This is a genomic window from Flavisolibacter ginsengisoli DSM 18119 (genome assembly GCF_900129295.1).
Classification (GTDB): Bacteria; Bacteroidota; Bacteroidia; order Chitinophagales; family Chitinophagaceae; genus Flavisolibacter; species Flavisolibacter ginsengisoli.
Genome location: NZ_FQUU01000011.1, coordinates 115,343 through 160,574, shown reverse-complemented (window position 1 = coordinate 160,574; position 45,232 = coordinate 115,343). Strand labels below are relative to the sequence as shown.

Sequence of the window (45,232 nt, the reverse complement as noted above, 5' to 3'; positions counted from 1 at the left end):
TTTGTAGCTCAGTGATGTGATCAGATAATGAAAGATCCACAGCACCAGTTGGGGAGGACTGAGTAACCATGTCGATAGCATTTGAACCTGCAAGTTCCTTACGAAACTGCTTAACCCATTCACCAACAGTTTTTACCCGCTTAATATTGAATAGCTCTGCTGCCTCCAGGTAAGATAAACCCTTATCCAGAACAGTCCTTGCTACATGCATCTTAAAAGTTGGACTCCAAACCCACCGCTTGCCGTGTTTTTTAATGAACCTTTCCATAAAATTGACAGTTTGTCTGTAAACTTTTTCTGGAACGAGACATCCCTTTAGGAAGCTGGAAATATCCTTCCAAAATCGGATGTTTGTTTTATTGTTTTTCCGGGAAAAGTTGTCATAAGAGCTTGTTGTGGCAGTTTTATATCAACTGTTTTTAACTGGCATTATTATACAGGTTTTATACCAATTAACCGGGCAATGAAAAGATGAGGATACTATAGTACCTTTGGCGGCTCAAAATGAACCGCATGGATGTAAAGAATAATATATTGGAAACCATTGGTAATACACCTTTAGTAAAATTAAATAAGATCACAAAGGATCTTCCTTGTGACGTTTACGCGAAGGTGGAATATTTCAACCCCGGGAATTCTATTAAAGACAGGATGGCGGTTAAAATGGTGGAAGTAGCTGAGGCTGAAGGCAAATTAAAGCCCGGAGGCACTATAATAGAATGTACATCAGGAAATACAGGAATGGGGCTGGCAATGGCTGCAGTGGTAAAGGGTTACAAGTGCATTTTCAGCACTACTGATAAACAATCACAATCAAAGGTTGATATATTAAGGGCGTTAGGAGCCGAAGTGATAGTATGCCCTACTAATGTGGAACCCGAGGATCCAAGAAGCTATTATTCTGTAGCGGCAAGATTACAAAGAGAAATACCCAATTCCTTTCTCATGAACCAGTATGACAATCTTGCTAACCGCCAGGCACATTATGAAAGTACCGGACCTGAGATCTGGAAACAAACAGAGGGCAAGATCACGCATTTGGTAGTTACCGCTGGTACCGGTGGAACAGTGACCGGCACTGCGCAGTATCTAAAAGAAATGAATCCGAACATCCAGATCTGGGCGATAGATGTATATGGTTCCCTGCTCACCAAATATTTCAGAACAGGGGAACTGGATATGAATGAAGTTCATCCCTATGTTTCGGAAGGCTTTGGAGAAGATTTTGTGCCGCAGAATTATGACATGAGCGTGATCGATCATTTTGAACAGGTAACAGATAAAGATGGTGCAGTAATGACAAGGCGACTGGCAAAAGAGGAAGCCTTATTCTGTGGCTACAGTGCAGGAAGCTGCATACAAGGTCTTATGCAATTAAAGGATAAGCTGAAAAAAGGTGATGTGGTTGTTGCCATTTTGCATGATCATGGAAGTCGTTATGTAAATAAAGTGTATAATGACCAATGGATGGCAGAGCGTGGATTTTTTGATGTTAAATCTTTTAAAGATGTGGTGAATGCCAGGGGAAAACAAAAACTGATCACCATTGAGCCTACTCAATCCGTAGCAGATGCTGTTGAACTAATGAAGAAATACGATATAGAACATATTCCTGTTATAAACAAAGATGACGAGATCATTGGATCTGTCAGTGAAGGTGGCTTATTTCAAAAAGTTTTCAGCAATCCTGAGATCAGGACGGAGAAGATAGAGCAGGTTATGGAGAAAGCTTTTCCTATGGTGGCATTTGATACACCCATTGAAAAGTTGGGTACATTGATCAATAAGGAAAATGGAGCTGTATTGGCAAAAGATGAAAGTGGAAGTTTGAATATCGTTACCAAATACGATATAATCCAGGCTCTTGCCTGACACCTGATTTGATGATTTTTATTATTAAGTGGAATTACTTAGCGTATTCATAGGTGTTATAAATGGAATATAATTATGACCTGCTTCGTAATTATCCGTGCTGACCAAATAAAATATTTGTACTACTATTCGTCACAAAAGCCTTTTCCAATAAGGCTTTTGTGATTTTTACCTGGCATTATTACTTTGCTCAGTTTTATGTTGTTGAATGCCCTATCGTAAAATCACTCATTGCTGATACGTTATTATCCGCAATGGGTATACGATGCTTTACTATAGCTACAGTATTTACCATAAGATCAAAATAGAGTAATCATGCAATTGTACGGTTTGCTTGTTGCAATTAGCTTTGTGTTCAGAAGTTGATTGGTATAAACAACCAATATCCAGGAAAAGCAAAACCAAAATCCAAGATCCAAGATACCGAAAGGTATACTAAAACCGTCCAGTAAAACATTATCCAGATCCTTCGAAAAACCACGGTTAGAATCCAATATCAATCAACTTCTCCTATTTAGGAAAGATCCTTTGAAAACCAATAATAGCTGTTAGTTGTATCCTTGAAATCCCGTTTTTAAAATCCAATCCTTAGTTAAGCCATCCAGTCCTTTGAAAACCGTTCCGACGAAGAAAAATCTTATCCTATCACCATGTTCCGGCTCACGCTGGTTTATGAATCTATCCTCCTGCGTTATTACAAAATAAAGCAGGAGGACGGTGGTAGTGAAATGGCAGTATTACACAACTGAAATTCCTTAACTACTTCATCCTCCATTATCTTCTGTTCATTTTTTACTGATGTTTTACCAGCAGCAATTTCTCATTGTATAAATTGCATCAATGCCAGTATATACAGATCAGTTGATGCGTAGTGTGCAAATTCCTTCTATTCCAAAAAAGATCATTTCTTTGGTTCCATCTCAAACAGAATTGTTATTTGACCTGGGGCTAAATAATGAGGTTATAGGTATTACCAAATTTTGTATACATCCCGCAATATGGTTCAGGACCAAAACAAGAGTTGGTGGCACCAAAAACCTGGACCTGGAAAAGATCAGGAATTTGCAGCCCGACCTTGTTATTGCCAACAGGGAAGAAAATGTTGAAGAACAGATCAATCTATTAGCACGCGATCTTCCTGTTTGGATAAGTGATATAAATGATATGAATGGAGCAATGTCCATGATTAGATCTATAGGCAACATTACAGGTAAAGAAGAAAAAGCTATCGAACTTTGCAACAGCATTGAAAAGGAATTCAACCAATTAAAGGCAGTCATACAAAATAAAAAACAAGCTGTATACTTTATATGGAAAGATCCACTTATGGCAGCAGGTGGCGATACTTTTATCAATGAAATGATGGAATATGCCGGGTTCATCAACCTATTTAAAAACAAAGCTCGTTATCCTGTTATTTCAGCAGACGACATTCTATCACTCAGATCAGCCTCCAATGGAGGCAATGTCCTCATTTTACTTTCATCTGAACCCTACCCTTTCGGGCAAAAGCACATAGAAGAACTAAAAGAACAATTGCCGGGTTTTCAATTTTTATTGGTAGACGGAGAAATGTTTAGCTGGTACGGCAGCAGGTTGGAAAAAGCACCTGCTTACTTTTTGAATCTTCATAATCAAATAACGGCATAATACTTATTTTAGATGATGCAGGAGCCAGATAAACCCTCAAAGAAGAAGTTTTTTTACCCGGTTAATAAATCCTTGCGCAATTATTTAAAGCTGAATGGTCGTGAAGTCAACCTTCCCCTTTCTTATAACGACCTGCTTAATATTACCTATTCAATACCGTTAAAAGATAAGAATGGACAGGATACGCTGTGGGAAAAAGCGCTTTATGATATGCGAGACTGGGAGTATATCAAACAGGGACTGATCAATTTATATGCGTTATTAAAAACTGAAGGAGACTATACATTTACCAAGCACCTGGATGTAGCCCGGATAGACTATTGCACTTTTGGAAACTCCAATCCTTTTCGCATCCGCATAGTAAATCGTTTTAATGATAACTATGATCATTATTATATAAAAAAGGAAGATGCTTCAAGGGTTTATGGCCTGGAACTGGAGCACTTGCTTTCGCCTAATGCGCTCACTTTTTTTACCGGGAAAAATACACTGGTGGAAGAACACATCCCAGGGCTACCCGGAGACATATTTATAAAGGATTACCTGGAAAGACCTGAAACCAACAAGATCCGCCTGGCCAAGGAGTTTGTCAAATTCAATGAGCGATGCTTTGTGAGGTTGCTTGGAGATATGCGTAGTTATAATTTTGTGGTGAACTTTACGCCTGATATTGAAGATTACCAATACCGGATCCGGGCCATTGATTTTGACCAACAATCTTACGAAGGCAGAAAAAACATGTACCTACCCCAATTCTTTAAGGAAAACCTTCCTTATGTAGAGCTTACTTTAAAATATTTAAATAAAGATTCTATCGAACAATACCAGGCCGAGGAAAGAACACTTATTGCCTATCGCATGGCTTCATCAAGGTACAGGATCAAAGACCTGCTGGATATTATGGCCCTGGATGTGATTTCAACAGATGAAAAAGTAGATCAATTAAGGAAAGAGCTTTATGAGCATTTCGATGCTAAAATATTCCTGCGCTGCAGGACAATGGGAGACCTGGTGAAACAGACAATGCGGTATAGTTTAAAACCTCACCTGTCACGTATTCAGCGAAATTTGGGAAAGCTCACGGACAAGACAATATGACAATAATTATCTTTTTTTATCTCCTTACTGCCTTATCTTAGCGCCGCTTAAGAACGATTGCCTGCTTTTGGGAACCACATTAAACAATTAAACCCGAAAGAGTTAAGAATGAAAAAATATCAACCAGGTGTGCTTTTTGGCGAAGAACTTGAAGCACTTTTAAAAGATGCCAAAGACAATGGATTCGCCTTGCCAGCTGTTAACACTATTGGCACTAACAGCATTAATGCCACATTAGAAACAGCAGCAAAGGTTAACTCTCCCGTGATCATACAGTTCTCAAATGGCGGTGCACAGTTCATAGCAGGTAAAGGAATGCCAAATGATAAATTGCAGGGCAATATTTCAGGAGGAATTTCAGGGGCATTACATATTCATAACGTAGCGAAATATTATGGAGTACCTGTTGTTTTGCACACCGACCATGCTGCCAAAAAATGGTTGCCATGGATTAGTGGTTTAATAGATGCAGGAGAAAAATATTTTAAGGAGAAAGGACAACCTCTTTTCAGTTCTCATATGCTGGATCTTTCTGAAGAGCCTATTGAAGAAAATATTGAGACCTCGGTTCAATTTTTCAAGCGCATGGCCCCTCTGGGAATGGCAATTGAGATAGAATTAGGCGTTACAGGTGGCGAGGAAGATGGAGTTGATAACAGCGGTGTAGAAAATGATAAATTGTATACCCAGCCTAAAGAAGTAGCCTATGCCTACGAAGAACTGAAAAAAGTAAGTAACCTATTTACAATTGCTGCTGCTTTTGGCAATGTACACGGTGTATACAAACCTGGTAATGTGGAATTGAGACCAGATATTCTTCGGAATAGCCAGGAATATATTCAACAACATTATGGCACAGCCGAGAAGCCTGTCTATTTTGTATTTCATGGAGGAAGTGGTTCTCCGCAAAACCAGATACGTGAGGCAATCAGTTACGGTGCCATTAAAATGAATATTGACACTGACCTTCAGTGGGCATTCTGGGATGGTATCCTTGAGTTTTATAAAAAGAATGAAGGGTATTTGCAAGGACAGTTAGGTAACCCTGAAGGAGAAGATAAGCCAAATAAGAAATTTTACGATCCAAGGGTTTGGTTACGCAAAGCTGAAGAAAGCTTTTCAAAAAGGCTCGAGATCGCCTTTGAAGATCTGAACTGCATCAACCGCAACGCCTGAGCATAATATTTTTTGTAATAACCTGTTACTGGAAAGTTTAATTAAGTACTGTAGAAATGCATGCTAACTTCCTGGTAACAGGTTTTTTTAATTGTCCTGCACTCGGGCAAGATTATTCTATTTTTTGGCTCTCTCTTATCTTTGCCTGCATATTGTTTTATTAAACGCTAACGATTATGCCCGCAACTACCAGGGAACTTTTAGGTGATAAAGCCGAGTACCTTTTAACTCATTCCTGTACTACCATTGATAAATCAGTGCTGCATTTACCCTCGCCGCATCACATAGATGAAATATGGGTAAACAGCAATAGGAACAACCAGGTATTGCGCAGCCTTCAAAACCTGATGAATCACGGCAGGTTATCCGGAACGGGATATTGCAGCATATTTCCTGTTGACCAGGGAATAGAACATAGTGCCGGCGCTTCGTTTGCTCCCAACCCAATTTATTTCGATCCTGACAATATAATCCGGCTGGCTATTGAAGGAGGATGTAATGCAGTGGCTTCAACATTTGGAGTACTTGGCATTATGAGCAGGAAGTATGCACATAAAATACCATTTATTGTAAAGCTCAATCACAATGAACTCCTCAGTTATCCCAATAAATATGACCAAACTCTTTTTGGCACAGTTAGGTCTGCCTGGAACATGGGCGCAGTAGCCGTTGGAGCAACTATTTACTGGGGAAGCGCCGAAAGTACCAGGCAATTGAAGGAAATATCAGAGGCTTTTGAACAGGCACATGAATTGGGTATGGCAACCATTCTATGGTGCTACCTGCGAAATAATGCATTCAAGGTAGATGGTATAGATTATTCCACCGCGGCTGATCTCACGGGCCAGGCCAATCATTTAGGAGTAACCATACAGGCAGATATTATAAAACAGAAATTGCCCACTAATAATGGAGGATATAATGCTGTTCAATTTGGAAAGACCAGTCATCTTGTTTATGACAAATTAACAACTGACCATCCCATAGACCTTACCCGCTACCAGGTGCTAAACTGTTATAACGGTCGTGTGGGTCTGATTAACAGCGGCGGTGAAAGCAAGGGGGAAAGTGATTTAAAAGATGCAGTAATCACTGCTGTGATAAATAAAAGAGCTGGAGGAACGGGGTTGATCCTGGGTCGCAAAGCTTTTCAAAGACCATTTGGTGAAGGAGTGCATTTATTGAACGCTATACAGGATGTTTACCTTGATGAGTCAATAACTATTGCATAAATGCAAGTGATTTTCATTAGGACAATTTCCAGGGCATTCTTATTTTTAAAGCATTCTATTTTATTTTAAGTGCAATTGATAACTGGTTGGAATTCAGACCATTACTCCTATTATAATGACCATATCTTAATTCCAGGCTGTTTAATTTTTGGATTCCAAAAACTCCTTTAGGAGGTGAAAGTCTTATACCTGCACCCAGATAATTGCTTGTAAATTTTGAAAGGTCATAATCACTTGAAAAGAATGCCTCTCCTGGTTTGTGGGCGCCGTAAGGAGCAAAATAGTCAATTCCATTTTGAGTATAGTACCTGTAAAAAGGACTCAGGGAAAAGAAAGGCGTGATCTTTATTGGAGCCTCAAGATCTATGGTGTGGGCAATCAGTCCCCAATCATCCTGGTAATACCTGTAAAATGATCGCAATATAACCTTATCCCCAAAAAAGTAATTAGCTCTTAATCCTACCGGTATTTTAAAGCGATGATCAGGCAATGTTTCAGATTGAAGAGATCCGTCTGTGAAATAAACCCGCTGGTATTTGGTAGCCAATAAGCCATTCTGGTATGTGGGTTCAGCTACCAGCAATACCTGGAAGTTTCTATTGACAACTTGCGAAAGGGATAAAGAGGCATTATAAGAATTCCTCGGTTCAGAGGGGTAGTCGTCATGCTCCCTATTATTTCCTGTATTCTGCCTTAATTCAATAGGAAGAATTACCGACCATTGGTCCAGGTATGCTTGCAGTTTGCCGGTAAATTCCCTGTTGTTATCTTTTGAAGCCTTTGTAAAGCTGGTACCAATTCCGAAAGACCTGTAGTCAAATTCATTGGAGAAAGAAGCATTCAAGCCAAACGTTGTTCTTTTTTCTTCATTTTGCACACTCCAGGCAACAGAGGGATATATTCTTGTATCTGCTGATGATGCAGAAGAAATAGTATAAGGATCTATTTTATCTGAAGAGGCAGAAGAGTAATGATCAACTCCCAGTTCAAAAGACAGGTTATTCTTATGCAATTTCTTGTCGTATTTAGAGAACTTCAATTCTATAGTATTGGCAAAATCAGTAAGGCTCTCTGTTCCAATACCACCTGTTACTGCCGAATTATTGCCATTTTGTTTATAGTAGCCCGAAACAAAATCAATTTCGTCAAGCTGCAGTTTCCTGCTTTTATAGGCTGAAGTATCAGTATTTTGAGAAAATGCACTTAGTATACCAATGTACATTCCTATGGCCGTTAGCGTAAGCTTTCTCATTTCCTTTATTATATATTAATTACATCCACACCCACCACCTGTTTTGCCACCATTGGCGCCTGAAGCTCCTTCCCGGTATACCTGGAAATTCATTTCAAACTTTTGAACTTTGCGGGCTGCCAGTTCCATTTCTGTATCATTAATCTTATTCTTCTGGTATTCTTTAACAGACTGGCACGAAGTGAATACAGCTGACCCAATCAAAAGACATATGCCTATCGCTTGCCATTTCATATCTCGCTTATTTTTACATTGTTTGAAGTATACAATTTATTATCATCATCAATAATAATGCAAGCCAGTTCTTTTAACTGGTTGATCATATTTAATCCCGCTTTTACACCCATTACCATAACGGGGGTAGTCATTGCATCGGCCAATTCAGCACTGGGACTAATTATCGTTACACTTTTAATGCCAGACACTGGAAAACCAGTCTTAGGGTCAATGGTATGAGAATATTTCTTGCCATCAATAATTACAAACTTTTCATAATTGCCTGAAGTGGCAACAGCTTTATTACTGATAGCTAATTGAGAAAAAGGATAATACTTTGTTGCAGGGTCAGCAATGCCAACGGTCCAGGGCTGGCCATCGGGCTGAGTGCCCAGGGTTATAAGATCTCCTGCAGCATTAACAACGGCCTTGGATATGCCTTTTTCAATAAGTACCTGCCTGGCACGGTCTGCTGCATACCCCTTTCCTATACCTCCAAACCCAATACGCATGCCTTTCTCCTTCAGGTAAATGGTGCTTTCCTTTTCGTCAAGTATTATATTATTGTAATTGATCAGCCGTATGGAGCATTTGGCATTTTCAGCATCAGGCAAGGACTTCATATTGGTATCGAAATTCCAAAAGGCCTTATCAATTGAACCATAACTAATATCAAATGCACCCTGGGTAATGTGGGAGATCTTTTTGGAGCGGAAAACCAGATCGAAGACTTCCTTATCTACCTGCACAGGCTTTATGCCAGCCATGGCATTTACCTGATTAGTCTGACTGGATTCTTTGAAAGTAGTAAGTAATTGTTCTATCCGGCTTATTTCTGCTATAGCAGCGTCAATGCAGGTTTCAGCCGTGTAAGTGTCCGTATGGGCAACCGTTATTTCAAAACGGTTGCCCATTAGCTTTATGATCTTTTTGTGTAGATTAGTTTCTTTTATATTAGCGGGCTCCATGAGCAGCGCTGTTTACATCCTCGATGAATTTATCAGGACTCATAGGAGCATATCCCTCCCATGATTTTAAAACTTTACCATTTGCATCTAACAATACAGTATAGGGGAATTTTCCACCAGGATTGTATTTGTCGGCTAATGATTCATTCAATTTTGTTTGCTCTTTAGACAGCTGGTTCTTTTTAAGGCGGGGGAAGTCAGCATTCACTAAAACAAGATTATCAGGTGCATATTTGGTAAAGGCTTCAGATTCAAATATTTCCTTGTGCATTCTAATGCAAGGTCCACACCAGTCAGAGCCGGAGAAATTAACTAATATATTTTTATGAGATTCTGTTGCTTCTTTTTTAGCCTGGTCGATATTAGAAAGCCATAAGGACGAGCTTGTTAAAAAAGAACTTAATAGAAATGTCAGTAGAATTTTCATGGTTAATCAATTAAGGATGAGGAATATGATTAATTAGATCTTTTTTGAGGGATCTTATTATTAGGCTTGGGAACAAATGCATAGGCTGGTTTAGGTTTCGGATGACCCAATAAAAGCGATAATAATTTTCTTAGCATTAAAATATTTTTGCGATTGGTGATAAAATGTTTTGAGAATATACAGAAATCGCTGTGTTTATAACAGTAACGTAATATTACGCCAGAAAAGTGTAGTAATTAGTTATAAAAAGACTAAGCCCTGTTATTTAACAAGGCTTAGTCTAATACAGGTATTTAATTTAGAAATTATTAAGAATTTAAAGCGGTACGCAGGTCAATAACATCCACGGGCGAAAGTGATGGGTTGCTATAGCTTTCCATGTTACCAGCAAATTCTGGATGAATAAAATCCATTTCTGAGGATGCTTTTCCTCTTAGGGAAGAATGAAATTCTATAGCCCCGGTTTTCCCTGCCAATTCTTTTATGTTTTCCTTACGTACACCACTTCCAGGCATAATAATGATCCTGCCATTTGCGGCCGCAATTAATTGCGTAACAAGTTCGATCCCGTCCATTACATTGGGTTTTTGCCCGGAGGTCAATATCCTTTCACAACCCAGTTTTATTAATTGTTCCAAAGCTAAAAAGGGATCATTACACCTGTCAAAAGCCCTGTGAAAAGTTATCCTAAGTGGATATGCTTCATCAATCAACCTTGCCGTTCTTTCAGTATCAATATTTCCCTGCTTGTCCAGTAAACCAATTACCACTCCATCGCAACCCAATTCTTTGCATTTCTTTACATCATCCAACATCACCATAAATTCCTGCTCGGTATATAAAAAATCACCACCCCTTGGCCTGATGATAGGAAACAACTGAGTAGTGAATGCCTCCCTGCAATTTTTAATTATACCATAAGATGGGGTAATACCTCCTTCGGACAAGGCACCACATAATTCAATACGGTCAGCGCCCCCGTCTACCGCAGCTTTTGTAGTTACAAAGTCATTAGTAGCTATTTCAATTATAAAATGCACTTCTTAGTTTTTTAATGATATAGGAAAAGATATGGAAAGTGTTACTGTTAATAAAAGCTTTTAGAATGGAAGACCTTGCTACCAGCTTTTGTTTGCACGGCATAGGTAAACCCTTTTTGGAGAGCATATCCCCCAAATTCTCCTCTTGTATTCATTGCAATAAACCCAACCTGCAAATCCCTGGCACTCTTTCCCCGTTTTTTAATGATGCGTTCCACTGTCTTTTTACAAGCCAGTTCCGGACTGAATCCCTGGCGCAGGTATTCTACCACGGTGTGAGATCCACAAATACGCACCACTTCCTCGCCTACACCTGTAGATGTGGCAGCACCAGCATCGCTATCAACAAAAAGACCTGCTCCTATAATAGGTGAATCGCCCACCCTTCCCCGCATTTTATAAGCCATTCCGCTGGTGGTGCAGGCTCCGCTTAGACCTCCGTTTGCATCCATGGCTAACATTCCTATGGTATCATGATTATTAATTTGTCCCGGCTCATTTTTTTGTTCCAGTAATTTGGGAATTGTCATGGGGTCGTACTTTGAATTTTTAAGCCATTCCTTATATGCTTTTTCGCTTTCAGGGGTTAACAGGTTTTCCATTTTGTACCCGTTAGCCAAAGCAAACTGCAAAGCCCCCTCTCCTGCCAGTTGCACATGTGGTGTTTTTTCCATTACCAACCTGGCAATTTTAATTGGATGCATGATACTTTCTAAAAACATTACTGCACCACAATCGCCATTTCCATTCATGATGCAGGCATCTAGTGTTACCTTCCCATCCCTGTCTGGCAAACCCCCATAACCCACACTTTGGTCGGAAGGATCACTTTCAGGTATTTGTACTCCTGCTTCTACTGCATCCAATGCTTTTCCGCCCATTCCCAGTATCTTCCATGCTTCTGCATTGGCTTTGACATTAGGGGCCCATGTAGAAATAACAATAGGACTATTTTTTACATTAGTTGCATCAATTTCTCTTATAAGAGGATTTTTTAAAACAAATCCCAGGGAGCTCAACGCGGATGCGTGCAGGAATCTTCTACGTGTGAACATATTTTTATTATCGATGTTTGTAATGAAATGAAATGAGAACTGTGAAACTATTGAATTTTAAGAATAACCAAATAAACAGATATGATTCTTCTTTTTGACCTGCCAAACTTTTCTGACCCTGGTGTGCTGACAGCTCTATTAACTTTAACTGCCCTGGAAATTATTTTAGGGGTTGATAATATTATTTTTATTTCCATAGTATCGAATAAATTACCAGAGCAACAACAAGGTAAGGCAAGAACTTTAGGACTACTGTTAGCTATGGTGTTCAGGATAATCCTGTTGCTTACCATCACCTGGATCATAAAGTTGACCACTCCATTATTTACCATCCCGTTTATTAAGGATGATGGCCAGGCAATTGGTATCAGTTGGAAAGATATAATACTGATAGCAGGAGGTATTTTTCTTATTTTTAAGAGTACACTGGAAATACACCAGAAACTAAATATTGCCAGCAAGCCACATAGTACAATAGCTCCATCTGCCTTCAGATCAGTTATTATTCAAATAGTACTTGTAGATGCAGTATTTTCTTTTGATTCTATTTTAACAGCCATAGGATTGGTGGATAATGTACTGATTATGATCCTGGCGGTTGTTGTTTCCATGCTTATCATGATCTTTTTCTCCGGAGCCATCAGTAGATTTATCAATAAGCACCCCACCCTACAAATCCTGGCACTTGCTTTTCTTATAATGATTGGAATGATGTTAGTAGCAGAAGGTTTCCATCAGCATATCAATAAAAGCTATATATATTCTGCTATTGCTTTTAGCCTTGTGGTAGAGCTTATAAATATGCGTTTACGCAAAAACCGGCAACAAATTAACTTGAATAATGATGAATTGTAGTGCCATTTAGTCAGCAAACAGAAAAGGGCATCAGGTTTGATGTTTAAACACTGTTATTAAAAGAAATGTATGAAAATTGAAATAATATCAGGCAGTCCTCGTCACAATAGTACCACTAACAGGTTAGCCTTATTCCTGGAAAAAGAATTAAAGGAAAACACAGAGCATGAGGTTGGTTTAATTGATGTCAGGCAATATGCTATGCCCGGGGTTCAAAAAGTTTTTACTTCAGTTGAAGATACACCCGATAAGTATAAAGAATTGGCAACAAGGATGTTCAATGCTGATGCTTACATTATTGTAACTCCTGAATATAATGGAAGCTATTCTCCAGCTATGCAAAATATGTTTGATCATTTCCCAAAGCAGCACCGTAAGGTTTTTGGAATTGCTACAGCTTCACCAGGTGCTTTAGGCGGAGTGCGCGCTGCCATGCAATTGCAGCAATTTATAATGGCATTGTTTGGAATAGCTTCTCCTTATATGTTATTAACCCCTCATATTGACAAGAAGTTTGATGTAGATGGAAACCTTGTAGATGGGACATTTCAAAAATCTATTGACGTCTTTCTTTCTGAATTTCTATGGCTGGGTGAAAGATTGACAATGGAAAAAGTTACTGCCTAAATCATTTCATTCCTATAGAAAACACTTAGAATAAATGGGTAGTTGGTTATAACCTGTAGATATTCAATAAAGAAGAATTTAATGGTAACAGAATTACATAAAGCCAATACAAGAGGACATGCTGATCATGGATGGCTTGATTCCTGGCATACCTTTTCTTTTGCCGGGTATCATAATCCTGAAAGGATGCAATTTGGTGCTTTGCGTGTATTGAATGATGATACTGTAGCCCCCGGAATGGGCTTTGGAAAGCATCCTCATAATAACATGGAAATTGTTTCTATTCCTCTTGAGGGGGACCTTGAACATGGAGACAGTATGGGCACAATAGCAGTGATCAATCAAGGGGATGTGCAGGTAATGAGTGCGGGAACGGGCATCATTCATTCAGAGAAAAATAAGAATGCAGACAGGCAGGTTAAGTTTTTACAGATATGGGTATTGCCAAATAAGAAAAATGTACAACCGCGTTATGATCAAAAAAGCATTTCCCCAGATGAAAAGCATAATAAATTAGCTACAGTAGTATCACCTTTAGGAACGAATGATGGAGGAGTGCAGTTGCACCAGGATGCCTGGTTTTACCTATCAAAGCTTGATGCTGGCAAAGAAATGAATTATGAAATCAAAAAGAATGGGAATGGTGTCTATGCTTTCGTTTTGGAAGGGGATCTCATGATAGGAGAAAATGAACTGCATCGACGTGATGGCCTTGGAATTCGTGATTCTGAAACATTTACCATGCAAGCTTTAACTCCTTGTGAAATCTTATTAATGGAAGTTCCTATGAACTAAGGGAAACTTTTTTGCCTGATATTAAGACCCGTATTACTTAATTGTTCTTTTTTGTGATAACTATATCTCAATGGCAGTAATCTAAGGCATATATAGAAGGTTATTTACTGTTTATTTTATATTTCTATATTACTAAACTAGGAGAAAGTAAATGTTATCACCATAACAGTTCCTAAAAAAGAATGCAACTTTGACATCTAAAGACTCTTTTATGGAACAGAATAATTCATTTACACAAGCTCACCTCGACAACCAACTCTGGCTAAATGAACTCAGGTTTTATAGTGATGAAACAGCTATCTTTCAAAAACACCTTGAAGAATTGATATCACGCAACACGAGTTTGCAAGAATCAGACGAGGCTGGTTATTTTCAAAACCAGTTTGCACGAATGAGTGACCAGGTAACCAATATGCTAAATGAATTACAAAGTGCCGAAGCTAAAATGGCCATGTATGCTAAGTCTGATCGTACTGCTGATCTTGAGAATATTATTGTAGCAGATCATTACCAGTTCAGGGATTCTATAAATAATTTTAAGAAGGAATATGAAACATTTAAGGAAAAGTTCAAAAAGTTTGAATCTGACCTTTATTGAAAGCTGTAAAAGCAATTGACAACAATCATAAAAATGACAAACAATGGTCAGTTTACAGGGGTGGAGTAAATAGTTGCTTTACATAATTAAAATAGGGCATTATGTACCAGACTGTTTCTATCCGTAGCCTTCACCTGGAATACCAGTTATGGGTTCGTGAATTGATCTTTTACAAGGAAGAAATTAAAATTTTCGAAAGTCACCTGGAGGATCTGGTATCAAGGAATACGAGGCAGGGTGTCCAGGTGCAAATAGAACATTTTCAGAACCAGTTTATTTGTCAGAAAGAAGTAATTGATATTTTAAAGCATAAACTTAATATCAGTGAAAGACAATTGGCTGCTTTTGTTTATGATCTTTCGGGCGGCGTTATAGATAGCATACGCATGGATAATCATTCAGAACTAAGGGAAGAGATACAAACCTTCCGCAGGCTATATAAAAAACTTAAAACATATTTCAGGCATTTCGAAACTGAATGGATGTAAAAAGTTTAATAGTTATCCATTCATATAAACCTATAATTATAACAGATTCCTTGCTGCAGATATTTTATAGCAAATAGCACGGAATGTTATTAGGTAATTAAAATTTACCGCTATTCGTTTACAATAAATCTCCCCGGCTAAAGACTAATAACTATTGTTGAAAACAAATAGAATACTTACGTCTCTTCTAAATTGATAAATATATAACTTAGGTGCTTTTAATACTAAATATGAAAGCATTCTTCACAGTATTCTTCTTCTTAACTATAACTGTTTTTTGCTCTGCTCAAACCAATACCCTTGATAGCGCCTGGATAAAAGATAACTATTACAAAATTGAAAAGATGATCCCTATGCGGGATGGTAATAAGCTTTTCACCGCTGTATACCTACCAAAAGATAGTTCTGAAAAACATCCCATCTTAATGAAACGTACCCCCTATTCTGCAGGGCCATACGGAGAAACTAATTTCCCAGAAAGCTTTTGGAATAGCTATTACCGGTTGTACATGCGTGAGAACTATATTATGGTGGTACAGGATGTAAGGGGCAAATATATGAGCGAGGGTGATTATATGGATGTGAGGCCATATAATGTTAATAAAACCGGAAGCCAGGTTGATGAAGCCAGTGATACTTATGATGCCGTTGACTGGTTGGTAAAAAATGTACCAGGGAATAATGGCCGTGTAGGCGTATTTGGAATTTCTTACCCTGGATTCTATTCTACCATGGCTGCGCTTAGCGGCCATCCGGCTATTAAGGCTGTAAGTCCCCAGGCACCGGTAACCGATTGGTTTATGGGCGATGATTTCCATCACAACGGAGTATTCATGCCAATGGATGCCTTTTCATTCTATTCAAGCTTTGGCAGGCCGCGATTGAAACCATCTATGTCCGGATTGCCTGGATATTCCATACCAGGAGCAGACAATTATGACTTTTTCCTGCGCACAGGTGCTTTACAAAACCTTACGAAGCTTATGCCAGAAACCATTCCTTTCTGGAATGATTTAATGTCACATCCAAATCTGGATGAATGGTGGAAAGCACGGAACACAAGAAATTTTGTCCAGGCTATTCCATCATCAACTAACACCCTGGTGGTTGGGGGTCTATTTGATGCGGAAGATTGCTTTGGGGCGTGGAATCTTTATAAGGCTATAGAATCTAAAGCAAAGAATAACAACAGGCTGGTTATGGGCCCATGGTTTCACGGCCAATGGGGAGGCAGAGGAGATGGCAGTAATCTTGGAAATGTCAGATGGGGTTCTAAAACTTCAGAGTGGTACCAGGACAATATTGAAGTACCATTTTTCAATTACTATTTAAAAGACAAAGGTTCTTTAAAAGATCTTGCTGAGGCAACTGTTTTTTTTAGTGGAGAGAATGCCTGGCACAAATTGCAGCAATGGCCTCCAGTTAATTCAGCTACACAGGAACTTTTTCTTCAATCCAATGGCAAACTTGACTGGAAAAAGTCAAATTCAGGAATGCCATTTACACAATATACCAGTGATCCTACTCGCCCTGTTCCTTATACAGAAGATGTTCATGAAGGCAGAACCAGGGAATACATGACAGATGACCAGCGCTTTGCTTCACGCAGGCCAGATGTATTGGTTTTCGAAACAGAACCTTTGCAAAATGACCTAACATTGGGCGGGGCTTTGAAAGCCAACTTATTTGTATCCATATCCACTTCTGATGCAGATTTTGTTGTAAAACTGATTGATGTATTTCCAGATAACTTCAGCTATCCAACTCCCTCTTCACTTCCAGATTATCCAATGAAAGGCTACCAAATGCTGGTGCGTGGAGAAATAATGAGAGGCAAATTCAGAAAATCTTTTGAAAAGCCAGAACCTTTTAAGCCAGGAAAAGTGGAAGCCGTACAATTTTCCTTACCTGATATTGCCCACACTTTTAAAAAAGGGCATAGGGTCATGGTACAGATCCAAAGCAGCTGGTTTCCCCTGGCAGACAGGAATCCCCAAAAGTTTATAGATATCTACGAAGCGAAAGATGCAGATTTTCAAAAAGCAGATATCAGGATCTACCATAATTCTACCTACCCTTCCAGCATCAGTGTACCAGTAATGAAATAAGAAACAATGAAATTGTATAATGTTATTAGTCAGAAGATGCACATCAGGGTATTTATCTTATTGATAGTTTTTAGTATCAATAAGTTTAGTGGAGCACAGAACACTTTAGTAATTCCGCAACCTGTTAGTATGGCCGTACATAAGGGTAATTTTGCTATTTCACCAACAACAGTGCTTATTGCAAAAGATCCTGAAGATCTTAAAGCAGCAAAGTTTCTGAATGACTACCTTACTAAAATATATGGAATTAGTTTGCCAGTATCAAATAAGGCACTTAAAGGTTTCATTAAATTAACTACCCGGAAATTCATAAAAGCACCTGGCAAGGACGCTTATTCTCTTGAGGTTAATAAAAACGGTGTTCTCATTGAAGGGGATACTTATGCAGGAACATTTTATGGTATCCAAAGCCTGATCCAATTATTGCCAGTAAATGGAATTGATAAGGGTAATAAAAATACAAGGTCACTACTGGTTCCTTTTGTAACTATGAATGACTATCCAAGGTATGATTACAGGGGCATGCACCTCGACGTAGCACGACATTTCTTTCCTATTGCTTTTATTAAAAAATACATAGACTATTTGGCATTGCATAAAATGAACTTTTTTCATTGGCATTTGACAGATGATCAGGGATGGCGAATTGAGATCAAAAAATATCCACTATTAACTCAAGTTGGTGCTTACAGAAATGGTACTATCATTGGGCGCTATCCGGGCATTGGTAATGACAATTTGAAATATGGTGGCTTTTATACCCAGGACCAGGTAAAGGAGATTGTTCAATATGCAGCTGACCGGCATATTACCGTGGTTCCCGAAATTGAAATGCCCGGTCATGCATCCGCTGCCATTGCTGCATATCCCTGGTTAAGTTGTTTTCCATCGGAAGAAACAATCATTCCCTCCTACCCTTCCAGGCTGAGCCAATCAATGAAAGGAAAGAAAGTTCAGGAAACCTGGGGAGTATTTGATGATGTTTTCTGTGCAGGCACTGATTCTACTTTCAAATTTTTGCAAGACGTGATAGATGAAGTGCTTCCATTATTTCCTTCGCAATATATTCACGTAGGTGGGGATGAGTGCCCTAAAACTAATTGGAAACGATGCTCTAAATGCCAGGCCCGAATGAAAGCAGAAGGGCTTTCAAATGAGCATGAGCTACAGAGTTATTTCATTCAAAGAATGGAGAAATACTTGAATAAAAAAGGTCGTACACTTATTGGTTGGGACGAAATTTTAGAAGGAGGATTGGCACCAAATGCATGGGTAATGAGTTGGCGTGGAGAAAAAGGAGGCATAGAAGCAGCCAAGCAAAATCATAATGTAATTATGACTCCAGGCGAGTATGTTTATTTTGACCATTCACAAACAAGGAACGAGGATTCGGTTACTATTGGGGGATTTACACCATTGGAAACAGTTTATAAATATGAACCCATTCCCTCAGAACTGAACAGTTCAGATTCGACATATGTGAAAGGAGCACAGGCAAATCTATGGACTGAATATATACATTACCCGTCCAAGGTGGAATACATGATATTTCCGCGAATGAGTGCCCTGTCCGAGGTCCTTTGGAGCCCAAAGGTATCAAGGTCATGGAGCAGTTTTGAAGCCAGGCTTCCTATCCAATTTAAGAGATATGGATTATGGGGTGCTAATTTCAGCCAGGCATTTTACGATCTGGATGCTCAATTAAAACCAGGTAATAATCATTCCGTGAGTTGGACAATAATACCCAAAAAAAGAGGTACTACAGTAAAAATAACAGGAGCTTTACATGATGTACATTATTTGCGTTCAGATAGTATCAATTTTGTACTCGGTCCAGCAGGTACATATACTGCCCAACAGGTTGCAAACAAAGAGCAAAATAAGTCAGGTAAAGACAAATTAATAGGACGTGGCATACATATAGAATATTTTGTAAACAAGGCAACTGGTAAACCAATAACCATTGTAACTCCTCCCAACAGCAAATACCCGGGTCAAAATGGAAGCTTTAGCCTCGTAAATGGAGTGTATTCTAATAAAGGTTTAAGTTTCCCGGATTGGATGGGTTGGGTAGGTGATGACCTGGAAGCAACCATAGACCTTGGAAAAATCCAGTCCGTCTCAAGTACAAGAATGCATACCCTGGAGCAAAATGGAAGCTGGATCTATCTGCCAAAATATGTTGAAGTGATGGGATCAACTGATGGAACAAATTTCATAAGCATTGGAAGATCCACAGAATTTAAAACTGATACATTGACTATGGGTTGGATCACCGTAACATTTCCTCCAACCAATGCCAGGTACATAAAATTAACCGCAAAGAACTATGGAGATATTCCTGATGGCCAGGCTGGTGCCGGAAATAAAGCCTGGTTATTTGCAGACGAGATCCAGGTATTTTAAAATAGGCAAACGATTGCACAACGCTGGAAAATCACTGTTATTCATAGGAATGAAAATATTTACAAATATGCAACCACAGGATGCTAACATAAAAAAATATTCTACACCCGTATCTTTAGCAGCCAAAACCAATGTTTGATTTGAAATGACAGATATTAATTTAATAGACGCGTTTGAAAGAATCCCGGTAAAGATCTTTGATGGTGCTGTAGAAGGATCAAAATTTGCCGCCGCAGAAATCGCCAGGCTTATCCGAGATAAACAATCAAAAAATGAGAATTGTGTATTAGGGTTGGCAACAGGCTCTACACCAAAAAGCCTGTACGTAGAATTGGTACGTATGCATAAAGAGGAAGGATTAAGTTTTAAAAATGTTATATCCTTTAACCTCGACGAGTACTATCCTTTAGAAAAAGATGCCTGGCAGAGTTATAATAATTATATGCACAGGCATTTATTTGACCATATTGACATTGATAAGAAAAACATTAACCTACCCAATGGTGAATTACCAAAGGAGGAGATAAAAAAACATTGTGCGGAATATGAGAAAAAAATAGAAGAGGCCGGCGGCATTGACCTGCAGGTATTAGGGATAGGTAATAATGGTCACATTGGTTTTAACGAACCCGGCTCCAGCATTTATTCAAAAACAAGGCTAATCAACCTGGAGAATTCCACGCGCCTTGCCAATGCCTACGAGTTTGCCAATATTTCGGAAGTGCCCAGGCTAGCAATTACCATGGGCATAAGCACTATTTTAAAAGCCAAGCGCATCATATTGCTTGCCTGGGGTCCTTCCAAATCTGAAGTGATTCAACGCTCTGTAGAGGGCGCTGTTAGTGAAAGTGTGCCAGCAAGCTTACTGCAGCAACATAGTGATTGCACTTTTATTGTTGACCATGTGGCTGCATCAGACCTTACCAGGTTCAAATCTCCCTGGCTTACGGGCGAAATTGAATGGACATCTGCCATGATCAAAAAAGCGGTGGTTAATATGGCACTTAAGCTTAAAAAACCTATTCTCTCATTGACTAATAACGATTATAACGAGTTTGGATTGGGAGACCTGATCGTGGAAGAAGGCGATGCATACGAGATCAACCTCCAGGTTTTTTATTTATTAAGAGATTCTATAACGGGATGGCCAGGTGGCAAACCCGATGCCCAGCTTCCAACTCATCCTGAACGGTCTGAACCATTTCCAAAAAGGGTGATTATATTCTCCCCTCACCCCGATGATGATATTATCAGTATGGGTGGTACTTTTCAACGCCTGAGAGACCAGGGACATGATGTGCATGTAGCCTACCAGACTTCTGGAAACATTGCAGTAACTGACGAATTTGTAACAAGATTCCTGGATTTTGCTGTTGGTTTCGAGGACATTGCTGGAATCAATAATGACAGATCTGAAAAAATTCTGGATGAAGTAAGGAACTACCTGTCAAGAAAGAAAACCAATAGCATAGATACACCGCAGATCCGTTCCATCAAGGGCTTGATCAGGAGATGTGAAGCAAGAGCTACCTGTAGGTATGTAGGCATTCCTGAAAAGAACATACATTTTCAGAACCTCCCTTTTTATGAAACCGGCACCATTGAAAAAAAACCAATGGAAGAAAAGGATATTGAGTTGACGATAGAATTATTAAGAGAAATCAAGCCCCACCAGCTGTTTTGTGCTGGCGATCTTGCCGATCCCCATGGAACGCACAAGGTATGCCTGGACGTTGTGCTGGAAGCATTAAAGCGAATTAAAGCTGCGGGTGACCCATGGATTAAAAATTGCTGGCTATGGTTGTATAAGGGTGCCTGGCAGGAATGGAATATCGATGAAATAGAAATGGCTGTTCCAATGAGCCCGGACCAGGTATTAAAAAAGCGCTATGGTATTTTTATTCACCAGTCTCAAAAAGATATGGTGCCTTTCCAGGGAAGTGACTCAAGGGAATTTTGGCAGCGGGCAGAAGAAAGAAATGCGGCCACTGCCAATCTATATGCCCAGTTAGGTTTAACCCATTATGCAGCTATTGAAGCGTTTGTGCGGTGGAGTTATTGATTTAAGCTAAATAAAGACTAAATGTGATGCAGGATAAACATCTAATGACGTGTTTATCAGGGTCATTTTTTATTTTGCACAAAATTTCCAGTGGATCTATCACCAACCTATAAAGAACCTTCATGGACGGAGAGTTTAAAGGATGATGCCTTTAAGATCAGGTTGTATGTAGGTATCATTTTGTTAGGTGTGGTACTCGTAAGCTTCCCCTTTTTCTTTCAGCATATTGAATTAAGGGATGGCGAAGTGCTCAATGACTGGGTATTAGACCAGCTTCAACCCAGGGATGTTTCCATTCCCATTTTTACTATTATATGGTCTATAACCATTTTTTTCCTGGTAAGAAGTGTCCAAAGCCCTACCTTGTTCCTCACGTTCATGTATGGTTTCATATTGTTATCTGCTAGCCGGTTTATCACTATTTCCCTGGTTCCACTGGACCCTCCTCATAACCTGATACCACTTATTGATCCTATTTCCAATTCATTTTATGGTAAATCATTCATAACAAAAGACCTATTTTATTCCGGACATACCTCGGCACAGTGTCTATTCTTTTTATGTTTTCGTCGAAAACTTGATAAGCTGATAGCACTTTTCTGTACTATTGCAATTGGCTTTTTAGTGCTGGTTCAGCATGTACATTATACAATTGATGTCATTGCTGCCCCGGTATTTACAATCATTTGCTTTTACATAGCAAAGAAAATTGTAAATTCGAAGCCAATATCAATTATAGAACCGATTGAACGTTAACAGGTTAGAGGAGAAAGAATAATTGATTCACACACTTAAATACCTTGAAAGGACAAAAAAAGTACAAGCCATGAACAAACTGCAGGTACCAAATTACACTCTTACGGATAAATTGACGGAAGAACAATTGAATTTTTTCGATAAGAATGGTTTGATCATTTTCAAGAAGTTCATTACCAAAGAAACGGTAGATCTGTTTCTTAAAGAGACCCAGAGAATAGAAAAAGAGTGGTTAGATGCAGGCCTTGATAAGGTCAATGGAATTCCTTTAAAATTTGGAAAGGATGAGCATGACAATAAAGTCATACAAAGGCTTTGCTTTGTATCGCAGCACAGCGCTATTTTACATGAGTTCTTACAGGACCCCCGTTTACAAGCCTTAACTGACCTTGTACGTCCATATGAAGGCCGTATTGGTGAGGATGAAAAAGACGGACTTGTTTTAAATAATTATATACGCACGCCTAATAGTGCTTTCTCTCAAATGGGTTGGCATACAGATAGCCCAAGGGATCTTTTCCTAGGTCAGCGTATTATGCCTATGCTTAACGTAGGCATCCACCTGGACACAGTTCCCTTTGAAAACGGTGGTTTAAGAGTTCTACCGGGTACTCATAAGCAGGGAATGCTGCGTTTATTGTTTGGTAAAAAATACTTTATCGACCATAAGCCTGATCCTCGTGAAGTAGGTCTTGACATTGAGGCCGGCGATCTTACCGTGCATGATGGCCGTTTATGGCACCGCGTGCAGCAATCACCATATTTTGGTGAAAAGAGCCGCCGCCGTGTTATGTATGTTCCTGTTGTTACAGGGAAGTATATGCCAAAAGATAAAAACAGCAAAACGCCATTCTACCATAGATTTGCGTCAACTGTTCAGAATTAATCCTATAACATGTCATTTGCTTTAGTCACAGGTGCCAGTAAAGGCATAGGGAAATCTATTGCCCTTGAATTAGCCTCTAGAAAAACGGATCTTTTATTGGTGGCCAGGAATGAAGAACTTCTCCGCTCCCTTTCTGAGAATATCCGGAATGAGTATGGAGTGAATTGCCATTACCTTTCATTGGACCTTTCAGCCCCCAACGCCCCTCTGCAGGTTTTTAACTGGTGCAGGTCGAATGGATATGATGTGAATATATTGGTAAATAATGCAGGGTATGGTTTGAGCGGAGCTTTTGACAAATATTCGCTGGAAGAACACCTGAACATGATGCAGCTAAATATGAATGTAGTAGTTGAAATGACTTATCATTTTCTACCAGATTTAAAAAAACATTCACGGGCCTATATATTGAATATAGCTTCCTCTGCAGCCTACCAGGCTGTTCCTTTTCTAAGTGCCTATGCAGCTTCCAAATCTTTTGTATTACAGTTCTCCAGGGGATTGCACCTTGAGCTTAAAGGCACGACAGTATCGGTTACATGTGTTAGTCCTGGCGCTACAGACACTTCCTTTGTTGAACGTGCCAATATAGGAGCCAAAGGCCTTGAGTTGGCTGGAAAATTTAATATGCAGCCTGCTGAAGTAGCCAAAATTGCTGTTAATGCAATGTTTAAAGGAAAAACGGAAGTTATTACAGGATTTTTGAATAAGGTAGGTGCGGCACTGGCCTGGCTGCTACCTAAAAAAACAATTGAGAAAGCTTCCGCAAAAATTTATCAATAAGATCCTGATCGAACTGTTTCCTTTTATTTTTTCCCCTATATTTGCCACCCGAAATAAATGGCCCCGTAGCTCAACTGAATAGAGTATTTGACTACGGATCAAAAGGTTCCAGGTTTGAATCCTGGCGGGGTCACACTAAAGGTTCTACAAACAGTAGAACCTTTTTTATGTCTTTCTCAACATATTGCTCATTGCCCATGCCTGATTTTTAATTACCAATCTTTCGTTATAATAAGAAAATAGTTTAAAACGAATAAGTACTAATGCTTAATTGCTTAAAAAGAAGCTCCTGAATAAGTAATTTCTCTTGCATAAAATCCTTCAGGTACTTAATTTGGTATAAACCAATATTCCTATGAACCTCTACCTCTGTTTAGGCATATTTGCCTTTAATATAATAGCCTGGATATCTTGTGATATTATAGAATTTATCAAGACAAGAAACAGTTGATTATTGTATGCTTTGTTGATTAAATACTCTCAATTCGGGTTTGCAGATTTTCCCAATAATGTTGCCAGATTAGGGTTGAATGATATCTCGAAACCTTTCCATGAATTCATAACTATCTTTGGATTCAATATGGTAAAAAGTGATAAGCTTTAAGCCTGTCAACCAAAATGTCATGCAAACAATCATTGGCTCGGGTGGTACTATAGGCCTGCCACTCGCAAAAGAATTAAATAAATATACAAATCAGTTAAAGCTGGTGAGCCGGCATCCCCAAAAAGTAAATGAATCAGATGACTTATATCCGCTAGATGTTCAACAATTCAATAAGATTGACAGGGCTATTTCTGGTAGTGAAGTCGTATATATAACCATAGGTTTTGATTATAGTTTTAAAGTGTGGCAAAAGGTATGGCCTCCTTTTTTGAAGGCGGTTATAGATGCATGTAAGTTGCATGGGTCAAGGCTGGTGTTTTTTGATAATGTATATATGTATGCAAAATCAGCCATTCCACATATGACGGAAGCTGCTCCTCTTGACCCTCCCAGTAAAAAAGGTATGATACGAAAACAACTTCATGAAATGATCACAAATGAAGTAATGCAGGGAAATCTCCAGGCGATCATTGCCCGGTCGGCGGATTTTTATGGGCCAGATACCAGTAAAAGTATGTTGGCAGAAACCGCTGCTAAAAATTTGCTTAAAGGCAAAAAGGCTATGGTATTTGGAAATCCTGACAAGATACATACATATACTTTTACACCAGATGCAGCGCGGGCCACTGCTTTGCTTGGCAACACTGCGGATGCGTATAACCAGGTGTGGCATTTACCTACTACTAAAGAACCATTAACCAACAGGCAATGGATTGAGCTCATTGCAAACGAACTGCAAGTAGCTCCACGATTACAAAAAATTCCCACAGGGATGTTATCTATCCTTGGCTTATTTACTCCTGAGCTAAAAGAGTTTCCGGAGATGATGTATCAAAATGAAATAGATTATGTGTTTGACAGCAGCAAATTTGAAAACAAGTTTGGTATCTATGCCACAACGCCCAGGGAAGGAATAAAAATCATGATGGATTATTTGAAAACAATTCAACCTTAAGTTGACCATAACAAATTAAAAAACATTGATCCTCTTGTTTATGTGCTTATAATGTCTGAATAGTACATTAATAAAGAATGGCCTTACCTGATAAGAATAAAGGTTCCTTTTTGTTGCCTTGAAACACCATCGTCCGTTATATAGCAGCAGTAATAGACATAAAATCCTCAGGTTGAAGTATTCCTTTATATAGGCCATTCCATCCTACATTCGGTTGATTTGATTCAAACAACAGTTCTCCCCACCTGTCGTAAATCATAAAACGAAGTGATTCCACACGGCAACCATTCATTTTCGGAGCAAACGTTTCATTCTTGCCGTCATGATTAGGTGTAAAGGCCGCAAGACAACACATTTACCAGGAGTACTACCCTCCTTTTCGCAGCATATCAGCATATTCGTTGGGCAATGGACTTTCCTCAATTGCCTTTGCTGCTTTTTCAATATCATATTGGAACCTGATAAATTCTACCTGCACAGTGTCCTTGTTTAAAATACTGCTATTATGGTTAATTGTCAGCATTACATAGCAACCTTTGGGATTATTGTCCTTTGGTTTTCCAACAGAACCGATATTGATGGCATGACGGTAATGTGTATTTTCTCTTTCCTCTGTTGGTAATACCTTGTGATAGGGCTTGTGTGTATGCCCGAAACACATAATATCTGCATCTGCTTGTTCCATAATTCGCAACAGGCTTTTTTCTTCCCTGTCCTCAAACAAATATTCATTGATCTTCCTGGGACTTCCGTGAACCAATAAAAGATTTATTTTATCATGATTTAACTGGAACTCCACTTTGATGTGTGCAGGTAAGGTTCTTAAATAATTTCGTTCATCCTCCTTTACAATAGAATTTGTATAGGAAATGGATATTTTGCCCATATCCTTTTCAGCTTCTGTTTTATAAGCACAGCCACATTCATCACTCCTCAAACCTATACCCTGGTCATAATTGCCGGCAATGGTGGGAATACCTCTTCTTCTTATCTCGTTAATCACTTCATTGGGCCAGATGTTATAACCCACCAGGTCTCCAAGGCAATAAATGGCATCAGGTTTTTGACCTTCAATACTCTTAAAACATGCTTCTAAAGCTGGAAAGTTGGCATGTATATCGCTGAAAAGTGCTATCCTCATAAAATGATCTTAGGCTTTTTGCAATTGTGCTTTAGTGTAATATTTCTTTTTTAACCAGAATGCAACATTTACCAATGCAATCAGTGCAGGCACCTCTACCAATGGTCCAATGACACCGGCAAAGGCTTGTCCGCTGTTGATTCCATATACACCTATAGCTACCGCAATGGCCAATTCAAAATTATTACCCGCTGCTGTAAAAGCTATTGAGGCATTTGTTGAGTAGTCTGCTCCCATTTTCCTGCCAATAAAAAAGCTAAGAAGGAACATGATAGCGAAATAAATAACCAATGGAATGGCTATCCTGATTACATCAAATGGTATTTGCACAATCAGCTCTCCCTTAAGGCTGAACATGACTACGATGGTAAAAAGAAGTGATATAAGGGTAATGGGAGAAATAAAAGGAATGAATCTCTTAGAATACCACTCATCACCCATTTTATGTCGTAAAACGAGCCTTGTCAGCACTCCTGCTGCGAAGGGAATACCAAGATAAATAAATACGCTTTTTGCAATTTGACCAATAGTGATGTTTACCAGGGACCCCGAGATGCCAAACAATGGTGGTAGCAATGTAATAAATACATAAGCATAAACGCTGTAAAGCAATACCTGGAAGATGCTGTTTAAGGCTACCAGTCCTGCTGCATATTCCCTGCTACCGCCTGCCAGTTCATTCCATACAATTACCATAGCAATGCATCGTGCAAGGCCAATCAAAATTAGTCCCACCATATATTCGGGGTAGCCATGCAGAAACACAATGGAAAGCAGGAACATAAGAATAGGTCCTATGATCCAATTCAATAGCAGTGACATTCCTAAAACCTTTGTGTTCCTGAATACTTCTTTCAGCTTCTCATACCTTACCTTGGCAAATGGTGGGTACATCATAAGTATCAATCCAACTGCCAAAGGAATGTTTGTTGTGCCGGAAGAGAATGAATTGATAAATGAGGAGGAAGAAGGAAAGAAATAACCTATGGCTACGCCTACACCCATAGCAAGGAATATCCAAAGAGTTAAATACCTGTCTAAAAAACTTAACCGCCTTCTTTCAAGTGCCGGGGCACAGTCGTTTGCTGACATAATTACCTAAATGTTATTGTACTACTGTTGTGAATTGTCTTTGCAGTTCTTTCTTCATGACCGTTGCACTTACGGGACAAACATGGCTGAACTCTGATGACCGGAATAATGCCTCCGGAACTTCTTTCCTTGTTATCAGTTGGTAATTATTCCTGATAAAATATTTTTCAGCGGTTTCAGTCAGAAGGTACATAGTGATAATGCCTGAACTGGCTGCTTTTTGTTCTAACAACTGAACCAGCTTTTTTGCAATTTGTTTATTCCGGTACTCGGGATGAACAACCATAGACCTAAGAAGGCCATAATGAGAGTACCGCTCCATGCCTATTAAACCAACAATCCTTTGTCCATCCAAGGCTGTGTAAAACTCATCCAATACTTCAGGCAGATCTCCTGCAGGAAGGTTGTTTGATTTTAAAAGATTGATTATCTCATTACGACTCTGGTCTGTAGCTTTAATAATTCGCATAAGTGTGATAAGGGACTTATTAAAAATTTGTTCTGATGGTAAACTCTCTTTTGTTATTCCTTAATTTCCACAAATTAGCGGTAGAAATACGTTGTTGGCTACAACGATAGTTGTTTACCACTTCCTGGCCGGTAACATTGTAGGTTGTGCTGCAATAATCCACACAGCATTGTGCATTTTCGTTTTCAGTTTGAAGATGTGAAGTATTCATGGCTTATGTATTATTATTTAATGATTTAGGATTTTAATTAACCCCTTGTACAAAGTTCAGGACCGAAACAGGGCTTTATCTTACAACTACTTTATCCGTTTTATTGTTAATTGTTTTTACGTACTATCGGAATATTACGATGACTATGAACAAAAAAAATCTAACAACATTCATTGCAGCCTTTATAGCTATCAAATAATTGGTTGATCCACACTTGAGCTGCTTTCCATTCTTTTTCATTAATACAGTAACACACTTTTGCTCCATCAATTGCTCCTTTTACCAGTCCTGCATCCTTTAACTCCTTTAGGTGTTGGGAAATGGTGCTTTGCGAAAGTGGCAGCTCTTCTACTATGTCTCCACACTGGCAATTTTCTTTTGTTGCCAATAACTTTAATATGGCAACTCTTGCCGGATGGCCCAGGGCTTTTGCATATTTGGCTAACCTGTTTTCCTTTGTACTGAACTCGTATGATTTAGTTGCTCCCATAACTTATATCGCAATATTACGATAAGAAGAATAACTACCAAAATATTTTATTAAAAAAAGTAGAAACCATTGATACGAATCACAACTGAATAATAAAAAAATGACATTACCTAACAAAATAGAGAATAGCTATTCCGGGTTTTATACATTTCTAACTGTTTGCAATCCCCTAATAAAATTTTCTTTATTTGTCAGTATTAAGAATAAACAATTGCCTAACATTTATTCCCTCCAGGTCTTTTTTGCTAATACGTTATTGTAATGCCTGCTCCCAATCCCATATCGCTATCATAGTGAGTAGATAGGGCCATCCATTTACTTATAATGTACTGAAAGCCTGCCATGTACTCCTTATCTGTATTGCCCATCAGGTTGAACCGCAATCGTGGTGTAATGGGAATGCCTTCTCTGCTTAATTGAAAACGCAGTTTTCCATTTCCATCTATCCTGGCATCGGCCAACATCAGCCATGGAGTGGTATATTGTAAACCAACTGTAAATGTGCTACGGTTGTTTTTATTGCTAACCTGTCCGAACAGATTTTTATAATCATGACCATCCTTTTCGGTGGCATCCATTTTCTTGTAATGATAATCATAACCAATGTATGGATACAACCACTGGTTAACACCTATGTATCTGCCCAGGGATATTTCACCTTCATAGCCGTGATGGGGATTTGTACCCAGGTGCCAAAGTCCCTGCAATGCGTACCTGTTTGATGACAACATTGCTTCGCCATCACTTCCGTTGCTTTCCAAACCCACTTTGGCCATCAGGTGATACATGTTGTTGTCTCTCTTAAACATATTATATGCGGCGCGGGAATCTGTCAATTCAGGGTTAACTGGTGAATTTTCATATGTAAATACCCTTCCCATTCCTGCCATCATATGAAAAAGTATATGGCAGTGAAAGAACCAATTCCCTTCCTGGTTGGCCGCAAACTCAATTGTGTCTGTTTCCATCGGCATAATGTCCAGTACATTTTTGAGAGGCGCATAGTCACCCTGCCCGTTCACTACCCTAAAGTCGTGACCATGTAAATGCATGGGGTGCCGCATCATAGAATTATTTTTAATTATGATACGCAGGTTTTCGCCCTGCCTGATCAATATCCTGTCGGCTTCATTTACAGTTTTATTATCAATCGTCCACACATAGCGGTTCATGTTGCCGGTGAGGTTAAAATGTAACTGTTTCATAGGTCCGTCGGGTAAGGCTGTTATAAAGGGCGAACGCAGCATAGCGTAGTTAAGTGTTACCATGTCCGGCCCGGTATTGCTGTTCATGCTTTGCATGTCATCCATACCGGCATGCTCAGAATGATTTATCGGCGTAGTGTCTTCTTCTTCAATGCTGCCTGCGACTTCCGGGTACATAACACTGTTCATATCCATTGTCTGGTTGCTCATCTTCATGCCCATATCGTTCATTGTACCATTTGTGCGCATCATGTTGTTCATCATCTTCATGCCTTCAAAGTATTTGAGACGTTTTAGCTTAGAAGCCGGCATTTTCATGCCCTTGCCCAGCCAAAGAGATGACGCACCGGTTCGGTCTTCGGAAGTAGCTCTAAATTCATAGCTCATGTCATTTGGAATAGTTACTTCCAAATCAAAAGTTTCAGAAGGTGCAATAATTAACCTGTCCACTGCTACGGGTTCCACATCATTTCCGTCATTGCCAACAACACTAATTTTACCACCAGCAAATTGCAACCAGAAATATGTGGATGCACCCGCGTTGACAATATGAAGCTTAACCTTATCTCCTGCTTTATATTGAGGCATTGCTACTTGCGGCTGGCCGTTTACCAGGAACTTTTGATACCAGTCGTCGCTTACATCCATTGCTTTCATCCGTTTCCACTCATTTACCAATTTCGTTTTAAAATGCCCTTCCTTTACCGCTTCACCATAGCTCTGTGTACTACCTTTTTGAATTGAAAACCAGTCATTACCCGTTCTAAACCTTCGCTGTGTTTGCTTAGGATTTTCATCAGACCAATCGCTTAATACGACATTCACATGATTAGAGTCTGTATTATTAAAATTGGCCGCATTAATTAACTGCTTATTTGATTCATTGCGTTTCCTGAATATCAAAGCGCCAAACATGCCCAATTGCTCCTGCAGGGCTGTATGTGAATGATACCAATATGTGCCGTTCTGTACTACTTTAAATTTATAAAGATGTGTTTCACCCGGCCCTATTCTTTTAGTGGTGAGATATGGCACACCATCAAACCGGTTAGGAAGAATGACCCCGTGCCAGTGCAAGGATGTTTCTTCTTTCTTTAAGTTGTTGTGCAAATAAATTGCTGCAGTATCACCTTCCGTAAAATACAAGGTAGGTGCAGGCAATGAACCATTGATGGCATAAGCGTGCTTTTTGCTGCCAGTGTAATTTACTATTGTATCAGTTACATACAAATGATATATAACAGTCTTACCGGGCAACATATTTACAGTGGCTCCTGCATATGTTTTCCCAGAGGTATCAGTCTTTTCCGGCTGTTCCTGGGCTGGCGAAGTTCTGGCAATCTCTGGTACCTTTTTTTCTTCCGCTACAACAGGCTTATTGGTTTTGGGATCTTGCCTGGTTACCGGTTTTTTCGATGCAACTTTGATCGTTTTTTTCACAAGTGTCATACCACATTTAGGGCAATTGCCTGGCCTATCCATTTTTACTTCCGGATGCATGGGGCAGGTGTAAATAACCTTTGTGGCTTGGGACCATGCAGTTGCAACAAATAAAATCTGGAGTAGTATTACATAAATCGCTTTCATTTTATATCCTTTACACCCTCGGTCGTTTTATTTAATAAGTATTGGCCAATTCACCACAGCTTAACATGGCACTCCCGAAATAAGGATTCCTTATTGTTTTTTCACTGCTTAACCAGGATGCTTTTTTCATTGGGCAATATTGCTGATATATAGGTTGAACGGATAATTTTACCGCCTTTGCCACTGCTGCCATATTGTTTGAGAGGTTAGCAAAAACTTCTCTTTGTTTTTTCAGGTCCTTAGCTGTCGCTATTGCTGCGGCATCTTGCACTAATGCTGTTATATTGCCTTCTGAAATAATTTTATAATCAATGCTATTGGCAATTTTTGCAAAAGCTGCAGCATTGGTTGCTGATGTCGAAGCATTGCCTGAAACCAGAGCATCTTTAATGCTATAGTAGCCCGACAGAAGCTTTGATAATTGATTGTCATTTATGGAATTCTGTGCTATACCTGCATGGCTACTAACAATAGTTAGCACCGCTATGATTGAGAAAATTCTTTTCATTGCTTTTAATGTTTTTGTTGGAATTATTATATTTAGGAAAGTTTTTCAGCTATATAACCTGCCTTCTCCACTGCCTGTATTACTGTAGCTTCATCAAGACTTTCGGTGTTTACTGTCAATACTTTCCCGGGGTTTGCCGTATCAACTTTCCACCTGTTTTCACCGATCACTTCATTTAAGATAGGTGTTACTTTTGCCACACATGAGCCACACATAATATTCGTCTTTAGTTCTATTGTTTTCATACTTTTTACTTTTTAATGTTATAAAGTTCCTTGATTACCTTGGGTGAGCTATTATATTATTATGTAAAACTGTTATACTTAAATGAATTCCTACAGCTTAAGCCATTTCAGCCGCAAACTGTTAGATACCACACTTACACTACTCAGGGCCATTGCTGCACCTGCTATCATAGGGTTCAATAAAAACCCCGTAAATGGGTACAAAACTCCGGCCGCAATAGGTATTCCAATTACATTGTAAATAAATGCCCAAAACAGGTTTTGTTTTATGGTAGCAACTGTTTTCCTTGATAAGATTATAGCTTTAGGTATGCGGGACAGGTCAGAAGAAATAATTGTCATCTTGGCTACATCCATTGCAATATCAGATCCTTTGCCCATAGCTATGCTCACGTCAGCCTGTGCCAATGCATTGCTGTCATTAATGCCATCGCCTACCATTGCAACTATTTTTCCCTGTTGCTGCAACTGTTTTACAAATATTGCCTTGTCTGCCGGCAATACTTCTGCTTTGTAATTGTTTACACCTATTTGTGCTGCAATGGCTTTTGCTGTAAACTGGTTATCCCCTGTCAACATATATACCTCTATGCCCGCTTCCTGCAAAGCCTTTACAGCCTGAACAGATGACTCTTTGATCTTGTCAGCAATTGCAATTGCAGCAAGGGCATTCGTTGCATCAGCCAGCCAAATAACCGTATACGCTTTATTCAGCCACTCATTGGCTATTTGTTGCATAGCAGGTTCGATATTAATATTTTCAGATTTCAATAAAACAGGACTTCCCAAAAAATAATTATTGCCTGCATATTCTACTTTGACGCCTTTTCCAGTTATACTTTCAAAATGACCGAGAGGGATGGATTGAACAGCTTTTTGCTTAAAATAACGAACTACGGCCTCAGCCAAAGGATGCTCTGATTGTTGTTCTATACTGAATAGTAAATGAGATAGATCCTCAATTTGTGCACCTTCCTTCCAATGAATAGAAACAACTTCTGGTTTGCCTTCAGTGATGGTTCCCGTTTTATCCAATACAATAGCATTTACCTTTTTGGCAAGTTCCAGGCTCTCTGCATCTTTAATCAATATGCCATTCTCCGCACCTTTTCCAACTCCAGCCATGATAGCTGTAGGAGTAGCTAACCCCAATGCACAAGGACAGGCGATTACCAGGACCGTAACGAGAGCTAATAAGCCTTGTGTAAAACCGTTTTCACCACCCAATATTACCCAGGCAACAAGACTGAGAATGGCAATGAGCATAACAATAGGAACAAAGATGCCGGCAATTTTATCTACCAGCTTTTGAACAGGCGCCTTGCTACCCTGTGCCTCCTGCACCATCTTAATGATATGAGCCAATACGGTGTCCCCACCTACTTTTTCTGCAATGAATTGAAAACTTCCTTTCTGGTTGATGGTTCCTGCAAACACCTTATCTCCATGTTTTTTTTCCACAGGTATTGGTTCACCGCTGATCATGCTTTCGTCGACAAACGAGGTGCCTGTGCTAACGTTACCATCTACAGCAATTTTCTCACCTGGCTTTACCAACAATGCATCCCCTACTTTTATGGATGCAATTGGCATTTCCACCTGGTGGCTACCATGATGTACAACCGTTACCATTTTGGGTTGTAAGCCCATTAGCTTTTTAATTGCTGATGATGTATTCCCTTTAGCCTTCTCTTCCAGCATTTTACCTAAAAGAATAAAAGCAATGACCACGGCCGCTGCTTCAAAATAAACATGGGCATGTAAACCTTTGCTATGCCAATATGCGGGATAAACTGTATTAAAAACACTAAACAAATAGGCAACTCCTGTACTCAGTGCTACCAATGTATCCATATTTGACGAACGGTGCCTTGCCTGTTTCCAGGCGCCAATAAAAAATTGTTTTCCGAATATGAGTACCACAGGTGTTGCAAGCGCCCACATAATATAGTTAGCATAGGGAATGTCCATAAAAAACATCCCGATGAGCACTAATGGAATTGAAAGCACTATGGAACCAATTGTTCGTCTTTTCAGTGTTTCAAATTTCTTCTTGTGTACTTCCTCCAGGGCATCTTTTGCTTCTTCGGTTTCATCAATCATTAAATCATATCCTATGCTTTGCAATGCTGCTTTTAACTTTTGCGGATCTGTAATGGTAGGTATATATTCTACCTGGGCTGTAGCATTGGCATAGTTTACTGCAACGTGCACAACGCCTGGAGTATTCTCCAGGATACTTTGCGAACTGCTGGCACAGGATACGCAGCTCATGTTGAGCACAGGAAATGTTTTCTTTACTGTATCCACATCGTAGCCCAAATCCCTGATTGCCTTTACAGCTTTCTGAACTGTTTCGGGTTCATCATCTGTAGTAATCACAGCCCTGTTATTATTCAATTCAACTTTGTGGCTTGTTATGCCTTCTACCTTGCTTAATCCTTTGTCAACAATCAGGGCACAGTGTTCGCTTTCAACGCCTGCCAAAGGGAGATTGATTGTGCTTATTTCTTTGTTCATCTTTCGTCTTTTTTAACCCTACAAAGGTCTGACGAAACTAATAGCTCCATATTACATCCTTTTGAAAAAGATGTACATATAATTGTGCCTATGATATAAACGAATATTATTCGGTTACACCATCCAGGGGCATACGGTGAAGTGCTCCAAGATTTTTGAATTGGGAGGGTGTCATACCGGTTAGCTTTTTAAACTGGCTCGAAAGGTGCTGGGTACTGCTGTAACCAAGGTTGAAGGCTATCTGGCTAAGCGATAGCTCGTTGTACATAATCCACTCTTTGGTTTTCTCTATTTTCAAAAGATTAAAAAACTGTTCAATGGTGATACCTTCTACACCAGAAAACAGCCGGCTTATGGATGAGTAATCTTTGAATATTTTATCTTTAAAGTATCTGCTTAAGCTAAAATGTTCCTCTATATTACCCGTTTGCACTTTTTGAATAAGAAGATTTTTCACCTGCTCTATTAATTGCATCTTTTGATCATCAAGCAATTCAAAACCTGTTTGCTCTAAATCTGCTGCAAAGCGTTGTAATTTGTCTTTTCCCGGCTCTTTTATTAGCTCTATTTCCCCAAGTCGTACATATTTAGCCTTCAAATTATTTTTCTCTAAGAGTTGCTCTACAGATGTTATGCACCGGGGACAAACCATGTTTTTTATAATGAGCTTCATGTAAGCAAAGTTATGAATTGACCCTTAAGAGAAGCATGCAGATAAGAGAAGCCAGTGAGTTCCATAAGGCCTTATATAAGGGTTCGTTTAAATTATATATTATCTGTTGTGTAAGAAAAGTTGACTATATTCATATTCTTCCGCACTTTCTTAAAGCTACTGCCACACTCCTTTCTGGAAAACTTCAAATTTCCTTAATCAAAAAATGTAAACAATTATGAAACGGATGAATCACCTGCAAGGGTTTTTTATGCTTGCAGCAAGCTTATTAACGATCACCTCATGTCAAAAACAAGTTCAAAAAGAAGTGGTAGCCAGCCAGGAAACTCTGTCAGCTACAGAAAAGGTCATTATACCTGGAGCTGCATTACTTTCTTCTGCAGCCAGGGCAAATGTGCAGGATTACAATACATTTTATGGGCCTGCAGTGCAAATGGGTAACGGACATGCACGTTCGTGGATCAATATAAGTCGTGGAGATAATAAACCTTTAGCCATTGGTATAGAATTCACAGGAAAATCGATGAATGGCTTAACTGACGACCCTATGGATATGGCTGCCAGCATGTTTGTTTTACCACTACATCAGAAAGCGCAGGCGGTTACTCCATTTGATCACATTGTCATCAACTGGAATCCACACGGACATGAGCCTGAGCACATTTATGATGTTCCGCATTTTGATATGCATTTTTATAAAATCAGCCTTGAAGAACAAATGAGCATTACAGGCATTCCAAATACTCCTCCACCTGCAGGGTACCTTCCAGCTTCCTATGTTATCCAAGGTGCTACTGTGCCCCAAATGGGCACTCATTGGCTGGATCCACATTCACCTGAATTACCCCCGACAATGGCGCCATTCACCTATACTATGATATATGGTTCTAATAATGGAGAAGTAATCTTTATAGAACCCATGATCACACGATCATTTTTACTTTCAGGTGTAACAGTATCAAAGGAGATTCCCCAACCTATTCATTTCTCTCCTTCAAATACTTATTACCCAAGCGCCTATTCTATATGGACAAATGCTGCCAATGAAAGGATATACGTTAGTTTGAATGATTTTATATGGAGATAAATTACTAATTGCAAGGGTAGCTTAAATATATAATTCAACAAATGCTCCTTCCCTTTAAAGGAGCCTTTGTTATTGATTCTGTTTCCTTTTTTTATCAGTCTTTGGAGCTTCCACCATTCTAACATTGCAGTTTTCCGTTTCGCTGGGTTTACCTAAAGCCGGTTTTAGCATGCCTTTCTTTATATAATCATGTCTAAATAAAATAACTGATTTAAGGATTTATATGCTTACAAGCATCAACCAGGATAAAGAAAATTTATCATAACCAACGTACTTTTATATTATATAACAAGAATTAGAATGGAAAAGAATACAGCCAGTACAAGGATGCAGGGGTTTCTTACTCTATTTGATTATCATACAACCTTTTTTGCTAAAGCATTAGATGGGATTTCAGCAGAAAATATGCATAACAGGTTGAATACACAGGCTAATCATCCTGCATGGCTGGCGGGTGCATTAGTTCAACAACGTTTTTTAATGGCTTCTGAAACAGGAACTGGTCAGAGACAAACCGGCGAAGACCTGTTTAAAAACAATAAGGGTATACAGCCAGGAGTGCAATATCCAACCAATGATGAATACCTTAAGGATTGGGAACGTATTACACCTGAAGCACGCCATGCGCTGGTGAGCATTGATGATCAAAAGCTGAATAGCGAGGTGGATACGGGTGGAATGAAAATGACCTATTATGATTTAATCAGTTTCACCATTTACAGGGAAGCCAATATGATCGGTCAACTGGCATTATGGCGCAGGCTCCTGGGATACCCGGCAATAAAATATGATTAGGAAATTACTTTCCATCAGGGTCTTCTTTACCAGGCATTATGCAATTAAAAATGCCGCTAGCTCTCCAGAAAGAGAGTCCTTTTCATCCTTTTTTATCTGGTAAAAGAGAACTTATTATTTACGGCTTATAAATAACCTGGTTTTTAAAAATGCAATTAGATCATTCAAAGCTTTATTTCCAACTATTTACAAATATTTTCTCTTGAACGACATCTATCGCGTTGCGGTAGAATAACTGTCTTCCGGAATAAAATCCTGTACAAAAATTGTCAAATCCAGCCCAAATTTCCTTATTGGAAAAAGGGAGATATCCCGAAGATATCCCGAGGATATCCCGAGGATAAGCCGAGGATAAGCCGACACTTATAGAGTCGGCTTATCCTCGGGACATCTATGGCTGATGTATGAAATATGTTTGGAATATCTATTGCTTTGTAAGCAATTTGGGTTATTTCCGCGCACTGCACCAAACAACTTTTACCTGGTTTCCGGATAAATTCCATGAAGTAATTATGGTTTTAAATGAAAGGTGTGAATGCCTTTGATTTGCACACCGATTAAGTTGCTTTAGTAAAGCAAAACTGGGTTAAACAAATAGAGTTATTCAACCTTAGTAAGGAGGTTATTGTTGGATGCTCTCTGCTTTGACGACGCGCATTTTTTTGTCCAGGAAAAAAAAGAACCAGTATTCATGGTTATCTAAAGAAACAGGTTTCAAACTTCCCTTATTCACCTTTTCAGCCACCTGGAATTTATGTTCCATGATCCATGAAGTTTCAGAATGATCTTCCTTAAGGGGCTTAAGCTCACCAAAACTTTCGGGATGATAAGGTTGGTCTTTGAAGAGCTTAGATCTCAGGTAATCCTGGATATTCTCCTGTGCCAGTTGGCTGGCAGAGCGGTTTACCTGGGCATTTATCATTAAAGGAAATACCAGGAATAATAGTATCATTCGCATTAGCAGGTGTTTTATGAGTTATTCCCAGGTAGAAAAGTAGTGGCGGTATCATTAAGTTATTCCTTTTTTGATTGTGCTATAGATAAGATGGATGAAAGGTGCTTTACAGATATTTACCAGTTATGTACCAGGGATAAACGCAAGGCTCAGCCTAAATTATTAACACCGGCAAATGCTACCTTTGTAAGGAAATTTTATCAAGGATTTGTAATAGTTAAACCCCATTTGAATGAAACACTCACCCGAGTTCCTGCAATTAGTGGATGAAGTAAAAGGCCAGGTAAAAGAAGTATCTGTGGAAGAAGCACAGCAGCAACAACATGGCGGAGCTTTGCTGATAGATGTAAGAGAGGATAATGAATGGGAAGCGGGTCATGCAACGAATGCCATTCACCTTGGAAGGGGCATCATTGAAAGAGATATTATAGAAAAGATACCCAATAAAAGCGCTGAACTAATTTTGTATTGCGGAGGTGGATTCCGCAGTGTGCTATCAGCTTATAATCTTCAGAAGATGGGCTACACCAACGTATTTTCTATGGCCGGTGGCTGGAGAGCATGGAAAGATGCAGGAGCCGCTGTTGAACAATAATGAATCCTTGATCTTATTTGGAAGTGCCGGTAATAGCCATGCGTTTGCCCTTGTAGGTTACTCCATAAACTATTAATGCAAGTGTTACTGACACTGCTCCTACTGCACATATTCCATTCCATTGAGCCCTGTCCCAGGCCCACAAACCTATAGCCGATCCCAGGGATGTTCCGATGAAGCTAACAGTCATGAAAACCGTATTCAGGCGGTTTCGGGCAGCAGGCTGTAGGGCATACACCCTTGCCTGGTTTGACACATGCACAGATTGCTGTCCCAGGTCCAGTAGTATGATACCAACCACCATCCCCGCAACAGTTGTTCCTATAGTATAAAAACAAATAAAAGCACCACCAATTATCACTAGTCCATAACCAATGGTCACTCTTGGATTGCCCTTATCTGCAGTCCCTCCTATTAACGGCGCGATCAGGGCTCCGGCCACGGCGGCAAGGCCAAACAACCCTATCTTGTCTGACTGGAAATGAAAAGGTGCATTGGAAAGGTATAGAACCATTGTTGTCCAGAATATGCCAAAGGATGAAAAGGTAAGCGCATTAATTATTGATGCTTCCCTAAGTATGGGTTCTTTTTTAATTAACGTGACAAGTGACTTCACCAGTAAACCGTATGTCCCTGAAAACTGTGGTTCAGCCTTCGGAAAAATCAAGCTCATGGCTACCAATAAAACTGAGGTAATGACAGCTGCTATCCAGAACATAGATCTCCATCCCAGCCAGGCACCAATAAAACCGCTAAATGATCTGGATAATAGGATGCCGATCAATAAACCGCTCATAACAGTTCCTATGATCTTTCCTCTTTTGTGAACGGGCGAAAGGTGGGCGGCAAGCGGAAGGATTAATTGTGGTACAATGGAAGTAGATCCTATAAGGACAGCGGCAATATTTAGCATCAGCAATGAAGATGACAATGCTGCCATGATCAAAGCGGCAACTGCTAGCGAGGTTGTAAAAATGATCTGTTTTCTCTTTTCCAGCATGTCACCAAGGGGCACAAATAATAACAAGCCAAGGGCATAGCCTATCTGGGTGAAAAAAGTAATGGTGCCGGCCTTGCTTTCGGCCACTCCAAATTCCTTGCTTATCAAAACTACCAGGGGCTGGCAATAATATATATTAGCAACGATCAATCCCGTGCATAGCGCCATAAATAATACCTGCCAGGGCTTGAGTGTGTCTGTTCTCATATAAGCCTGCAAATGTAAGGCACCAGTTACCCCAACATTGCAAATGATGGAATGAAACGAAAAAAGAGTGAAATGGATACAGGATATTAAGTCAATGGTACAACAGATCTTTTGGCATTGCTTTCAAAGGCAGCCTCAATGACCCGGATCACTTGCAAGCCATCCAGGGGGGCTACAGGAGCATCTTTATTGTTTCTTAAAGCATCATAAATACTATTATAATATTCCATATAGTTTCCAGTAAGCGAAGCTACCTGCTCCCGTACAACCTTACCGTTTATTTCTGTATGCAGCAAACCTTTTTCGGTTCCTGGTTCAACTCCCCAGCCCGGGCTTTCTGGTAAAATATTTTGCAGTAGCGCTTTTTCCTGCACATCTGTTCTTTGCTTTATAAAGCTTCCTTTTGATCCATGGATGATATAACCCGGCAGAGGCTCCCTGACCAGGTAGTTGGCTTTTAATCGCACTCTTTTATCATTATAATACAATAGCAATTCAAAATAATCATCTACCTGCGAATTGGTTCTGATCATCCTTATATCAGCAAATACTGCTTCCGGGATACCAAATAACTGTAGTGCCTGGTCTATAAGGTGTGATCCAAGATCGTACAAGGCTCCCGTACCTTTTACAGCTACCTCTTTATGAGTTTTGGGACTTAACTCATTTCTAAACCTGTCAAAATGAAACTCTGCTTCATTGATATGGCCAATTATCCCTTCGTTAAGTACTTTTTTGATCGTTTTATAATCACTATCAAATCGGCGGTTGTGGTAAACCGATAGCAGTTTTTTCTTCTCGTTAGCCAGGATAATTAACTGTTCTGCCTCATCAGCTGTAACTGTAAATGGTTTTTCAACTATTACATGCTTACCTGCCAGAAGAGCCTGCCTGGCATATTCAAAATGAGTAATGTTTGGTGTATTAACAATAACCAATTCTATCGAATTATCGGAAAGAAGTTCTTCTAAGGAGCGGAAGGTTACTATTTCCGGGTATTTTTCAATGGCTTCATTCTTAGTTCTTTCCCATACACCACATAATTCAAAACCAGGATGCACATGCAAGAATGGTGCATGGAAGAGCTTTCCACTCATGCCATAGGAAAGAATAGCAGTTCTAATGGGATTCATTTCTTGATTTTAAGTTGTAATTAGAATATAGCAGATATTTTACTGTGAAAGCATCTTTTTTGACGCTTGGGCAGCCTTTTATTCAATGAAGTTATTATTAATACATAACAGGGTTGGGCATCGTAGATTATTTTCCATGGAATGCAGTACAGGCAATGGTTTTAAATTTTGACCCGCCACTTCAACATTGTATTTCCTTCCATAATTTGACCAAGTGTACATCTACTGCTATTTTATTTTTACACCGTAAAGAAAGAATAAGAAGGTTTATGTTTTAATAAATTCAGAATTAGCCTTCTCAAATTTGATCTAAAGTTTCTCTATTCATATAGCAAGCAATCGTTAGCGCCCGCTGTTTCTACAGTGGGTTTTTTTTGCTTGTACAAATCCTTTAATTAACTGTACAATTAGCAAGGATATTTAAATTATGTTAAAACCCTTATTTGAAAACCTTTACTAAAAGAAATTGGGCATCGTAGGAAAATAGCTTAAAATCCTTTGCCAATAAGGGTTCCAGGTGTTACTTGCATGCTTCGGTATTGTAAAGGAATGTAAGATTCGGTTTTAAGGACATGGCCTCCTTATTATTTTTACAACAGAATAAATAATCACAACTGCAGCGCGGATATTTTAATGGATCACTGGTACTTCTCCTGTTTCCCTAACCTGAATTTAATTATTATGAAAAATATAAACAGCAAGCAACAAATAGTATTACCCGCCAGGGCAATAACAATCTCCGAGTTTTTACAAGCCAGTTATCCTGAAATGGAAAACAGTATGAATAACTTCAGGATCATGGAATTTACTGCGATGAAATTTAACGAGCTCAGCCAGAGAATAAGCAGAAGATTTTCTTTTGACGATAACGGCGGAGGTTACCAGGGTTTGTAATTTCCTTTTTGCTGTACCCTACTTTAGTCTCTTTCAGTTAATGTTTCTTTCCGCTCTTGCTCTGCTTTAGCTTCTTCATCCGGTGTAGGTTCCCCTTCATTTTCATTGCCTTCAATATCCTTAAATGGATTGTGCTTATCATGATTGATATGATCTTCAGTGGATTTGTTTTCACTGTTGTCATTAGATTTTTTATCATTCTTGATCATAAAACATAATTTTTTTGATTAGCGAAACTGGTAAAACAATCCAAATTGCCATACTGAATTTTTTACATCTCCCCTGCCCTTGGTTATATCGCTTAACCCCAGGTTATACCTCGCGTCGATACCCAGCCCTGTATGCGATAAAAATCCTAATCCAAAAGCCCAACTCAAATCGCTTTGCTTGATCTGGTTCTTAATATCATATTCTATCCCATCGTTATCTTCAAATTTTGCCGACACGAGTGCTCCTACCTGTGGTCCCGTTTCCAATCTTAGTCCACCTCTGCCTAAATACTGAAGAAGGAACGGAATATTGATATAATCTATTTTGTCTGTTCCATTATTAAAGCTTGCTCCCTGTGTTGAAAACACGATTTCTGGTTGAATGGCCAGCCTGGGGTTTAAGGTGTGAATATGTATAAGCCCCCCGACATGAAAACCGGTTCTTGAGCTATTGCTATTAATATTGCCATTATAACCGGCAAGATTCACCCCACCTTTTATTCCCAACTCAACATTTCCCCGCTGGGCAATACTTGCTACTGAAACCAGGCTGGCTACTAAAAACATAAGGGCTTTATTCATAATTATTTGCTTTTTGTATTGTTTTAGCAATTTTAATACCATTGACATTATTTGAAATTGCTCTCCATAATTCTGAAAAGAGAGTTGCTATATCTCCAGCTCATAATTCCACAATCCTAAAGTTCCTTTCATATAAATTGGGTTACTGAATAGCGAAGGTTCCTCCAACACCCAAACATATCTACCATTGCTATAATCCCCAAAAGCCCTTTCTTCCATTGTTAATTGGTTGATAACGGCATCGGACATATGCAATGATTCCACTTTTATAACGTCGGTGAGTTGTACTTTCCCAATAATAGCCCCAAAGGGTAATTTTGAAAAATCAGTAATGTATTTTGAAAATGGCGGTTCCGGCGCCAGCAATGCTCCAGACTGGCCCATGCTTGCATGGATCAAAAGATCTCCCCGATGCTTTGTAGACCAGGATCGTGTTTCCAGTTTTTTCAAGCCCATAACAGTTAAACTGGCCCAGGGTTGCAAAAAACTCAGCACTTTCATGGGCGGGATCTTATTTATCGAAAATGCGGTTCAACAAACCAGCAAGGCGAATACCACCCTTCAGTAATTGTTCGTTTAGTTGCTGCACATGATTGTAGTTGTATTCATAAGACAACCTTGGATTAGTGCCTGAAATTTCCGCTTGAATTTTTTGGGCCTGGCTGTAAGAATCATACAACCATTCAGTAAGCGGTTGCTTTTTCCAGGTTTTCAATTGAGTGGCCGTTGGAAAATTTATAGCCTTTATATACTCGGTATAGCTTAACTGCTGGTATTCGATAAGGTGTTCATCCCAGACCCTATGCAGGTTGGAGGGTGTATTGAACCAATTCAATTTAATATCATTTCCACCCGTTGTCCCTACAGGGCTCACATGCAAGGGTTGACTCATGTCTTCTGCAATATGTATAAGCAACTTGAGGTACATGACCTTCTTGTCTTTCTGAAGGTTCTTTTTTTGTAACTCCTTCACCAGGAAATTCAATTTTGTATAGGCATCCGTAGCTGTATCCTTTTTCAGGTAGTCCTGCATTTGAACATAACTAAGATCTTTTTCGAAATTTACATAATGCCAGGGACTGATATAGCGGTAACTGGTATCAGATTTTATAAAGTCCGCCCAGTTACTTGCCATCGCAATGGATTCATGTCCTAATATATTACGAATTGCCAACCTTGTTTTAGCTGTCAGGTAACTTTCAGCAATGCCTCCAACGATCCTGTGACCTAACATACCCCAGGCCATGGATTTCATAGGCAGATAACAAAACAAGCTGATAAAAAGAAGTACGGCTGATATTTTTTTACGCATAGGTAGATGAATAGTGGTGCAAAAGTAAAAGTTTACCCTAAGCTACCTGCAACTGCTTCTTTAATATTATATAAATATTCTCTTATTATATTCATCTGGTGAAAGATAAACAGGCCATTGTACTTTTCAATTTCCCTGATAGCCTTTCCTTGTTTCACCTGGATAAATCTTATTTTGGCCAAAGTTTATATACTGAATGGAAGTTGTATCATCAAATAGGTTAAAGGCAATTATTGGAGGCTCTGTTGGAAATCTGGTAGAATGGTATGACTGGTATACCTATGCAGCATTTTCTATTTATTTCGCTCCCTATTTTTTCCCTCATTCCAGCCCTACCGCGCAATTATTGAATTCAGCCGGCATTTTTGCGGTTGGTTTTTTTATGAGACCTGTTGGGGGATGGTTGTTTGGAT

Annotated in this window: 47 protein-coding genes, 1 tRNA gene and 1 pseudogene (1 of these 49 only partly in view); 23 read left to right on the top strand and 26 right to left on the bottom strand. The window is 39.3% G+C overall.

What is annotated here, in order from left to right; translation table 11 throughout:
- Nucleotides 1–268: pseudogene (locus tag BUA53_RS13705) on the bottom strand (hypothetical protein); the annotation flags it as partial.
- 245 nt (nucleotides 269–513) lie between these two features.
- Between BUA53_RS13705 and BUA53_RS13700 the strand changes: the two are divergent.
- The 5 genes from BUA53_RS13700 to BUA53_RS13680 all read left to right on the top strand — a co-directional run bounded on the left by BUA53_RS13700 (nucleotide 514) and on the right by BUA53_RS13680 (nucleotide 7,028).
- Nucleotides 514–1,872 (top strand): pyridoxal-phosphate dependent enzyme, encoded by a 1,359-nt coding sequence (locus BUA53_RS13700; protein WP_072835961.1) that lies wholly within the window; start codon nucleotides 514–516, stop codon nucleotides 1,870–1,872.
- 840 nt (nucleotides 1,873–2,712) lie between these two features.
- Nucleotides 2,713–3,522 (top strand): ABC transporter substrate-binding protein, encoded by an 810-nt coding sequence (locus BUA53_RS13695; RefSeq protein WP_072835952.1) that lies wholly within the window; start codon nucleotides 2,713–2,715, stop codon nucleotides 3,520–3,522.
- A 12-nt stretch (nucleotides 3,523–3,534) separates the two neighbouring features.
- Nucleotides 3,535–4,620 carry a hypothetical protein gene (locus BUA53_RS13690; RefSeq protein WP_072835951.1) on the top strand — a complete coding sequence of 362 codons (1,086 nt, stop codon included), beginning with the start codon at nucleotides 3,535–3,537 and terminating at the stop codon, nucleotides 4,618–4,620.
- A 108-nt stretch (nucleotides 4,621–4,728) separates the two neighbouring features.
- Nucleotides 4,729–5,796 (top strand): class II fructose-bisphosphate aldolase, encoded by a 1,068-nt coding sequence (fbaA, locus tag BUA53_RS13685; protein ID WP_072835950.1) that lies wholly within the window; start codon nucleotides 4,729–4,731, stop codon nucleotides 5,794–5,796.
- A gap of 176 nt (nucleotides 5,797–5,972) precedes the next feature.
- A complete protein-coding gene (locus BUA53_RS13680) occupies nucleotides 5,973–7,028 on the top strand; it encodes a class I fructose-bisphosphate aldolase (RefSeq protein WP_072835949.1) in 1,056 nt (351 codons plus the stop codon).
- 55 nt (nucleotides 7,029–7,083) lie between these two features.
- Here BUA53_RS13680 and BUA53_RS13675 read toward each other — a convergent pair whose 3' ends face one another.
- From BUA53_RS13675 to BUA53_RS13650, 6 genes are all read right to left on the bottom strand, one after another.
- Complete coding sequence (locus BUA53_RS13675; protein WP_072835948.1) at nucleotides 7,084–8,280, bottom strand: DUF3570 domain-containing protein; 1,197 nt, start codon at nucleotides 8,278–8,280, stop codon at nucleotides 7,084–7,086.
- 15 nt (nucleotides 8,281–8,295) lie between these two features.
- Nucleotides 8,296–8,514 carry a DUF4266 domain-containing protein gene (locus tag BUA53_RS13670; RefSeq protein WP_072835947.1) on the bottom strand — a complete coding sequence of 73 codons (219 nt, stop codon included), beginning with the start codon at nucleotides 8,512–8,514 and terminating at the stop codon, nucleotides 8,296–8,298.
- The gene (locus tag BUA53_RS13665; protein WP_072835946.1) at nucleotides 8,511–9,464 is read right to left on the bottom strand and encodes an FAD:protein FMN transferase; all 954 of its coding nucleotides are present in this window, start codon (nucleotides 9,462–9,464) and stop codon (nucleotides 8,511–8,513) included. The genes BUA53_RS13670 and BUA53_RS13665 overlap by 4 nt, the downstream gene beginning before the upstream one ends.
- Nucleotides 9,451–9,891 (bottom strand): thioredoxin family protein, encoded by a 441-nt coding sequence (locus BUA53_RS13660; RefSeq protein WP_072835945.1) that lies wholly within the window; start codon nucleotides 9,889–9,891, stop codon nucleotides 9,451–9,453. Before BUA53_RS13660 ends, BUA53_RS13665 begins: the two co-directional genes overlap by 14 nt.
- A gap of 308 nt (nucleotides 9,892–10,199) precedes the next feature.
- Nucleotides 10,200–10,931 (bottom strand): copper homeostasis protein CutC, encoded by a 732-nt coding sequence (locus BUA53_RS13655; protein ID WP_072835944.1) that lies wholly within the window; start codon nucleotides 10,929–10,931, stop codon nucleotides 10,200–10,202.
- 47 nt (nucleotides 10,932–10,978) lie between these two features.
- A complete protein-coding gene (locus BUA53_RS13650) occupies nucleotides 10,979–11,986 on the bottom strand; it encodes a glycosylasparaginase (RefSeq protein ID WP_072835943.1) in 1,008 nt (335 codons plus the stop codon).
- An 81-nt stretch (nucleotides 11,987–12,067) separates the two neighbouring features.
- On the opposite strand from BUA53_RS13650, the gene BUA53_RS13645 reads away from it, so the two are divergent.
- The 13 genes from BUA53_RS13645 to BUA53_RS13585 all read left to right on the top strand — a co-directional run bounded on the left by BUA53_RS13645 (nucleotide 12,068) and on the right by BUA53_RS13585 (nucleotide 25,909).
- Nucleotides 12,068–12,841, top strand: a complete 774-nt coding sequence (locus BUA53_RS13645) for a TerC family protein (protein WP_072835942.1) — start codon at nucleotides 12,068–12,070, stop codon at nucleotides 12,839–12,841.
- 69 nt (nucleotides 12,842–12,910) lie between these two features.
- Entirely contained in the window at nucleotides 12,911–13,468 is a 558-nt protein-coding gene (locus BUA53_RS13640; protein WP_072835941.1) for an NADPH-dependent FMN reductase, read from the top strand.
- Nucleotides 13,469–13,549: 81 nt separating this feature from the next.
- Complete coding sequence (locus BUA53_RS13635; RefSeq protein ID WP_072835940.1) at nucleotides 13,550–14,263, top strand: pirin family protein; 714 nt, start codon at nucleotides 13,550–13,552, stop codon at nucleotides 14,261–14,263.
- Nucleotides 14,264–14,474: 211 nt separating this feature from the next.
- Nucleotides 14,475–14,861 carry a hypothetical protein gene (locus BUA53_RS13630; protein WP_072835939.1) on the top strand — a complete coding sequence of 129 codons (387 nt, stop codon included), beginning with the start codon at nucleotides 14,475–14,477 and terminating at the stop codon, nucleotides 14,859–14,861.
- A gap of 101 nt (nucleotides 14,862–14,962) precedes the next feature.
- Entirely contained in the window at nucleotides 14,963–15,349 is a 387-nt protein-coding gene (locus tag BUA53_RS13625) for a hypothetical protein (protein WP_072835938.1), read from the top strand.
- 230 nt (nucleotides 15,350–15,579) lie between these two features.
- A complete protein-coding gene (locus tag BUA53_RS13620; RefSeq protein ID WP_072835937.1) occupies nucleotides 15,580–17,457 on the top strand; it encodes a CocE/NonD family hydrolase in 1,878 nt (625 codons plus the stop codon).
- Nucleotides 17,458–17,463: 6 nt separating this feature from the next.
- Entirely contained in the window at nucleotides 17,464–19,863 is a 2,400-nt protein-coding gene (locus BUA53_RS13615) for a glycoside hydrolase family 20 protein (protein WP_084080069.1), read from the top strand.
- Nucleotides 19,864–20,008: 145 nt separating this feature from the next.
- Nucleotides 20,009–21,925 carry a glucosamine-6-phosphate deaminase gene (gene nagB / locus BUA53_RS13610; RefSeq protein ID WP_072835936.1) on the top strand — a complete coding sequence of 639 codons (1,917 nt, stop codon included), beginning with the start codon at nucleotides 20,009–20,011 and terminating at the stop codon, nucleotides 21,923–21,925.
- Between the two features lie 90 nt (nucleotides 21,926–22,015).
- Nucleotides 22,016–22,681: a phosphatase PAP2-related protein gene (locus BUA53_RS13605; protein WP_072835935.1), complete on the top strand. Its 666-nt coding sequence runs from the start codon at nucleotides 22,016–22,018 to the stop codon at nucleotides 22,679–22,681.
- Between the two features lie 70 nt (nucleotides 22,682–22,751).
- Nucleotides 22,752–23,567, top strand: coding sequence for a phytanoyl-CoA dioxygenase family protein (locus BUA53_RS13600; RefSeq protein ID WP_072835934.1), 816 nt, complete (start codon nucleotides 22,752–22,754; stop codon nucleotides 23,565–23,567).
- Nucleotides 23,568–23,576: 9 nt separating this feature from the next.
- A complete protein-coding gene (locus tag BUA53_RS13595) occupies nucleotides 23,577–24,350 on the top strand; it encodes an SDR family NAD(P)-dependent oxidoreductase (RefSeq protein ID WP_072835933.1) in 774 nt (257 codons plus the stop codon).
- Nucleotides 24,351–24,409: 59 nt separating this feature from the next.
- Nucleotides 24,410–24,483 (top strand) — tRNA-Arg (locus BUA53_RS13590).
- Between the two features lie 490 nt (nucleotides 24,484–24,973).
- Nucleotides 24,974–25,909 (top strand): NAD-dependent epimerase/dehydratase family protein, encoded by a 936-nt coding sequence (locus tag BUA53_RS13585; protein ID WP_072835932.1) that lies wholly within the window; start codon nucleotides 24,974–24,976, stop codon nucleotides 25,907–25,909.
- Nucleotides 25,910–26,045: 136 nt separating this feature from the next.
- Here the strand turns inward: BUA53_RS13585 and BUA53_RS13580 are convergent, their stop codons facing one another.
- The 11 genes from BUA53_RS13580 to BUA53_RS13535 form a co-directional block, all read right to left on the bottom strand.
- A complete protein-coding gene (locus BUA53_RS13580; RefSeq protein WP_072835931.1) occupies nucleotides 26,046–26,264 on the bottom strand; it encodes a T9SS type B sorting domain-containing protein in 219 nt (72 codons plus the stop codon).
- A gap of 12 nt (nucleotides 26,265–26,276) precedes the next feature.
- On the bottom strand, nucleotides 26,277–27,050 hold the full coding sequence (locus BUA53_RS13575; protein WP_072835930.1) for a metallophosphoesterase family protein: 774 nt from the start codon (nucleotides 27,048–27,050) through the stop codon (nucleotides 26,277–26,279).
- A 9-nt stretch (nucleotides 27,051–27,059) separates the two neighbouring features.
- On the bottom strand, nucleotides 27,060–28,142 hold the full coding sequence (gene arsB / locus BUA53_RS13570) for an ACR3 family arsenite efflux transporter (protein WP_072835929.1): 1,083 nt from the start codon (nucleotides 28,140–28,142) through the stop codon (nucleotides 27,060–27,062).
- 13 nt (nucleotides 28,143–28,155) lie between these two features.
- Complete coding sequence (gene arsN2 / locus BUA53_RS13565; RefSeq protein ID WP_072835928.1) at nucleotides 28,156–28,611, bottom strand: arsenic resistance N-acetyltransferase ArsN2; 456 nt, start codon at nucleotides 28,609–28,611, stop codon at nucleotides 28,156–28,158.
- Between the two features lie 19 nt (nucleotides 28,612–28,630).
- Complete coding sequence (locus tag BUA53_RS21050) at nucleotides 28,631–28,822, bottom strand: hypothetical protein (protein WP_139256440.1); 192 nt, start codon at nucleotides 28,820–28,822, stop codon at nucleotides 28,631–28,633.
- A gap of 160 nt (nucleotides 28,823–28,982) precedes the next feature.
- Nucleotides 28,983–29,312: an ArsR/SmtB family transcription factor gene (locus BUA53_RS13560; protein WP_072835927.1), complete on the bottom strand. Its 330-nt coding sequence runs from the start codon at nucleotides 29,310–29,312 to the stop codon at nucleotides 28,983–28,985.
- A 245-nt stretch (nucleotides 29,313–29,557) separates the two neighbouring features.
- Nucleotides 29,558–32,104, bottom strand: a complete 2,547-nt coding sequence (locus BUA53_RS13555; protein ID WP_072835926.1) for a multicopper oxidase domain-containing protein — start codon at nucleotides 32,102–32,104, stop codon at nucleotides 29,558–29,560.
- A gap of 31 nt (nucleotides 32,105–32,135) precedes the next feature.
- Complete coding sequence (locus tag BUA53_RS13550) at nucleotides 32,136–32,612, bottom strand: DUF3347 domain-containing protein (RefSeq protein WP_072835925.1); 477 nt, start codon at nucleotides 32,610–32,612, stop codon at nucleotides 32,136–32,138.
- A gap of 32 nt (nucleotides 32,613–32,644) precedes the next feature.
- Nucleotides 32,645–32,857, bottom strand: coding sequence for a heavy-metal-associated domain-containing protein (locus BUA53_RS13545; protein ID WP_072835924.1), 213 nt, complete (start codon nucleotides 32,855–32,857; stop codon nucleotides 32,645–32,647).
- 90 nt (nucleotides 32,858–32,947) lie between these two features.
- Nucleotides 32,948–35,377, bottom strand: coding sequence for a heavy metal translocating P-type ATPase (locus BUA53_RS13540; RefSeq protein WP_072835923.1), 2,430 nt, complete (start codon nucleotides 35,375–35,377; stop codon nucleotides 32,948–32,950).
- Between the two features lie 106 nt (nucleotides 35,378–35,483).
- Complete coding sequence (locus BUA53_RS13535; RefSeq protein WP_072835922.1) at nucleotides 35,484–36,050, bottom strand: helix-turn-helix domain-containing protein; 567 nt, start codon at nucleotides 36,048–36,050, stop codon at nucleotides 35,484–35,486.
- Between the two features lie 217 nt (nucleotides 36,051–36,267).
- Between BUA53_RS13535 and BUA53_RS13525 the strand changes: the two genes are divergently transcribed.
- Entirely contained in the window at nucleotides 36,268–37,137 is an 870-nt protein-coding gene (locus BUA53_RS13525; protein ID WP_072835920.1) for a DUF5602 domain-containing protein, read from the top strand.
- A gap of 300 nt (nucleotides 37,138–37,437) precedes the next feature.
- Nucleotides 37,438–37,932, top strand: a complete 495-nt coding sequence (locus BUA53_RS13520; protein WP_072835919.1) for a hypothetical protein — start codon at nucleotides 37,438–37,440, stop codon at nucleotides 37,930–37,932.
- Nucleotides 37,933–38,554: 622 nt separating this feature from the next.
- On the opposite strand, the gene BUA53_RS13515 is transcribed toward BUA53_RS13520, so the two are convergent.
- Nucleotides 38,555–38,890, bottom strand: a complete 336-nt coding sequence (locus tag BUA53_RS13515; RefSeq protein ID WP_139256439.1) for a hypothetical protein — start codon at nucleotides 38,888–38,890, stop codon at nucleotides 38,555–38,557.
- A 229-nt stretch (nucleotides 38,891–39,119) separates the two neighbouring features.
- Here BUA53_RS13515 and BUA53_RS13510 point away from each other — a divergent pair, with 229 nt between their 5' ends.
- A complete protein-coding gene (locus BUA53_RS13510) occupies nucleotides 39,120–39,482 on the top strand; it encodes a rhodanese-like domain-containing protein (RefSeq protein ID WP_072835917.1) in 363 nt (120 codons plus the stop codon).
- A 13-nt stretch (nucleotides 39,483–39,495) separates the two neighbouring features.
- On the opposite strand, the gene BUA53_RS13505 is transcribed toward BUA53_RS13510, so the two are convergent.
- Together BUA53_RS13505 and BUA53_RS13500 are read right to left on the bottom strand one after the other, a co-directional pair.
- Nucleotides 39,496–40,689: an MFS transporter gene (locus BUA53_RS13505; protein ID WP_072835916.1), complete on the bottom strand. Its 1,194-nt coding sequence runs from the start codon at nucleotides 40,687–40,689 to the stop codon at nucleotides 39,496–39,498.
- Nucleotides 40,690–40,775: 86 nt separating this feature from the next.
- Entirely contained in the window at nucleotides 40,776–41,822 is a 1,047-nt protein-coding gene (locus tag BUA53_RS13500) for a Gfo/Idh/MocA family oxidoreductase (protein ID WP_072835915.1), read from the bottom strand.
- 681 nt (nucleotides 41,823–42,503) lie between these two features.
- Here BUA53_RS13500 and BUA53_RS13495 point away from each other — a divergent pair.
- Nucleotides 42,504–42,716 (top strand): hypothetical protein, encoded by a 213-nt coding sequence (locus tag BUA53_RS13495; protein ID WP_139256438.1) that lies wholly within the window; start codon nucleotides 42,504–42,506, stop codon nucleotides 42,714–42,716.
- 23 nt (nucleotides 42,717–42,739) lie between these two features.
- On the opposite strand, the gene BUA53_RS13490 is transcribed toward BUA53_RS13495, so the two are convergent.
- The 5 genes from BUA53_RS13490 to BUA53_RS21450 all read right to left on the bottom strand — a co-directional run bounded on the left by BUA53_RS13490 (nucleotide 42,740) and on the right by BUA53_RS21450 (nucleotide 45,001).
- The gene (locus BUA53_RS13490) at nucleotides 42,740–42,925 is read right to left on the bottom strand and encodes a hypothetical protein (protein WP_072835913.1); all 186 of its coding nucleotides are present in this window, start codon (nucleotides 42,923–42,925) and stop codon (nucleotides 42,740–42,742) included.
- A gap of 18 nt (nucleotides 42,926–42,943) precedes the next feature.
- Nucleotides 42,944–43,507: a porin family protein gene (locus BUA53_RS13485; RefSeq protein ID WP_175546079.1), complete on the bottom strand. Its 564-nt coding sequence runs from the start codon at nucleotides 43,505–43,507 to the stop codon at nucleotides 42,944–42,946.
- 87 nt (nucleotides 43,508–43,594) lie between these two features.
- A complete protein-coding gene (locus BUA53_RS13480) occupies nucleotides 43,595–44,008 on the bottom strand; it encodes an ASCH domain-containing protein (RefSeq protein WP_072835911.1) in 414 nt (137 codons plus the stop codon).
- Nucleotides 44,009–44,018: 10 nt separating this feature from the next.
- On the bottom strand, nucleotides 44,019–44,819 hold the full coding sequence (locus tag BUA53_RS13475) for a S1/P1 nuclease (protein WP_072835910.1): 801 nt from the start codon (nucleotides 44,817–44,819) through the stop codon (nucleotides 44,019–44,021).
- A 32-nt stretch (nucleotides 44,820–44,851) separates the two neighbouring features.
- The gene (locus BUA53_RS21450; protein ID WP_217652996.1) at nucleotides 44,852–45,001 is read right to left on the bottom strand and encodes a hypothetical protein; all 150 of its coding nucleotides are present in this window, start codon (nucleotides 44,999–45,001) and stop codon (nucleotides 44,852–44,854) included.
- A gap of 14 nt (nucleotides 45,002–45,015) precedes the next feature.
- On the opposite strand from BUA53_RS21450, the gene BUA53_RS13470 reads away from it, so the two are divergent.
- Nucleotides 45,016–45,232, top strand: partial view of an MFS transporter gene (locus BUA53_RS13470; protein ID WP_072835909.1) — the 5' portion only. Its footprint extends 1,061 nt past the window's final position; the window shows 217 of its 1,278 coding nt (coding positions 1–217); the start codon lies at nucleotides 45,016–45,018; the stop codon falls past the right edge of the window.

What these genes read in the sequence shown, in the direction of transcription:
- BUA53_RS13700 (WP_072835961.1), top strand. Translation starts at nt 514, where the DNA reads ATGGATGTAAAGAATAATATATTGGAAACCATTGGTAATACACCTTTA.
- BUA53_RS13695 (WP_072835952.1), top strand. Translation starts at nt 2,713, where the DNA reads ATGCCAGTATATACAGATCAGTTGATGCGTAGTGTGCAAATTCCTTCT.
- BUA53_RS13690 (WP_072835951.1), top strand. Translation starts at nt 3,535, where the DNA reads ATGATGCAGGAGCCAGATAAACCCTCAAAGAAGAAGTTTTTTTACCCG.
- fbaA (WP_072835950.1), top strand. Translation starts at nt 4,729, where the DNA reads ATGAAAAAATATCAACCAGGTGTGCTTTTTGGCGAAGAACTTGAAGCA.
- BUA53_RS13680 (WP_072835949.1), top strand. Translation starts at nt 5,973, where the DNA reads ATGCCCGCAACTACCAGGGAACTTTTAGGTGATAAAGCCGAGTACCTT.
- BUA53_RS13675 (WP_072835948.1), bottom strand. Translation starts at nt 8,280, where the DNA reads ATGAGAAAGCTTACGCTAACGGCCATAGGAATGTACATTGGTATACTA.
- BUA53_RS13670 (WP_072835947.1), bottom strand. Translation starts at nt 8,514, where the DNA reads ATGAAATGGCAAGCGATAGGCATATGTCTTTTGATTGGGTCAGCTGTA.
- BUA53_RS13665 (WP_072835946.1), bottom strand. Translation starts at nt 9,464, where the DNA reads ATGGAGCCCGCTAATATAAAAGAAACTAATCTACACAAAAAGATCATA.
- BUA53_RS13660 (WP_072835945.1), bottom strand. Translation starts at nt 9,891, where the DNA reads ATGAAAATTCTACTGACATTTCTATTAAGTTCTTTTTTAACAAGCTCG.
- BUA53_RS13650 (WP_072835943.1), bottom strand. Translation starts at nt 11,986, where the DNA reads ATGTTCACACGTAGAAGATTCCTGCACGCATCCGCGTTGAGCTCCCTG.
- BUA53_RS13645 (WP_072835942.1), top strand. Translation starts at nt 12,068, where the DNA reads ATGATTCTTCTTTTTGACCTGCCAAACTTTTCTGACCCTGGTGTGCTG.
- BUA53_RS13640 (WP_072835941.1), top strand. Translation starts at nt 12,911, where the DNA reads ATGAAAATTGAAATAATATCAGGCAGTCCTCGTCACAATAGTACCACT.
- BUA53_RS13635 (WP_072835940.1), top strand. Translation starts at nt 13,550, where the DNA reads ATGGTAACAGAATTACATAAAGCCAATACAAGAGGACATGCTGATCAT.
- BUA53_RS13630 (WP_072835939.1), top strand. Translation starts at nt 14,475, where the DNA reads ATGGAACAGAATAATTCATTTACACAAGCTCACCTCGACAACCAACTC.
- BUA53_RS13625 (WP_072835938.1), top strand. Translation starts at nt 14,963, where the DNA reads ATGTACCAGACTGTTTCTATCCGTAGCCTTCACCTGGAATACCAGTTA.
- BUA53_RS13620 (WP_072835937.1), top strand. Translation starts at nt 15,580, where the DNA reads ATGAAAGCATTCTTCACAGTATTCTTCTTCTTAACTATAACTGTTTTT.
- BUA53_RS13615 (WP_084080069.1), top strand. Translation starts at nt 17,464, where the DNA reads ATGAAATTGTATAATGTTATTAGTCAGAAGATGCACATCAGGGTATTT.
- nagB (WP_072835936.1), top strand. Translation starts at nt 20,009, where the DNA reads ATGACAGATATTAATTTAATAGACGCGTTTGAAAGAATCCCGGTAAAG.
- BUA53_RS13600 (WP_072835934.1), top strand. Translation starts at nt 22,752, where the DNA reads ATGAACAAACTGCAGGTACCAAATTACACTCTTACGGATAAATTGACG.
- BUA53_RS13595 (WP_072835933.1), top strand. Translation starts at nt 23,577, where the DNA reads ATGTCATTTGCTTTAGTCACAGGTGCCAGTAAAGGCATAGGGAAATCT.
- BUA53_RS13585 (WP_072835932.1), top strand. Translation starts at nt 24,974, where the DNA reads ATGCAAACAATCATTGGCTCGGGTGGTACTATAGGCCTGCCACTCGCA.
- BUA53_RS13580 (WP_072835931.1), bottom strand. Translation starts at nt 26,264, where the DNA reads ATGTGTTGTCTTGCGGCCTTTACACCTAATCATGACGGCAAGAATGAA.
- BUA53_RS13575 (WP_072835930.1), bottom strand. Translation starts at nt 27,050, where the DNA reads ATGAGGATAGCACTTTTCAGCGATATACATGCCAACTTTCCAGCTTTA.
- arsB (WP_072835929.1), bottom strand. Translation starts at nt 28,142, where the DNA reads ATGTCAGCAAACGACTGTGCCCCGGCACTTGAAAGAAGGCGGTTAAGT.
- arsN2 (WP_072835928.1), bottom strand. Translation starts at nt 28,611, where the DNA reads ATGCGAATTATTAAAGCTACAGACCAGAGTCGTAATGAGATAATCAAT.
- BUA53_RS21050 (WP_139256440.1), bottom strand. Translation starts at nt 28,822, where the DNA reads ATGAATACTTCACATCTTCAAACTGAAAACGAAAATGCACAATGCTGT.
- BUA53_RS13560 (WP_072835927.1), bottom strand. Translation starts at nt 29,312, where the DNA reads ATGGGAGCAACTAAATCATACGAGTTCAGTACAAAGGAAAACAGGTTA.
- BUA53_RS13555 (WP_072835926.1), bottom strand. Translation starts at nt 32,104, where the DNA reads ATGAAAGCGATTTATGTAATACTACTCCAGATTTTATTTGTTGCAACT.
- BUA53_RS13550 (WP_072835925.1), bottom strand. Translation starts at nt 32,612, where the DNA reads ATGAAAAGAATTTTCTCAATCATAGCGGTGCTAACTATTGTTAGTAGC.
- BUA53_RS13545 (WP_072835924.1), bottom strand. Translation starts at nt 32,857, where the DNA reads ATGAAAACAATAGAACTAAAGACGAATATTATGTGTGGCTCATGTGTG.
- BUA53_RS13540 (WP_072835923.1), bottom strand. Translation starts at nt 35,377, where the DNA reads ATGAACAAAGAAATAAGCACAATCAATCTCCCTTTGGCAGGCGTTGAA.
- BUA53_RS13535 (WP_072835922.1), bottom strand. Translation starts at nt 36,050, where the DNA reads ATGAAGCTCATTATAAAAAACATGGTTTGTCCCCGGTGCATAACATCT.
- BUA53_RS13525 (WP_072835920.1), top strand. Translation starts at nt 36,268, where the DNA reads ATGAAACGGATGAATCACCTGCAAGGGTTTTTTATGCTTGCAGCAAGC.
- BUA53_RS13520 (WP_072835919.1), top strand. Translation starts at nt 37,438, where the DNA reads ATGGAAAAGAATACAGCCAGTACAAGGATGCAGGGGTTTCTTACTCTA.
- BUA53_RS13515 (WP_139256439.1), bottom strand. Translation starts at nt 38,890, where the DNA reads ATGCGAATGATACTATTATTCCTGGTATTTCCTTTAATGATAAATGCC.
- BUA53_RS13510 (WP_072835917.1), top strand. Translation starts at nt 39,120, where the DNA reads ATGAAACACTCACCCGAGTTCCTGCAATTAGTGGATGAAGTAAAAGGC.
- BUA53_RS13505 (WP_072835916.1), bottom strand. Translation starts at nt 40,689, where the DNA reads ATGAGAACAGACACACTCAAGCCCTGGCAGGTATTATTTATGGCGCTA.
- BUA53_RS13500 (WP_072835915.1), bottom strand. Translation starts at nt 41,822, where the DNA reads ATGAATCCCATTAGAACTGCTATTCTTTCCTATGGCATGAGTGGAAAG.
- BUA53_RS13495 (WP_139256438.1), top strand. Translation starts at nt 42,504, where the DNA reads ATGAAAAATATAAACAGCAAGCAACAAATAGTATTACCCGCCAGGGCA.
- BUA53_RS13490 (WP_072835913.1), bottom strand. Translation starts at nt 42,925, where the DNA reads ATGATCAAGAATGATAAAAAATCTAATGACAACAGTGAAAACAAATCC.
- BUA53_RS13485 (WP_175546079.1), bottom strand. Translation starts at nt 43,507, where the DNA reads ATGAATAAAGCCCTTATGTTTTTAGTAGCCAGCCTGGTTTCAGTAGCA.
- BUA53_RS13480 (WP_072835911.1), bottom strand. Translation starts at nt 44,008, where the DNA reads ATGAAAGTGCTGAGTTTTTTGCAACCCTGGGCCAGTTTAACTGTTATG.
- BUA53_RS13475 (WP_072835910.1), bottom strand. Translation starts at nt 44,819, where the DNA reads ATGCGTAAAAAAATATCAGCCGTACTTCTTTTTATCAGCTTGTTTTGT.